General features: G+C 42.7%; 50 protein-coding genes and 1 tRNA gene. 26 read left to right on the forward strand and 25 right to left on the reverse strand.

The window, feature by feature from the left end:
- Positions 1–147 precede the first annotated feature (147 nt).
- Positions 148–579, reverse strand: coding sequence for an ACT domain-containing protein (locus QZY95_RS10125; protein WP_290923021.1), 432 nt, complete (start codon positions 577–579; stop codon positions 148–150).
- Positions 580–890: 311 nt separating this feature from the next.
- On the opposite strand from QZY95_RS10125, the gene QZY95_RS10130 reads away from it, so the two are divergent.
- Complete coding sequence (locus tag QZY95_RS10130; protein ID WP_290923201.1) at positions 891–1,937, forward strand: FAD-dependent oxidoreductase; 1,047 nt, start codon at positions 891–893, stop codon at positions 1,935–1,937.
- A 22-nt stretch (positions 1,938–1,959) separates the two neighbouring features.
- Entirely contained in the window at positions 1,960–2,463 is a 504-nt protein-coding gene (locus tag QZY95_RS10135; protein WP_290923023.1) for a 4Fe-4S dicluster domain-containing protein, read from the forward strand.
- A gap of 93 nt (positions 2,464–2,556) precedes the next feature.
- On the opposite strand, the gene bcp is transcribed toward QZY95_RS10135, so the two are convergent.
- Positions 2,557–3,030 carry a thioredoxin-dependent thiol peroxidase gene (gene bcp, locus QZY95_RS10140; protein WP_290923025.1) on the reverse strand — a complete coding sequence of 158 codons (474 nt, stop codon included), beginning with the start codon at positions 3,028–3,030 and terminating at the stop codon, positions 2,557–2,559.
- A gap of 167 nt (positions 3,031–3,197) precedes the next feature.
- On the opposite strand from bcp, the gene QZY95_RS10145 reads away from it, so the two are divergent.
- The gene (locus QZY95_RS10145; protein ID WP_290923027.1) at positions 3,198–4,457 is read left to right on the forward strand and encodes a histidine-type phosphatase; all 1,260 of its coding nucleotides are present in this window, start codon (positions 3,198–3,200) and stop codon (positions 4,455–4,457) included.
- A 194-nt stretch (positions 4,458–4,651) separates the two neighbouring features.
- On the opposite strand, the gene QZY95_RS10150 is transcribed toward QZY95_RS10145, so the two are convergent.
- Both QZY95_RS10150 and QZY95_RS10155 read right to left on the reverse strand, forming a co-directional pair.
- Entirely contained in the window at positions 4,652–5,968 is a 1,317-nt protein-coding gene (locus tag QZY95_RS10150) for a M23 family metallopeptidase (protein ID WP_290923029.1), read from the reverse strand.
- 311 nt (positions 5,969–6,279) lie between these two features.
- Entirely contained in the window at positions 6,280–6,705 is a 426-nt protein-coding gene (locus QZY95_RS10155) for a CBS domain-containing protein (RefSeq protein ID WP_290923032.1), read from the reverse strand.
- Positions 6,706–6,884: 179 nt separating this feature from the next.
- Between QZY95_RS10155 and QZY95_RS10160 the strand changes: the two genes are divergently transcribed.
- From QZY95_RS10160 to QZY95_RS10220, 13 genes are all read left to right on the forward strand, one after another.
- The gene (locus QZY95_RS10160; RefSeq protein WP_290923034.1) at positions 6,885–7,529 is read left to right on the forward strand and encodes a protein-L-isoaspartate(D-aspartate) O-methyltransferase; all 645 of its coding nucleotides are present in this window, start codon (positions 6,885–6,887) and stop codon (positions 7,527–7,529) included.
- A gap of 4 nt (positions 7,530–7,533) precedes the next feature.
- A complete protein-coding gene (locus QZY95_RS10165) occupies positions 7,534–8,118 on the forward strand; it encodes a VTT domain-containing protein (protein ID WP_290923036.1) in 585 nt (194 codons plus the stop codon).
- A 78-nt stretch (positions 8,119–8,196) separates the two neighbouring features.
- Positions 8,197–9,099 carry an Mrp/NBP35 family ATP-binding protein gene (locus QZY95_RS10170; RefSeq protein ID WP_290923038.1) on the forward strand — a complete coding sequence of 301 codons (903 nt, stop codon included), beginning with the start codon at positions 8,197–8,199 and terminating at the stop codon, positions 9,097–9,099.
- A 222-nt stretch (positions 9,100–9,321) separates the two neighbouring features.
- A complete protein-coding gene (gene pgsA / locus QZY95_RS10175) occupies positions 9,322–9,873 on the forward strand; it encodes a CDP-diacylglycerol--glycerol-3-phosphate 3-phosphatidyltransferase (RefSeq protein ID WP_290923040.1) in 552 nt (183 codons plus the stop codon).
- Positions 9,874–9,942: 69 nt separating this feature from the next.
- Complete coding sequence (locus QZY95_RS10180) at positions 9,943–10,215, forward strand: hypothetical protein (protein WP_290923042.1); 273 nt, start codon at positions 9,943–9,945, stop codon at positions 10,213–10,215.
- Positions 10,216–10,217: 2 nt separating this feature from the next.
- Complete coding sequence (locus QZY95_RS10185) at positions 10,218–10,529, forward strand: septum formation initiator family protein (RefSeq protein ID WP_365971214.1); 312 nt, start codon at positions 10,218–10,220, stop codon at positions 10,527–10,529.
- Positions 10,526–11,437 carry a hypothetical protein gene (locus QZY95_RS10190; RefSeq protein ID WP_290923044.1) on the forward strand — a complete coding sequence of 304 codons (912 nt, stop codon included), beginning with the start codon at positions 10,526–10,528 and terminating at the stop codon, positions 11,435–11,437. Before QZY95_RS10185 ends, QZY95_RS10190 begins: the two co-directional genes overlap by 4 nt.
- A 31-nt stretch (positions 11,438–11,468) precedes the next feature.
- Positions 11,469–12,245 carry a hypothetical protein gene (locus QZY95_RS10195; protein WP_290923047.1) on the forward strand — a complete coding sequence of 259 codons (777 nt, stop codon included), beginning with the start codon at positions 11,469–11,471 and terminating at the stop codon, positions 12,243–12,245.
- Between the two features lie 266 nt (positions 12,246–12,511).
- The gene (gene fbp / locus QZY95_RS10200) at positions 12,512–13,534 is read left to right on the forward strand and encodes a class 1 fructose-bisphosphatase (protein WP_290923049.1); all 1,023 of its coding nucleotides are present in this window, start codon (positions 12,512–12,514) and stop codon (positions 13,532–13,534) included.
- A 28-nt stretch (positions 13,535–13,562) separates the two neighbouring features.
- On the forward strand, positions 13,563–14,648 hold the full coding sequence (gene tsaD, locus QZY95_RS10205) for a tRNA (adenosine(37)-N6)-threonylcarbamoyltransferase complex transferase subunit TsaD (RefSeq protein WP_290923052.1): 1,086 nt from the start codon (positions 13,563–13,565) through the stop codon (positions 14,646–14,648).
- 164 nt (positions 14,649–14,812) lie between these two features.
- A complete protein-coding gene (trxA, locus tag QZY95_RS10210; RefSeq protein WP_020001787.1) occupies positions 14,813–15,136 on the forward strand; it encodes a thioredoxin in 324 nt (107 codons plus the stop codon).
- Positions 15,136–16,059 (forward strand): thioredoxin-disulfide reductase, encoded by a 924-nt coding sequence (gene trxB / locus QZY95_RS10215; protein WP_290923057.1) that lies wholly within the window; start codon positions 15,136–15,138, stop codon positions 16,057–16,059. The genes trxA and trxB overlap by 1 nt, the downstream gene beginning before the upstream one ends.
- Positions 16,052–16,783, forward strand: a complete 732-nt coding sequence (locus QZY95_RS10220; protein ID WP_290923060.1) for an outer membrane protein assembly factor BamD — start codon at positions 16,052–16,054, stop codon at positions 16,781–16,783. The genes trxB and QZY95_RS10220 overlap by 8 nt, the downstream gene beginning before the upstream one ends.
- 65 nt (positions 16,784–16,848) lie before the next feature.
- On the opposite strand, the gene QZY95_RS10225 is transcribed toward QZY95_RS10220, so the two are convergent.
- On the reverse strand, positions 16,849–17,541 hold the full coding sequence (locus QZY95_RS10225) for a Crp/Fnr family transcriptional regulator (RefSeq protein ID WP_290923062.1): 693 nt from the start codon (positions 17,539–17,541) through the stop codon (positions 16,849–16,851).
- A gap of 206 nt (positions 17,542–17,747) precedes the next feature.
- On the opposite strand from QZY95_RS10225, the gene QZY95_RS10230 reads away from it, so the two are divergent.
- Together QZY95_RS10230 and QZY95_RS10235 are read left to right on the forward strand one after the other, a co-directional pair.
- Positions 17,748–19,403 (forward strand): tetrathionate reductase family octaheme c-type cytochrome, encoded by a 1,656-nt coding sequence (locus QZY95_RS10230; RefSeq protein ID WP_290923065.1) that lies wholly within the window; start codon positions 17,748–17,750, stop codon positions 19,401–19,403.
- A 2-nt stretch (positions 19,404–19,405) separates the two neighbouring features.
- Positions 19,406–20,017, forward strand: a complete 612-nt coding sequence (locus QZY95_RS10235) for a cytochrome b/b6 domain-containing protein (protein ID WP_290923067.1) — start codon at positions 19,406–19,408, stop codon at positions 20,015–20,017.
- A gap of 101 nt (positions 20,018–20,118) precedes the next feature.
- Here the strand turns inward: QZY95_RS10235 and QZY95_RS10240 are convergent.
- The 10 genes from QZY95_RS10240 to QZY95_RS10285 all read right to left on the reverse strand — a co-directional run bounded on the left by QZY95_RS10240 (position 20,119) and on the right by QZY95_RS10285 (position 31,677).
- Positions 20,119–20,194: transfer RNA gene (locus QZY95_RS10240), tRNA-Gln, on the reverse strand.
- A 657-nt stretch (positions 20,195–20,851) separates the two neighbouring features.
- Positions 20,852–21,499, reverse strand: coding sequence for a S24 family peptidase (locus QZY95_RS10245; RefSeq protein WP_290923069.1), 648 nt, complete (start codon positions 21,497–21,499; stop codon positions 20,852–20,854).
- Positions 21,500–21,673: 174 nt separating this feature from the next.
- Positions 21,674–22,117, reverse strand: a complete 444-nt coding sequence (locus QZY95_RS10250; protein WP_290923070.1) for a hypothetical protein — start codon at positions 22,115–22,117, stop codon at positions 21,674–21,676.
- Positions 22,104–24,821: a DNA mismatch repair protein MutS gene (gene mutS, locus QZY95_RS10255; RefSeq protein WP_290923072.1), complete on the reverse strand. Its 2,718-nt coding sequence runs from the start codon at positions 24,819–24,821 to the stop codon at positions 22,104–22,106. The genes QZY95_RS10250 and mutS overlap by 14 nt, the downstream gene beginning before the upstream one ends.
- A 138-nt stretch (positions 24,822–24,959) precedes the next feature.
- On the reverse strand, positions 24,960–26,051 hold the full coding sequence (locus QZY95_RS10260) for a tetratricopeptide repeat protein (RefSeq protein WP_290923075.1): 1,092 nt from the start codon (positions 26,049–26,051) through the stop codon (positions 24,960–24,962).
- 29 nt (positions 26,052–26,080) lie between these two features.
- Entirely contained in the window at positions 26,081–26,455 is a 375-nt protein-coding gene (locus tag QZY95_RS10265) for a LapA family protein (RefSeq protein WP_290923077.1), read from the reverse strand.
- Positions 26,456–26,477: 22 nt separating this feature from the next.
- Complete coding sequence (locus QZY95_RS10270) at positions 26,478–26,963, reverse strand: HIT domain-containing protein (protein WP_290923079.1); 486 nt, start codon at positions 26,961–26,963, stop codon at positions 26,478–26,480.
- A 215-nt stretch (positions 26,964–27,178) separates the two neighbouring features.
- Complete coding sequence (locus QZY95_RS10275; RefSeq protein ID WP_290923081.1) at positions 27,179–29,851, reverse strand: CBS domain-containing protein; 2,673 nt, start codon at positions 29,849–29,851, stop codon at positions 27,179–27,181.
- A 2-nt stretch (positions 29,852–29,853) separates the two neighbouring features.
- Positions 29,854–30,771 (reverse strand): site-specific tyrosine recombinase XerD, encoded by a 918-nt coding sequence (gene xerD / locus QZY95_RS10280; protein WP_290923083.1) that lies wholly within the window; start codon positions 30,769–30,771, stop codon positions 29,854–29,856.
- Positions 30,772–30,789: 18 nt separating this feature from the next.
- Complete coding sequence (locus QZY95_RS10285; RefSeq protein WP_290923086.1) at positions 30,790–31,677, reverse strand: sulfite exporter TauE/SafE family protein; 888 nt, start codon at positions 31,675–31,677, stop codon at positions 30,790–30,792.
- Between the two features lie 259 nt (positions 31,678–31,936).
- Here QZY95_RS10285 and QZY95_RS10290 point away from each other — a divergent pair, with 259 nt between their 5' ends.
- The 4 genes from QZY95_RS10290 to QZY95_RS10305 all read left to right on the forward strand — a co-directional run bounded on the left by QZY95_RS10290 (position 31,937) and on the right by QZY95_RS10305 (position 35,686).
- On the forward strand, positions 31,937–33,493 hold the full coding sequence (locus tag QZY95_RS10290) for a methyl-accepting chemotaxis protein (RefSeq protein WP_290923088.1): 1,557 nt from the start codon (positions 31,937–31,939) through the stop codon (positions 33,491–33,493).
- A 220-nt stretch (positions 33,494–33,713) separates the two neighbouring features.
- Entirely contained in the window at positions 33,714–34,880 is a 1,167-nt protein-coding gene (locus QZY95_RS10295) for an LL-diaminopimelate aminotransferase (protein ID WP_290923090.1), read from the forward strand.
- Positions 34,881–34,888: 8 nt separating this feature from the next.
- Entirely contained in the window at positions 34,889–35,365 is a 477-nt protein-coding gene (gene folK / locus QZY95_RS10300) for a 2-amino-4-hydroxy-6-hydroxymethyldihydropteridine diphosphokinase (RefSeq protein WP_290923205.1), read from the forward strand.
- A gap of 21 nt (positions 35,366–35,386) precedes the next feature.
- The gene (locus QZY95_RS10305) at positions 35,387–35,686 is read left to right on the forward strand and encodes a transcriptional regulator (RefSeq protein ID WP_290923092.1); all 300 of its coding nucleotides are present in this window, start codon (positions 35,387–35,389) and stop codon (positions 35,684–35,686) included.
- A 737-nt stretch (positions 35,687–36,423) separates the two neighbouring features.
- Here the strand turns inward: QZY95_RS10305 and QZY95_RS10310 are convergent.
- Genes QZY95_RS10310 through QZY95_RS10320 form a run of 3 tightly spaced genes read right to left on the reverse strand, consistent with a single transcriptional unit; the run spans position 36,424 to position 39,770 of the window.
- Positions 36,424–37,362: a lysophospholipid acyltransferase family protein gene (locus QZY95_RS10310; RefSeq protein WP_290923094.1), complete on the reverse strand. Its 939-nt coding sequence runs from the start codon at positions 37,360–37,362 to the stop codon at positions 36,424–36,426.
- 9 nt (positions 37,363–37,371) lie between these two features.
- Complete coding sequence (locus QZY95_RS10315) at positions 37,372–38,004, reverse strand: lysophospholipid acyltransferase family protein (protein ID WP_290923096.1); 633 nt, start codon at positions 38,002–38,004, stop codon at positions 37,372–37,374.
- Positions 38,004–39,770: an ABC transporter transmembrane domain-containing protein gene (locus QZY95_RS10320; RefSeq protein WP_290923098.1), complete on the reverse strand. Its 1,767-nt coding sequence runs from the start codon at positions 39,768–39,770 to the stop codon at positions 38,004–38,006. Before QZY95_RS10320 ends, QZY95_RS10315 begins: the two co-directional genes overlap by 1 nt.
- Before the next feature lie 123 nt (positions 39,771–39,893).
- Between QZY95_RS10320 and yedF the strand changes: the two genes are divergently transcribed.
- Both yedF and QZY95_RS10330 read left to right on the forward strand, forming a co-directional pair.
- Positions 39,894–40,496: a sulfurtransferase-like selenium metabolism protein YedF gene (gene yedF / locus QZY95_RS10325; protein WP_290923100.1), complete on the forward strand. Its 603-nt coding sequence runs from the start codon at positions 39,894–39,896 to the stop codon at positions 40,494–40,496.
- A gap of 4 nt (positions 40,497–40,500) precedes the next feature.
- Positions 40,501–42,384 (forward strand): pseudouridine synthase, encoded by a 1,884-nt coding sequence (locus QZY95_RS10330; RefSeq protein WP_290923103.1) that lies wholly within the window; start codon positions 40,501–40,503, stop codon positions 42,382–42,384.
- 33 nt (positions 42,385–42,417) lie between these two features.
- Here the strand turns inward: QZY95_RS10330 and lolA are convergent, their stop codons facing one another.
- The 4 genes from lolA to QZY95_RS10350 all read right to left on the reverse strand — a co-directional run bounded on the left by lolA (position 42,418) and on the right by QZY95_RS10350 (position 46,705).
- Positions 42,418–43,050: an outer membrane lipoprotein chaperone LolA gene (lolA, locus tag QZY95_RS10335; protein WP_290923105.1), complete on the reverse strand. Its 633-nt coding sequence runs from the start codon at positions 43,048–43,050 to the stop codon at positions 42,418–42,420.
- A gap of 3 nt (positions 43,051–43,053) precedes the next feature.
- Entirely contained in the window at positions 43,054–45,417 is a 2,364-nt protein-coding gene (locus QZY95_RS10340; protein ID WP_290923107.1) for a DNA translocase FtsK, read from the reverse strand.
- Positions 45,418–45,642: 225 nt separating this feature from the next.
- Complete coding sequence (efp, locus tag QZY95_RS10345) at positions 45,643–46,206, reverse strand: elongation factor P (protein WP_290923109.1); 564 nt, start codon at positions 46,204–46,206, stop codon at positions 45,643–45,645.
- Between the two features lie 43 nt (positions 46,207–46,249).
- Entirely contained in the window at positions 46,250–46,705 is a 456-nt protein-coding gene (locus QZY95_RS10350) for a type II 3-dehydroquinate dehydratase (RefSeq protein ID WP_290923110.1), read from the reverse strand.
- 133 nt (positions 46,706–46,838) lie between these two features.
- Here QZY95_RS10350 and yihA point away from each other — a divergent pair, with 133 nt between their 5' ends.
- The gene (gene yihA / locus QZY95_RS10355; RefSeq protein ID WP_290923112.1) at positions 46,839–47,570 is read left to right on the forward strand and encodes a ribosome biogenesis GTP-binding protein YihA/YsxC; all 732 of its coding nucleotides are present in this window, start codon (positions 46,839–46,841) and stop codon (positions 47,568–47,570) included.
- A 431-nt stretch (positions 47,571–48,001) separates the two neighbouring features.
- On the opposite strand, the gene QZY95_RS10360 is transcribed toward yihA, so the two are convergent.
- The 3 genes from QZY95_RS10360 to QZY95_RS10370 all read right to left on the reverse strand — a co-directional run bounded on the left by QZY95_RS10360 (position 48,002) and on the right by QZY95_RS10370 (position 56,441).
- On the reverse strand, positions 48,002–51,577 hold the full coding sequence (locus QZY95_RS10360) for a PEP/pyruvate-binding domain-containing protein (RefSeq protein ID WP_290923113.1): 3,576 nt from the start codon (positions 51,575–51,577) through the stop codon (positions 48,002–48,004).
- 206 nt (positions 51,578–51,783) lie between these two features.
- Positions 51,784–55,488 (reverse strand): pyruvate carboxylase, encoded by a 3,705-nt coding sequence (locus QZY95_RS10365; RefSeq protein WP_290923114.1) that lies wholly within the window; start codon positions 55,486–55,488, stop codon positions 51,784–51,786.
- Between the two features lie 62 nt (positions 55,489–55,550).
- Positions 55,551–56,441: a biotin--[acetyl-CoA-carboxylase] ligase gene (locus tag QZY95_RS10370; RefSeq protein WP_290923115.1), complete on the reverse strand. Its 891-nt coding sequence runs from the start codon at positions 56,439–56,441 to the stop codon at positions 55,551–55,553.
- Between the two features lie 70 nt (positions 56,442–56,511).
- Here QZY95_RS10370 and QZY95_RS10375 point away from each other — a divergent pair, with 70 nt between their 5' ends.
- Entirely contained in the window at positions 56,512–57,624 is a 1,113-nt protein-coding gene (locus tag QZY95_RS10375) for an HD domain-containing protein (RefSeq protein WP_290923117.1), read from the forward strand.
- The last annotated feature ends 47 nt before the right edge of the window (positions 57,625–57,671 follow it).

A 57,671-nucleotide genomic window follows, 5' to 3' on the forward strand; every position in this document is an offset into this window, starting at 1 on the left:
TATAGCCTTATAGGTAGGGCAACAGTATACGGTGACAGCACATGTGGCCTTGTAATGTTATCAGATAATTTTTTACATACTGTGCTGTTGTTTTTACAGCCATTAAAAAAGAAAAAGCCGGTTAGTCCGGCTTTTTTGTTGGTAAATTTATTGAGCGTGTAGTTTTGTCCCCGGAATGATGGGGATATTGTTTTCTGATAGAATTTCTACAGCCTGATCTGTTTTATCAAAGCGGAAGATCAAGGTTGCGTTTGTGCTGCCCGGCATAACAAATGCGTACATATACTCAACGTTAATGCCATTATTACCGAGAGTGTCGAGGATATGGTTTAACCCACCCGGTTTGTCTTCTACTTCAACAGCTACAACATTTGTTTTTCCAACAGTAAAGCCTTTATCTTTAAGTACGGATTTTGCGTTTTCACTATTGTCTACGATAAGGCGCAAGATTCCAAAGTCTGTTGTGTCAGCTAGCGAGAGAGCTCGAATATTAATGCCATTCGTTGCAAGAGTGTTTGTAACTTCTGCAAGGCGACCGGCCTTGTTTTCCAGAAAAACGGAAATTTGTTCTACTTTCATGAGCAATGCCCCTTATGGTCTTCAGATACATAGAGATAGATTTTTATTTCTACCATTTGAAATTGCGACGGGCAATATTTAATACAACATTGTCAAAAATTGACATTGAAAATTTGTGATGTGCAGAATTCATCGATTTAAAAAAGTACGGATTGTGCCGATTTTCACACAATTTCATGCTTGCAAGCTGGTAGATGTGATGTATATTACAGATTCTGACAAATAGATTGATTATTCAATGAATAATCAATCAGAGAATATATACATTTAAGAAGGGGTGTGTGGTGTCGTTATCTGTACATTCTGGTGTAATGAATTTTGGTTTTTTACAGACCGACAGTGCACCTGCAATAGAAAGAAGTGTGGGAATTATTGGTGCTGGCCCATCAGGGTTGGCTGCAGCGGGGCTATTGGCAAGTCAGGGGTATGAGGTTCATGTTTACGATAAGCTTCCCAAGCCAGGGGGGCTTATGGTTTTCGGTATTCCAAGTCATCGAATTCCTGTGGACAGGATTAACAGAGGTGTTCGTGATCTGGAAAGACGCCTAGGTGTCACCTTCAGAACAAATACGAAAATATGCTGTAGTGCTCCAATGCATGAAGAAGAGGGCGATCATTTTGCGGCAGACATTCTGAGCTTGTCTGATTTAACTGATAACCATGATGCTGTCGTTGTCTGTTCTGGTTCATGGAAATCAAGAAGATTAACTATAGAGGGGAGCTCTCTGGACGGAGTGTATTCCAGCCTTCAATTCCTTTTTCCAATCCGTGCAATAAAATATGCTCACAGTAACGTTTCTATGCCGGATGTAAGTGGGAAAAAGGTTGTGGTTATTGGAGCTGGGCACTCTGCTGTTGATGTTGTTGATTCGGCTCGAACTCTTGGAGCTGAAAGTATCAGTCTGGTGTATCGAAGAACAGCTGCAGAGGCTCCTTGCGGTAAATTTGAAATAGATCGCATTCAGGAAATGGGTGTTTCATGGCTTGAGAAACGTTCTCCTGAAGTTATTCAGGGCGTTAACCGTGTAGAAAAGCTTATTGTCCGAAATTCTCTTACTGACGAGCTTGAAGAGATGGAGGCTGACGTCGTTGTTAGTGCCATTGGTGAAATTCCAACTCCACCTTTTCAAAAAGAACTTGGTTTAGAAAACGTGCGCAAAGGCGATGTCCGATGGCTTAATATGACCGCAATGGACAATGTTTTTGTAGCGGGAGACGTTCTGACCGGTCCGAGCAAAATTGGTAAAGCTGTATATAGTGGGTTAAGAGCAGTACGGTCATTAACTAATTGGCTGGATTTGAAAGCTCAGTCTCGTGAAAATGAATACAATTTTGAAGCGGATAAAATTTCGCGGTAGCAACAAGGAGTAAGTGACCAAAATGGAAGAACAGAAGACACTTTTTGTTGATTACTCTAAATGTATCGGGTGTGAGACCTGTGAGGCTGTTTGCCGATTTTTGTATGATACTCCGCGTATCGCAATGTCCCGTACTATCGATGGAGAAATTGTCCCTTTGTACTGTCAGCATTGTGAGAAGGCTGCGTGTCAAAAAGTTTGTAAACGCGGTGCAATTTCACGCGATGGAGACGGTGCAGTTTTACATAATGCTATGAAATGTCGTGGGTGTGAAACAAAAGACTGTTTGATTGCATGCCCTTACGCAGCGTTTTTTGCCACATGTAAAGGTGTAGCAGTTGCAAAGTGTGACTTATGTAAAAAACGTCGTGCTGAGGGAATGCAGCCTGCATGTGTAGAGATGTGTCCGTGTGATGCTATTAAGTACGTCGATCGTAACAGTGTTGAAAGGCTTAAGACCGAGGCTTCGGAAGAAGCTTTTAAGCGTGTAATGGCACACATCCGTCCTAAGAAATTTGTCGATTAGTTAGACGACAAGGCTAGTAGGGCGGTCTATTCTAAAAATAGAATGTTGTAAGACGGTGTGAAATGAAAAGGTGGAGCTTAGCTCCACCTTTTTTTATGCGTTATTACGTAAGTATTCCAGAATGGTTTCGGCATGCTCAGCAGTTTTAAATTTATTGAAAACCTGCTCGATGACGCCATCTTTCCCGACAAGAAAGCTTATGCGGTGTATTCCGTCATACGTTTTTCCCATAAATTTTTTTTCTCCCCAAACTCCAAATTTTTCAGCAATTTCGTGGTTTTCGTCAGAAAGAATTGAAAATGCTAAGAGTTGTTTTTGAGAAAATTTTTCTAATTTTTTGATGGGGTCGGGGCTTATCCCTAAAATAGCAATTCCCATAGAGTTGAAAGCGTCAAGGTTGTCACGCAACCCTACTGCTTGCTTTGTTCACCCCGGGGTAGATGCTTTAGGGTAGAAATAGACAAGAACTTTTTCTTTATTCTTGAAGTCCGCTAAACATACTTCTTCACCTGCTTGATCCATGAGGCAGAAGTCTGGAGCGATGTCGCCTTGCTGTAAAGGATTCATGGCAACTCCTTATCAAAAAGATACATGTTTCTGGATGGTTCACTATACTAATGTCTATAGCTTATTAATCCATCGCTGTGTGGTATTATGGAATACTAAGCTATTTGCTTTTATATTTGTAAAACTTGTTTGAGTAAATTTTCATTGAGTAAAAAACAGGTGTCAGCATGAGTGATTGGCAAGTGAAGAAAGTTGTAATTTTGATGCGTCATGGAGTTCGTGCCCCTAATCAAACTATGGAACAGCTCTCTGCATGGTCAAAAAGAACATGGCCTGTCTGGTCTGTTTCTCCAGGGAACTTAACCGAAAGAGGGCGGGAACTTTTGCTGACATTGTGGCGTAGGCTTGCTCAAGAAGAACCATACAGGAATATTCTTTTTGATGGAAAAGGGCGTGTAAAAGAAGACGATATCTATGTACATGCCGATGTTGACGAACGCACGCAGTCAAGTGCTGCTGCATTACTGGATGCGATTTCACCTCAAAAAAAACTTGGATATTACGTCTTAGAGGGGAAAGAAAGAGATCCACTATATCACCCCATTCAGGGAGATGTGTGTCATGCTTCCCGTGAAAAGGATGAGGCCGAAATTGTAGAGCTTGTTGAAACAACGTTTTCTGTTCTTGCCGAAAAATACTCCGAACAACTTTACTTTGTAAATAATTTGCTTGGACCAATACCCGACGACACTTGTAGAACATATGGTGTAGATTCTAGCTGCCAGTTACTAGATTTAACCCCACGGGTTAACTTCTCAAATAGTGGCAGAACCGTAAGTCTACGTGGCGCACTGGGAATCAAGGCGACACTTATTCAAAATTGGCTTCTGGAATATGCAGAATGGCCGGATAGACTTCCCGGATGGGGGCGGATTACCCCTGAAATTCTTTCAGGATTGCTGATTGCTCGTGCAGATATTTTTAACTGTATAAATCGGGAAAACAGATACGCACGAGATAGAGGGAGTGCCATTTTATTGGAAATGATGCAGGCTCTTATGGGTACGGGTGAAAGGGCAGGCAATTCAGCTAAATTCATTGTTTATGTTGGGCATGATACAAATATTGCACACATCAGTCAGACTCTAGGATTGAACTGGGATTTGAAAGGATTCGCCTTCAATGACATTCCTCCAGCTGGTTTGTTACAGTTTACATTATGGGAAAGAGCGTCAGGAGGGCAAAAAGTGACTGCTGATTTCATTTCCCAACCTATGTCCGTCCTCCGAAGCAGGGAGCCAGATCGCGTCAGCCCATACGTATCCATTATTCCTTTAGAGTTTTCTACAAATCAAAACGCTCAAAGAGCTTTCGCTGTTTCGTTGGAAACATTTGAGCGGAGCGTTTTGCAATGCATTAATTCGGAATGTCTTCCTGTTCGTGATGGAGCGAGAGCCTTGGTGAAGCGTACAAGCTTTACAAGTTAACATAATCACAATGCGCTTTTTTTGCCCTTTTTAATTAAGTTAGTAAAAAAAATAACGGAACGTTATTTCAATAAATGGAGCAACGTAAGAAATCGTACATCATAAAGGTGGGCGTACATCAGAGGCGAGTAGAGGTAACAAAAAAGCCCGTATGAAACTTCATACGGGCTTTTGCTATATTGGATAGAGTCGGTTTATTTAAAATTAAGTCTATCTGTAATGTTGTATTGGATCCAGCGAGGGTCAAACCACTCTACTGGTGTTACTGGAATGCCTGATACGATGACGCCAAAGTGCAGATGATCACCGCCGGACATGCCGGTGGAACCGGAAATGCCGATAACATCTCCTTGGTTAACGACAGAACCGACGGATGTACGTATTTCTGTCATATGTGCATACAACGTTTGTAAACCTAACCCATGATCTACAATCACAACATTTCCGTAAATACCGAGGTTACCCGTGTATACTACAGTGCCTTTATTCGCGGCTGGAATCGGCGATTGCTTACGGGACGCGAGATCAAGTCCTAAATGTGTTTGCTGGTCAATAACTTCGCCATTATACATGTAACTTCTTCGGTCTCCGAAGCCTGCTCGTGTAGCGGAGTTAGGGAAACGCAAAAACTTGCTTTTCCATAAGATTGACGAAGAGGTTTGACGTCCTATTTTGATAAGTGCAGCTCGGTTTTCTTTACGAATTTGCTTGTTTACAACAAGAAAACGTTCCAGATTTGTTTTTGCGTTAGGAGTGTCTTTTGCAAAAGCAGGCATCTTAGTGTTCAAAAAACGATCGCTTAGACGAATTTTGTCGTGCCTGAATTTGCGGGAAAGAGGGTTAATTGAAAAAGGCTGATTGTACACGTTGCCAGCAATATCCATTGCGTATGCAGTCGGGTTGTACTCTTTTTTATCTATGTCATGTGGGAAGGCAAACAAGCAAATGTAGGTCCCATCAGCTTGTTTGTAACCTGGGAAGAACAAGTCATTTACCTTGACGCCGGATGTATCTACAGGCTCGGATACTGTATAAGCAATTACGCCGGTCCCGCCTTGCCATATGTTTGGAGGCAGAGACTTAATAGCAATACTTGGTGGAGTATTGTCCATCCGCATGCTTATTACTTTCCGTGTAGTGTTTCCTTTTCCGAATGCGGCAAGGGATGTGTCAGTAGCAGTCACAATCATCTCAAACGCGCCATCGGATACGTCTGCGTTTGCAAGGGGAACATTCAGAGTGATAGACTTTTTACCTAACTCAAAATCTGTTGAGTATAATGGTATGGTTTTAGAGTTTTTACGAACTGCGATGGAAAGGTTTTTTAATTCTGAAGTAACATCATGCAACGATATAGTGACCGTGCTGTTTTTATTTACTCGAGCATTTTCTTTATCAACAGCAACAATCGGACCTTGCTGGTCTTTAAACAAAAGCCAGCCAGCAATTGCACCGCCGCAGATGAGAGATAAGAATACAATGAAGAAAAAGGTTTTTTTAAGGCTCGCCATGGGCAGTCCCTTGTACAACGTTAATGTGATGGAACGGGGTAATAATTAATATTACCTAGGACAGGAGTTTATATTGGTGCAGTTGCAGCTTTATAGGTAAAAAAGCGTGCGCCGACACGATGGTTATAGATAACCATAACCCAAAAAATCGATTATTTCATGATATTTGTGAATATGTCGGAGAATGCGGATTGATGATAGTTCCAGCATCCTGATAGAGCTATATGCACAGCAGCCGGACAGAGTCTACCTAGATACATGGAATCTAACAAGTCAAAGTATCAGCTGCTATGCATATTATAGTCTTGGCGTTACGTGTCTAAAGCATCCATTAGATCTATTGTAAGGCGTAAAAAGTCTGCCTCTGTAATAATTCCAACAAGAATGTCTTTTTCAACTACAGGTAGACAGCCATATTTATGGTTGAGTAGAAGTTCAGCAGCATCGCGAAGACTCGCTTGTGGAGCAACCGCGAATACATCGCTGCGCATTATTTCAGAGACTGGAATAGAGGCTTCTATTTCGTCTTGAACTTCTCGGTCTATGTCGGCAAGTTTTGAGAGTGTTGAAGAAAGAATGTCTCTATGGGTAATAATTCCCACAAAAATATTTCCATTTTCGACGACAGGAATATGCCTGATTCTCGCTAGCTCCATGAGAGATTTGGCAGCCATTAGTGAATCAGATTTTTTAAGTGTGAACAGATTCGTGGACATCAGGTCTTGTACATGCAGCATAATTGTCTCCATTGATTTCTAATTTACACAATGTTCATATGATGTTGCAGAGCTTCAAGTCGTTGTGACGGTTGACTTGTGTTAAAAAATCTGCTTCTCAATCCCGACAGGTATGATGTCCAGTGTAACGTTTGGCTGTTTTTCTGACTATGACTATTTCACGTTAAAGGAATGTTATTTTGCCGTATGATTTGAAGCGTAACAGAGAAAGAATGGTTCGCGAACAACTTGAAAAGCGACATATCTCTGATCCGAAGGTGCTCCAGGCGATGCGAACTGTTCCACGGCATAAATTTGTGCAGGATGCAATGCGGCTGAGCGCTTACGAAGATAATGCGCTACCAATCGGATATGGGCAGACAATATCTCAGCCGTATATTGTTGGACGGATGTCAGAAGCTCTTGAGGCAGAATCTCAAATGAGTGTGCTTGAAATTGGTACTGGTTCCGGCTATCAAGCAGCAGTACTCGAGGTTATGGGGCTTACGGTTTATTCCGTAGAAAGAATTCCTGAGTTGCATTACGCTGCGACACGCCTTTTTGCTGAACTCGGTTATACCTCTGCACAATTTAAACTTGATGACGGTACACTGGGCTGGCCAGAACATGCTCCATTTGATCGAATTTTAGTGACTGCTGGTGGCCCTGAAATACCAAAGCCTCTTGTTGACCAATTAGCTGATCCCGGTGTCCTGGTTTTGCCTGTTGGGCGAGCAAAACGTACTCAACAACTCGTGCGAATACGAAAAAATAACGGTGACATCACACTGGAAAAGCTGGGCAGCGTTGCTTTTGTTGATCTGGTAGGTGCACACGGATGGTAACTTAATGAAGTTTATGTCACGGATGATGGACTGGGTTTCCCGATCTGCCCGTTCTACAAAGGCTAAATGGATTCTCGCTGTTATAGCATTTACTGAATCGATAATCGTTCCGCTTCCGCCTGATTTATTACTTATCCCAATGGCATTGACCAATCGGCAGAAGGCCTTTCATTTTGCAGCCATTTGTAGCGTTGCATCGGTTTTCGGTGGTGCAATTGGTTATTATATTGGATATAATTTTATGGACTATTTAGGGATGCCTATTGTTCGTTTTTACAATTTGTCCACTGAATATATTGCAATTAAAGATTGGTACGACACGTATAACGCTTGGGCTGTGGCCGTAGCAGGCTTAACAACTATTCCATATAAACTGTGTACGTTGTCGGCGGGTGCATTTAAAGTCAATTTCGGTATTTTTATTATCGCTTCCGTTCTTAGCCGCAGTCTGCGTTTCTTTGCGATCGCTGGAATTATCTACGTTTTTGGCGAACGAGCACGTTATTTTTTAGAGAAACGTTTTGATTTGGTTCTGATTGTGGCTCTTATTCTCGGAATTGCCGGTTTTGTTGCATTGAAATTTCTCTAATGGCTAATTTGTCTACATAGTTACTTGACTGTGTGGATAAACTGCTTATGTAGCCATTAAATATAAGGAGTTGCAAACATGTCTTCTTGCAGCGGTTGCTCCTCTTCCAAGGAAATTACTCCTGGGAAAGAGATTAAAGCGAGCCCAAAAAAGAATATTCAGGATGAGATGATTAACTGTACGCTGGATAAGATCCGCCACAAGTTATTCATTATGAGCGGTAAAGGTGGCGTGGGCAAAAGCTCTGTTACCGTAAATACTGCAGCAGCACTTGCTGCTAAAGGGTTTAAAGTAGGAATTTTGGATGTTGATATCCATGGTCCAAGTATTCCTGGCTTGCTTGGCGTTAAAGATTCAGGCCTTGAAGCTGATAGAGGCGGGTTGCTTAACCCTGCGCAGGTGAATGAGAATTTGTATGTCGTTTCTATGGATTCTTTGCTGAAAGATAAGGATACTGCAGTGCTTTGGCGTGGTCCAAAGAAAACAGCTGCTATCAGGCAGTTTGTATCTGACGTGAATTGGGGAGAATTAGATTTTCTGTTAATCGATTCCCCTCCGGGCACAGGTGATGAACATATGACTGTTCTGAAAACAATTCCTGATGCTACATCTGTCGTTGTGACTACTCCGCAGGAGGTTTCTCTTGCTGATGTGCGTAAGGCTGTTAACTTCCTTCAGTATGCCAAAGCAAATGTTCTTGGTGTTGTTGAAAATATGAGTGGCCTTGCTTGTCCTCATTGTGGTGAAGAGATCGAGCTGTTTAAAAAAGGCGGCGGTAAAAAGCTTGCTGAAAAATACGGTCTTGAATTCCTTGGTGGAATTCCGCTCGATCCTGCAACCGTAGTGGCTGCAGACAGAGGTGTGCCTGTTGTCATGCTCGATGAGAATACCGCTGCCAAAAGTGGTTTCCTTAATCTTGCCGATAATATTGTGAAAGCATTGGACTGTAGTCTTGAATCTGTTTCTTCAGATCATTCCTAGGTTTTACTGTAAAGAATCCGATGCAGGGTGATCCTTGCAAGGTATTTGAAAAACCATGACGGGTTGCGTCATGGTTTTTTTATATAAAATTAAAAAAAATACTTTAAATAACCTTAGATCATATCAATATATTATAATTTGGTGTCCTAGCAGTCTTTGCACCTCGTATGAACTGTGGTACACAGCGTTATCTTGAATAAACCAGCTAGAGGTAGAGCACACATGTTTAATTTGGCGAACAAGATTACCATGTTCAGAGTATTGTTGGTTCCATTTGTTGTTGTACTATTGTACTTCCCGAATAAGACCACATGCTTACTTGCATTTTTTCTTTTTTCACTTGCGTCTTTTTCAGATCTGGTTGACGGCTTTATTGCCCGTCGCGAAGGCATGGTGACAAGTTTTGGCAAATTTCTTGACCCGCTTGCAGACAAGCTTTTGATCTGTTCCGTACTTATTATGCTTGTGGAATTAGGTTGGGCTCCAGCCTGGGTTGTGATTACGATTATTTGCCGAGAGCTTATCGTAACCGGTTTGCGTGCTATGGCAGCAGATGAAGGGATTGTTATTGCAGCTGATAAATATGGGAAGATGAAAACTGTTTTACAAATGCTTGCACTTTCCCCAATGATTATCCATTATCCACTGTTTGGGTATGATGTTGCCATTATTGGTGAAATACTTCTTTACATTGCGTTGATCCTAACTGTATTTTCTGGCGGCAATTATCTGTTCGGTTTTTACAAAAACTGGTTAACACAGGATGAGCAATAACTAAATTTTTGCTGAGGCATACGAAAGAAGGTACTTTCCCCTTTTATGTTAGACTCGCAAGGAAAATACATGAAAGAACTTGAAGAATTGAAAAGTAGGTTGCGAAATTGCCTGCATACAATTCTAGAGCTGGAACCTGATCTTGATGACATTGAATTGAGTCACGATTTGCGTGATGAATTCGGAATGTTGAAGATGCTGATTGAGCGAATCAATGAGATGGAACTGGTTGAAGATGATGTTGCGCGTATTGAAACAGCAACAGCTAACTTCTTGGAAGAGCTACAACTCCCTATTTCACATGTAAAGGTTACTGCTGAAAAGCGTCGTTTTTTACAATAACTATGTTAGTAAAAAAAATTTTGCTGGCTTTCTCGATTTTGCTTAATCTGACGCTTGTTGCTTATTTGTTAATGAGTGATAATGGCCTGAGTAACTATCAGACCCTTAAAGCTGACACGTATACATTTACTCAACAGCAGGATATGCTTGATGAAAAGGCATACCAGCTGAGTCATGAAATACGACTTTTGCAAAATGATTCAGAATATGTGGAAAAAATTATAAGGGCCCGTCTAGGGTTTGTTAAGAGCTGTGAAATATTATATATATTTCCCGATAGTAAAATAAAGATTCCTGCTGGAGTACATGAATGATTCAAGCAAAGATCAAGTGGTACAAGGAAGTTCTGGAACTCGATCCTGGTTCTAAAGTATTCTTTCCGCTTGCGCGCCTTCTAGTAAAAGAGAAGGATCTTATTGAAGCTGTTTCTGTCCTTAAAGCGGGACTAGAGAGGCATCCTGAGCATTTTGAAGCTCGTTTGCTTTTATTGAACTGCCTTGAACGGGTAGAGGATTTCGATCAGATAAATACAGAATTAGGTGCCCTTGGAGAGATCCTCAAACGGTATCCTAAGTTTTGGAAGATTTGGGCCGGATTGCTTTCCGCTGAGCCGGGGTCGCAGGATGCTGCTTTAGCTATGACTTTTCTTGCTGCTGCATTTGAAGAGACTCCAATTACTTGGCGTGATGTAATTGATAGAGGATTACAGGCATGCTTAGAAGAGAATGCTGAGAATATTCTTCTCCCGCCACCAGACCTCACACGGCAGACTGCTCCTGCTTTTGAGCCTATTCAATCCAATGAAGCCGTATCGTTGGAGCATGAGGTTGCAGAAACGTGTGTGCCGTTAACTTCACCTAACGATGTTTCACAACTGAAAAGTTTAGCAGAATTAGAGGGTGAAATTCCGCTTATACGCAAGCAAGATGCCGTATTTAATGGCATGATGGAAGGGGGGGAGTCCATTTCAGAGCGTACATTGTCCATGGCGCAAATCCTTGCTGACCAAGGTGATCTGAAAGGTGCTCTCGAGATCTGTGACGAACTCACAGAACAAGTAACAAGCAGGGAAGAGCTTGAGAATATTACTGAGCTTCGAACAGCGATTCTGGCAGACAGAAACAATTCTGTGCCGGAAAAAGTAGAAACGGTCACGAGTAAGGACAGAATAGTTCATACTCTTGAAGCGTTAGCTGAACGTTTAGAAGCCAGAGCTTCGTAAGCCTTTCCATTTATAGTTTCAGGAGATTGCATTGCATTATTCATTGAGATGTGGTGTTGCTTTATGCGCGCTTATAGTCTTATTAACTGGTTGTAAACAGAGCGTTAATAATACATGGCGCGAAACAAAAGGGTACTACAACACATATTTGAATACCCCTGCTAAACTTGAATTTGCTGAAGTTGATGCCGATACAGCAGAAGAAAAGCTTGCTGTGATGTATACCCCGATTGGGGAAGAGTTAGAGAAATTTATTCGTGTAATTGATGCAAAAGACGTTTTTCCTGATCTAAAGTGGGTAGAGGCGACCATGGAACGTTTCCCATGGCTGTCTGGAGTTGCTGTGGTCAATCTTGAGGGGAAAGTGCTTATGCAGCGTCCAGCTGTGAGCATGAAACCTTTGAATTTTGCCCCGCTTCTTGATGAAAATAAAGACTTTGGATTCCGAAAATTACGTGGCTATGTTGACGAGACGCCTCTTGGTAATGAAGCATATGTTGCTATGCCGTTTTTTGCAGATAATGAAATGAAAGGGCTTGTTGTAGCTCACTTCGATGCAAGAAGTTTAGTTGAACTCTCTCCGCATTCAGAAGAGCTGATTGTACTTACTGGAAAACACGTGCTTTGGAGTGGAAAGTATCAATTTGAAAATACACCGTTTGCTCAAATTGATTGGAAGCAAATGCTTGGGAATGAAAGCTATGGTGTGTTTAATGAAAGTGGTCAATCATTCACATGGCTTGTAAAATACGTTGGGGAGATCCCAATTGTATTTGGTACAGCAGCAGGGGAAGAGTCTGCAAGCTAGTCTGCATCATTATTGATGATAGTGAACAAACTGTTTGACTCTATAAAGTATTGTGCATAGAGCAAGCTTTCATCCTGCATAATAAAATTAAAGGGTACCTGTGTAGTTAAAGAACACAGGTACCCGTTTTGTGTCAGGAGATTACTAGCTAAACAACTTCGTGCTTGTTACGGGTCGTATTATATTTTTCGGGTAATTGACAAATCCCAGTTCCATTGTAGTATGAGTGAATTAATTTTTATTCATAGATAGTTAGGAGTAATTCCATGCGCCAGGTAACCGTTACTGAACATCTCTTATTGCATCAAACAAAGACTCCTGATGCTTCCGGTAAGTTTACTGCACTTTTTTATGATTTAATTTTGGCTGCGAAAACCATTTCTAAGACAATGAACAAAGCTGGTTTGCTCGATATTTTGGGGGCAACTGGTGAAATTAATGTTCAAGGTGAACAAGTTCAGAAGTTAGATGCGTACGCCAACCGTGTGCTTATTCACCGTATGGAGCGAACTGGTGTTCTTTGTGCTATAGCCTCCGAAGAAAATGCAGATTTTATCCGTATTCCAGAGCAGTTTAAAAAGGGTGAATATATCCTCATCTTTGACCCGCTCGATGGTTCATCTAATGTCGATGTTAACGTTAACGTTGGAACTATTTTTTCTATCCTGAGAAGAAAATCTCCTTCGAATAATGATGTAACATTATGTGATGTTTTGCAGAGTGGTGTCGAGCAAGTTGCTGCTGGCTATTTCCTTTATGGCCCATCGACAATGCTTGTGTATTCTACTGGTGATGGCGTGCATGGATTTACCCTTGATCCAAGCGTCGGGGAGTTTTTATTGTCGCATCCTGACCTACGTATTCCTGAGCAAGGTAAAGTTTACTCTGTAAATGAAGGCTACTATAAGTACTGGGATGATGCGACCCGTGAAGCTATTGAGTACTTTAAGGGTGAGAATAACCCATTAGGCAAGCCTTACTCCGCTCGTTATATCGGGTCACTGGTAGCAGATTTTCACAGGGGGCTTTTGAACGGCGGTATCTATATGTACCCTGCGGATTATCGCAATCCAGGTAAACCTAAGGGCAAGCTTCGTTATTTATGTGAAGCCTCTCCTTTGGCGTACCTTGCGGAACAGGCTGGTGGTGCTGCAACAGATGGTATAACTCGAATTTTAGAATTACAGCCTGAAGAACTTCATGAAAGAGTTCCGTTATTTATTGGTTCTAAGCATGATGTTGAAGCAGTTACTGATATTTACAAAAAGAGCCGTAAGGCATCTAAATAGTAGTGGTTATTAGGCCACGGATATATGTATGCTTACGTTAGGTATTGAATCTTCATGCGATGAGACCGCATTTGCACTTGTTCATGATGGAAAACTTGTAGATAGTGTCATTTCTACTCAGATAGATATTCATGCTCTTTTTGGCGGTGTTGTTCCGGAAATTGCTTCCCGTGAACACTATCGTCTGATCGGGCATCTGTATGACTCTTTGTTAGAGAAAACAGGAATTAATTTTGAGCAGATAGATAATGTCGCTGTTTCCCGTGGTCCCGGCTTGTTAGGGAGTCTTTTAGTTGGTGTCGGATTTGCGAAAGGCCTTGTTGCCGGAACAGATAAAAAGCTCATTGGTGTGAATCATCTTCATGCACACCTATTAGCTGCTGGCTTGGAACAAGATATTCAATTCCCTGCACTTGGTTTGCTGGTTTCCGGTGGGCATACACAGATTTTCTTAATTAACTCCGCTGATGATTTTGTGGAGCTTGGTAAAACGTTGGATGACGCTGCGGGTGAGGCCTTTGATAAGGTCGCTAAAATGTTGAATATGCCATATCCAGGCGGTAAATATATTGACCAGCTTGGCAAATTGGCAACTCCAGATAAGAAGCGTTTTACACGGCCATACCTTGACAATACAAATCTAAACTTTAGTTTCAGTGGGTTGAAGACGGCTTTAAGCTTGTACATTGATGCTCATTCCCATTTAAAATTACCTAGTCTTAATGATGTTGATGACCTTTTTAATGGGAAAAGGGATGTTGCAGAGCTTGCAGAGTTATGTGCCTCTTTTAATTTTACTGTTGCTGACACGTTGCGAGTGAAAATGCAGCGTGCCATTGATCAACGTAAGGAGCAGGGCGGTTCCGTTAACAGTATAATTGTTGCTGGCGGTGTTGCTGCGAACAGTGTAATTCGTAACACTATGTTAGACTTGGCTGCTAAGAATAGTATTGGATTAACACTGCCTTCATTTAGTCTGTGTACAGACAATGCTTCTATGGTTGCTTATATGGGTGAACAATTAATACTTAAGGGCTATTCACATGGTTTGGATTTAGATGCCATTCCGCGTGGTAGAAAGATTCCGCAGGACTATCTGCGTAGTTTGTGTTAAAAATTAAAGGGTGAGCCGGAAAACTCTGCTCACGCTTGACACTGTCTAATAGGCTTACTATTTGTAGTTTTCAGCAAATATAACCTCCTGTAGATATTTGCTGAGTTCTGAACGTAATGGTCACATGACCAAGTTTTTAATGTTTAGTAAAAAAGGAGCGAACAATGGCTGCTCAAGTAACAGATAGCAATTTTGAAGCTGAAATTCTCGAATCTAAAATCCCTGCGTTGGTGGATTTTTGGGCTCCTTGGTGTGGCCCATGCCGTGCAATGGGACCTGTAATCGACGAGCTTGCTGCTGAGTATGAAGGCCAGGTTCGTATCGTAAAAATGAATGTTGATGAAAACCCAGGTACTCCGAGCAAGTACGGTATCCGTGCTATTCCTACCATTATCCTTTTTAAAGATGGTGAAGTGCTTGAGCAGGTTACTGGCGCAGTTTCTAAAAGCAGCATTCAGGATATGATTACCAAGAAGGCTCTTGGCTAATGAAAAAGTACGATTGCTTTGTAATCGGGGGCGGTCCGGCTGGAATGACGGCCGCCCTTTATCTTCTTAGGTCGGGGGTGACAGTGGCGATGGCTGAAAAGCTGACGCCTGGCGGACAAGTTCTGCAGACCGAGGAAGTAGAGAACTACCCGGGCTTTCCAAAAGGGGTTAAAGGGTACGAACTCGCGGATGTTTTTGCAGAGCATCTCGAGGGGTACGAACTGGATCGTTATAGTGAGCCAGTTACCTCTCTTCAACATGCGCATGGTGCGAATAAACTTAAAGTGGGTGATCAAGAGATTATTGCCCGTTCTGTCATTATTTGTACTGGCGCTCGTTACAAAAAGCTTGGTCTCCCTAATGAAGAGTTTTTGACAGGCAAAGGCGTATCTTATTGCGCTTTGTGTGACGGTAACTTTTTTAGAAATCAAACAGTCGCTGTAGTTGGTGGTGGTAATTCTGCTTTAGAAGAGTCCCTCTATCTGGCGAAGTTGGTAAAAAAACTGTATCTCATCCATCGTCGGGAAGGCTTTCGTGCTGCAAAGTACTATCAAGATAAGATCAAAGCCTCTCCAATTATTGAAGTTGTAAAAAACACCATTGTCAAAGAGTTGCATGGTGAGAACGGCTTGACCGGGGTACTCGTTAAGAACTTGAAAACTGAAGAAGAGCAAGTGCTGCCAGTAGATGGCCTGTTTGTTTTTGTTGGTTATGAGCCAAACAAGGAGCTGTTGCCTGACGGCTTGCAGACCGACGAAACAGGTTTCATTTTAACAGATATTGAAATGCGTACAAACCTTCCGGGAATCTTTGCTTCCGGTGATTGTAGGGCAAAGCAATGTCGTCAGGTTACTACTGCGGTTGGTGATGGTGCAACTGCAGCAAACTCTGCCTTCCTTTACTTGGAACAACTCAATGCGTAGAACGCTGCTTCGCTTTTTAGCTATTCTCCCTCTGTTAAGTGTTTTATCTGGTTGCGGTATCATTGACTATTTTTACCTGCCGCCCCCTGAGGATACAGCTCAGGAAATTTTTGAAGCTGGTAACGATGCTATGCGTGACAAAAACTACGCGCAGGCAAAAGAGTACTTTAATACTCTTAAAGACAAATATCCGTTCAGTCCGTATGCAATTGAGTCTGAACTTTCCTTGGCTGATGCGTACTTCCTCGATGGTGACTATTTGTTAGCCGTTGATTCATACAAGGAATTTGAGTCGTTACATCCACGTCACAAGGCAATTCCATATGTATTGTTCCAAATTGGTAATGCAAACTTGGAAAGCTTTGTTTCAATTGACCGCCCTCAGGATAACGTTGCTGAAGGGTATGAATATTTGACCCGCCTAAAGGAATCTTATCCTGGAAGCGAGTATGCAGAAAAAGCCACAGAGTTAATGCAACGTGCTCGCAAGCTTATGGCTGCTCATGAAGTCTATGTTGCAGACTTCTACTGGAGACGCGAGAGCTATGGTTCTGCTTATGAGCGTTACAAATATGTGATGCAGAATTTTAAAGACGTTCCAGATTATCAGGAGTACGTTAAAGAGCGTGCTCGACTTTCCTACCTTAAAAAGACTGAGCAAGAAGCGGAAATTCTTCGCGAACAGGATCAAGGATCATGGAAAGATTATTTTGACTGGTTGTAATATACTTATTCAACTGAATTAAAAAAAGCCTGTGTAACTATCGTTACACAGGCTTTTTTTGTGCGTTATGAGGAAAGTCCTAGCTCAGCACATTGTTCCAAGAGGCTTCTGTCAAGGATGTGAACATGGCGTCCGTCAGTAGATATTATGCCTTGTTCATTCATTCGTTTTAGTGTTCTTGAAAGTGCTTCTGGGGTTGCCCCTATGACCTTTGCGAGTTCTTTGTGGGACATTGGTAGGTAAATGGTAGATTGATCGGAAGATATAGTTTGTGGATCGAGCTTTGCTATAAATGTTGCTATACGCTGAGGGACTTCTTGAAGGGAGAGTGTGCCCGCCAATTCCATTGCATCTCGTAGGCGTTCAGAGACCTTTTGAAGCATAGAGAAAAGAAAAGCGGTGTCTTTATCAGCCGCTGCAAAAAAGCTTTGTTTTGAAATTGAAACAACACGGCAAGGAGTTAAAGCTGCAGCTGTGACAGGAAAAGGTTTTTTCCTGAATGTAGAGCACAGGCAAAATGGCTCCCCGTCAGTCAGAACAAAAAGTGTTTGCTCTTTTCCTTCTGGCGAACTTTTGTACAATTTGGCAGTTCCATTTAGCAGGATATATAATCCAGAAGGAGATTCGCCTTCTCCAATAATGATCTCTTTGGCTTTGTAGGTCATTTCAACAGCGCCGTTTAAAAGGATGGGAAAGATCGTTGTAGGAACATCAGCAAAAAGTGGGAGTTCCTGAAAAGCTTGCTCTAATGTTTTCATTTTATGCCCTGTTGATATATGTCAATGCGCAATAATATCTTTTGGTTAATACCATTGGTATGTTCTAGAGGTATTTCTACAAGTTACGCGATGGTAGCTAAAAAGCCCCGTTAGCTCAATCCCTTTTGAAAACGGGCTGGTTTAGTATTGTTTTTAATACTATCGCAAAAAATCCGCTTTTTTTAGAGCAAGAACGGAGGTTAGTTATGCTGACTAGGTTAAACACGAGCCTTTCGCGATTTGTCCTAGTGTTGGCAGCGTGTGTCGCAGTAAGTTTTTTGGAAGTTTCATTAGCTATTGCAAATCAATTAACCTTTGAGCCTGAAAAGACATATGGGGCCGAACAGGCTCGTAAGGTGTCACGTCCTACAACACGCTGGGTGACTACTGATCACAGTCGTCATCCTGTTTTACAGCAAGAGTTTTCATCACCTGAAGAGGTTACTAGGGCATGTTTGACCTGCCATAATGAAGCATCGAATCAAATTCATCAAACAATCCATTGGACGTGGATTGATCCAGCTGACAGTGAACGTCTAATGGGGAAGAATGGCTTAACGTTGAATAATTTTTGTATTTCAATTCATTCCAATGAGCCGCGATGTACTTCTTGCCATGCGGGGTACGGCTGGAAAGATGGCCAGTTTGATTTCAATAAAGAAGAAGCAGTGGATTGTCTTATTTGTCACGATACAACCGGCACGTATGAGAAATTTCCAACAAAAGCCGGTTATCCCGTAGAAGCTCCTACTAAGTTTGGGAAAAAAACGTTTCAACCTCCGAACTATACAGTAATCGCTGCATCTGTTGGTCGGCCTACACGTGCCAACTGTGGTGCCTGTCACTTTTATGGGGGAGGGGGCGATGGCGTTAAGCATGGAGATTTGGATTCTTCATTGTATAATCCAAGCCGGCAACTTGACGTTCATATGAATTCAGAAGGGGCTAATTTTACTTGTCAGCGCTGTCATTCTACAGATGCTCATTTTATTTCAGGAAGGACTTACAAGCAGCCAGCCTTTACCGATCGTAGAAGTCTCATTGAGGACGATTTGGTAAAACGAATTTCTTGTGAATCATGCCATACGGCAACTCCACATGCTGTTGGACACAAAGCAAACGATCATACGGATAAAGTGGCCTGTCAAAGCTGTCATATTCCAGCTTTTGCAAGGGTAAAACCTACTAAAATGTACTGGGATTGGTCTACAGCAGGTAAAATGAAGGATGGTAAACCATACAAGGTTAAAGGTGCATTTGGAAAAGCTTCGTATATGACGAAGAAAGGTCACTTTGTGTGGGAGAAAAATGTTCAGCCTGAATACTTCTGGTACAACGGAAAAATGGATTATCTTTTGGTAACGGATAAAATTGATCCAACAAAGGTTGTAAAGGTTAATTTTGTTGAAGGTGATAAGGATGATCCAGATTCTCGAATTACTCCGTTCAAAGTGCATAGAGGAAAACAGCCGTATGATTCAGTGAACATGACCATGGCTATTCCTCATCTTTTTGGCAAAGACTCTTCTGCATTTTGGAAGGGCTTTGACTGGAATGCCTCACTGACAGCAGGAATGGCTGCGGCTGATGTTCCGTATAGCGGTGAGTATGGCTTTGTTGAAACAGAGTATCATTACCCCATTACGCACATGGTTGCTCCTAAGGAAAAGACACTGTCATGCAATGCTTGTCACGTAAAAGATGGGCGGCTGGCAACTTTGTCGGGGTTCTACATGCCGGGTCGTGATGGGAGTCGGACTGTGGATATTCTTGGGTGGGTTGCAGTCCTAGCTGCATTGATCGGTGTTATTGTTCACGGTGTGATGCGTGTAATCAGTAAGTCAAAGAGTGAACAGGAGTAATTATGTCTTCCAGAAAGTTATATCTCTACACTCGTTTTGAAAGGTTTTGGCATTGGGCGCAAGCCTTGTTGATCATTATCTTACTAGTTACTGGCTTTGAGGTTCACGGTACTTTTCGACTTTTAGGATTCGGTGTGGCCGTATCAATACATAATTTTTGTGCATGGACATGGTTAGTTCTGTATGCGTTCATTGTTTTTTGGATGCTCACAACCGGAGAGTGGCGGCACTATGTTCCGACATTTGTAAAAATGTTTGAGGTGCTTCAGTACTATATTTCAGGAATCTTTAAAGGAGAACCACACCCCGTACCCAAATCAGAACGCATAAAACATAATCCGCTTCAACGGATTACCTATTTGGGAATTGTGTCTGTTTTAGTGCCTTTTCAAATTGTCACTGGTTTCTTGTACTATTTGTATAATGATTGGCCTGTGTTTGGGTGGGAGCTGAGTCTTTCTGTGGTGGCAATCTTACATACAGTCGGAGCGTTTGCCATGTTGGTGTTTTTTGTAATCCATGTGTACATGACAACGACTGGGCACCATCCTTTCTCACATATTAAAGCAATGTTTACTGGCTATGAGGAATTGGATGAGGACAACGTTGCTTGATAGGAAATAGGTAAGGAGTGATTTTTCCTAAAAAATAAACAAAAAAGCCGCTGAAGATTTCAGCGGCTTTTTTGTCTTGAATGATCAAGAAAATTGTTGTTTGGCTGGGACGGCAGGACTCGAACCCGCGGATGTCGGGACCAAAACCCGATGCCTTACCAACTTGGCTACGTCCCAGCAGCAGCAACAAGAGCGTGTATAGTGGGGAGTGCTCTTCTCGTCAAGCAGAAAATATATTTTTTTTATATTTATTGCACGTTAGATTACCTTTTTACGCTCAAGAGAAAGAAGTAAAGACTGTTTGAGCTTTTAACTTCTTGAAAATACTTTGTTTTTATATGAGGTGTGAAGTAGGGGCTACACAGAACTCAACTTTTATTTTTTTATTTAAATTTCAAAGCATTTCGAGTCTCTGCTCATAATATTATCGTAACGCATCAATGTGGAGTGGTCTATGACAATGAGGGCAAACAATGTATGGGCAATGTTTGGTTGTATCTAATAAAGTGTATGTCCAGTTTCCTGAGTGCTTCACATAATCAACTAACAGGGCAAAACCACAACTGCAGAATCTTTTTTGCATAATTACCTCGTTGTTTATAAAAGTTAACAGGTGGTGGCTAATAAAAGCCAGTGAACTGGCTTAAAGGGGGGTAACATGCCTGTATAGCGAGCGTGCTGGAAAAGCATACGTTGTAGAGGCGCTTTTTTTGCGTGGTAGCACTGTTACTAATTCCTACGGTTGATGGTGTTCATAGGAATAATTTGTACACCATACAGGCATGTTACTGTCTAAACAAAATATATCTAAGTGTCATTAATCGGTCATGGCTACTAATAGTCGCGTGCTGACCAGACAATTTTTCCAATCATTCGGAAAGAGAGAAGTTCATCTCCTTGAATGGTGATTGGTGAATAACTTGGGTTATCACTAAGTAAAGTTATTTTTCCATGTTCCGCCGCAACTCTTTTTACCATGATAGAATCTTCAATTCCGACGGCATAAATACAATTTGAACGTAATGTTGTTTGAGATTGGTCAACCAACACGGTGTCACCTTGCAAAATGAAAGGCTCCATGCTGTCACCAATAACATCCATAAGAACCATGGTTGAAGGAGTGCCTTTTTGTGCTAGCCAAGATTCTTTGAAAACATGTTCTTCTATTGGAGTGGCTTCAACTTCATATGAGCCATCACCAGCACATAATCTAGCAAAAACCTTCGGTACAAAAAATGTGTCAGAATTGTTTTCAGCGTTGTTGACCGGAGCCTGTGGTTCGCCCTTTCCAAATTCAAGCCAATCGGCTGACAGTTTGAAAGAGCGGGATAATGCAAGAACCCATTTTTGAGGAATAGAATTTCTGCGTTTAGCCTGAGTGATAGCGGAACGGTTGACTCCTAGCGCTTTTGCAAGGTCGTGTTGCGAAGCAATAGGAGTGTTTTCTTTTACCCGCGTGAAAAATGTGTTGAAATCTATCATAAGTTACTCATAGGTTCTGGGCATAGTTAGAGCACCATTTGATGCGTGTTGATATATATAAACATAGCGAAAACTTTTTTCAATCATAAAAAGTACAACGTATAAAAATGACAAAAAGCCTCCTCACAATTGTGAGAAGGCTTTTTGTTTCAATTGAGGCAATCAGCTGATTGACTACGGCATCTGGACAAAGATTTCTCCACTGCTGGAGTCAGGCATGCCGAAGTATCTGCTTTTTGCAGTAACTTTAAGACGATACAGAGTGGATATCTGGGTAGGGCAGATTACAGTATTAAATACACCACCGCTGCTGATCAGTCCAAGTTCATTAGGTGTGAAGGTAAATTCTTCATCGCTCTGGAAAGGACAGCCTGGACAATCTGCTTGATCACCTGCTTTCTGAATCTCAATCAAGAGTTCATCAACGTTTCGAACATTACCGGATATTTTCCCAGATACATTAATACAAGGGCTTTTTACCGAGGTTTTGATGTCTTCAAGTTCAAAAAGATCGGCTGAGCTTGCTGGTGTTGGATCGCTTTTAAATCCACAGCCTGCTGCGGTGAGTAAAAGGATACAGCCTGCCATCAGGCATACAAGGCGTTTAGTTGGCGTCATTTTGTTCTCCCCACAAGAGCTTCCACTCTGTAAGTTGTTTTAATGCATCCATAGGAGTCATGTTGTTAGTATCTAAATCTTTCAATGCAGTTACAAGAGGATGATCTATCGGTTCCGTGTTCGCAGGTGGAGTTTTGGCCGTCTTACTTTTTACAGGTGTTTCCGGCATACCGGGAAGCAGGCCTGCCATAGTGGCGGCAACTTTGACCTGATTTGAATTTTGTGAATTACTTTCGAGAGATGCGAGAACTTCTTTTGCTCTTTTTACAACATTAGCAGGTACTCCTGCAAGGTTCGCAACTTCAATGCCGTAACTTCTATCAGAAGGTCCCGGAACCAATCTTCTGAGGAAAACGATTTCGCCTCCCCATTCTTTAATGGCAATGTTCATATTGTGAACACCGGCGATTTTTCCTTCGAGTGCGGTGAGTTCATGGTAGTGGGTTGCGAATAGAGTCCGAATTCCTTCAGACTTTCTACAAAGTTCTTCAACTACAGCCCAAGCAAGTGATAAGCCGTCAAAGGTTGAAGTGCCACGTCCAATCTCATCGAGAATAATGAGGCTGCGCTTAGTCGCTTGTCGTAAAATACGAGCAGTTTCCATCATTTCTACCATAAACGTGGACTGCCCTTGTGCAAGGTTGTCTGAAGCGCCCACTCGAGAGAAGATTCTATCAGCTATTCCAATACTTGCTTCTCGTGCAGGGACAAAAGACCCCATTTGAGCCAAAATGCAGATAATTGCCATTTGGCGCAATACGGTAGATTTACCTGCCATGTTTGGACCGGTTATGAGTAGAAGTTTACGCTTGTTGTCGACACGCAAGTCGTTTGGGATGAAGTTCGAACTTCCTTGAACAGCTTCGACTACTGGATGGCGACCGTCCTTAATAGAAATATCTGTTTCATTATGTAAAGACGGTTTTGTCCAGTTCCACTTCCGTGCTGCTTCGGCAAGGCTTTGCCAATAATCAAGTCCGGCCAGAACATCAGCCATAAAAAGTAGACGTGAACGAGCATCGGCAATGGTTTCGCGCATTTTTTGGAATAACTTATACTCAAGGCTTTTTCGTTTATCCGTAGCTGCAAGGAGTTTTTCTTCCAGCTCTTTTAGCTTAGGTGTTGAGTACCTTTCGGAGTTCGCGAGTGTTTGCCTGCGTACAAAATATTCTGGGACATCTGCAACTGAGCCTTTGGGGACATCAAAAAAGTAGCCGAAGACTCGGTTGTACTTCAGTTTCATTTTTTGAATGCCTGTCGCACTTTGTTCTTCCTGAAGGAGTTCTTCCAGTTTGGATTCACCGTGTTCACTTAACTCAATGAGTTCGTTCAGATCTTCATGGAACCCGTGTTTAAATAGCCCACCTTCTGTAATAAGGTGCGGTGGGTTATCCACAAACGCTTTTTCAAGTAGTTCATGATAATCTGATAGGTTGTCCCAGTGTTTGAGCAATTTGGTAAGCCAAGGAGGAAGCGTAAGTTGTTGCTCGTCATCCATAGTAGAGTATTGCTCGGATGCACCCGGAACAGTTTCAAGAATTTTACGAACGGTCGGAAGCGTGCTGATACTTTGACGTAAAGCGACAAAATCTTTTGGTGCTGCTCGGTTAAGTTGTATGCGTGTGCTGAGTCGTTCTAAATCGTACACAAGGTCGAGGGCAGAGCGGATATCTTTGCGCAATGCATCGTGCGTAAAGAAGTACTCAACTGCATCTTGTGTTTCTATGATTGGAGTTGTGTCTCTCCAAGGATGACGCATTCGTTCAGCAAGGAGGCGTCCCCCCATAGGAGTGAGAGTGTGATCCAAGACTTGCCAAAGTGTTCCAAGACCTTTTCTTCCATCAAGGGTTTTAAATAACTCGAGATTCTTTTCAGTAATGTCATCAAGTATCAGATGTTTTGAAAGGTTCAGCGGTTTAAATCTGGAGAGATGGGTTAGTTCACTTTTTTGTGTCAATTTCAGGTAGGTAAGGAGGGCTCCACACGAACGAACCAGCTCATTACTTTTTTCAAGACCCAGTGCTCCAAGTTCGACGATGTTTTGTGATTCTAAAATTTTTTCTGTGCTGCGTTTCAGATCAAAAAAAGCTTTAGCTGGCTTTTTAAGAATAATAGTATTTGTCAACGCAAATGAAGGAGGTGGAGTTAAATCTTCAGGGATAATCAGTTCCCTAGGACTCATTTTTTGTGCCCATTGCCAGAGGTCCGGCTGTTTTTTCAACTGCATTCCAGACCAGTCGCCAGTAGAGTAGTCAACCCAGGCAAGTCCACCGCTGTTTGTTTTAGAGTCCCAGCAAAGTGCGCCTAAAAAGTTGTGCCCTTTAGCAACTAAGTTGACATCTTCAACAACAGTACCAGGAGTTAAAATTCGTTTAACTTCACGTTTAACAAGCCCTTTTGCCTCACGTGGATCTTCGACTTGTTCGCAGATAGCGACATTGTGTCCTTTTGCGAGAAGCTTAGGCAAGTACGTTTCCACTGCGTGGTAAGGGACACCGCACATTGGGATTCTAAACTCAGAGTTTGAGCTGCTTCTGCTTGTAAGCGTAATCTGAAGGTCGCGAGCTGCAACTTCAGCGTCTTCAAAGAATAGTTCGTAAAAATCTCCCATGCGGTAAAAGAGGAGACAATGTGGATACTGGTCCTTGATTTGAAGGTACTGCTCCATCATGGGAGTCAGTTTAGTAGGGCGATTTGCAGTCATTATAATAATCGGATGTCAAAATGTTTGCGTTGCAGCATGGGAGCCATGCCAGCGTGTTCCCTGTATATATAGGTGAAAAATGGCGTTGCCCAGAGACAACGCCATTTTCTGAAACAAAGTATGGTTAAGCGTTTAAAATTAATCCTGAAGATGGATTCTAAACGCCGCTGTATGCCAGTTTCTACACTTAGGACAGCTGTAAAAAGTTTCGAGTCGCCTGATGCCACAATGGCTGCATACAAAACGTTTTACATTGCCAATTTGATTTACAAAGAAACTGAGTTGATTTTTAAAAACCGGTGAAAGCGGTTGTTCATTCATGGCAAGGCCTAATAACTCCATACGGGCAGCCCAAAAGTTTGGGTTTAGCACCATGGTTTTAGCAAGCCATGCATTGGCCTCTTCAATGTTTCCATCATAAATGTGAAAACGTGCGCAGTAGTACTGGACAATGATATCCGGTTCCTGCGTGTCGAGAACTTCAACAACAATTTTACAAAGGTTGGTTGCAAAGTCATCTCCGCAAGTGTCTGCGTACGTATCGAGAGACGTATAAATGTGTTCGAGCATTAAAAAGCGCATGCTTGGTGTAATATTAGCCAGACCGTCTTTTAGAATGGAATGGCATTTGCGAACTTCGCACTTCTGTGCAGCGAGTGTGAATTTCGCAATCCAAGCTTCAACAGAGCCTTTGTAAATACGCAAAGCTTTATTGAACGATTTTTTAGCTTCGCTTTCATTACCAAGAGACAGAAGGTCTTCACCGTGGAGTACCATATAGTGGGATTGCCCTATACGGTGTCCTAACTTTCCATATAGTCTGGAAGCATCGAGGAAGTTTCCGACTTCAGCATAAAGTACAGCCAGTGATTGAAGGATTTCTTCAGTATCACCCGCGAGCTTTTGTGCACGCTCAAAAGATTGAAGTGCTCTGTCCATGAAACCACCGCGTCGGTAGTCATGCCCAAGTTCAAGAAAAGCTCGAACTCTAAACTCTTCGTCAAGGCCGGGGCGAGCAATCAAATTGTTTCGCAGTTGAACTGCGCGTTCAATATCACCTTGAGCGCGATAGAGGTTTCCGAGAGCAATATAGATCTCGACAGCGTCAGGATCGTTGCGAACCGCTCGGGACAGTTCTGCAATAGTTTCCTTGGTATCGCGTTCGCCGTGGGGTGTTTCAAGCGTTGCAGGAACAGTTTTCTTTTTACCAGGAATCAATCGACTCAGCATGGACATTGGCTGCCCTCCGTAAGTTGCGCTTACGCCTCAGTGTCTTTTTCTGGAGTACCTTCAGATTCAGGCTCAATCTCAGGCAGATTTGCTTTTTCATCAAGAGGGTTAGTACGAAGAGCGTTTACTTCTTTTTCAAGTTTTTTAATCTGCTTGCGTGCTTTTCGGATAGCAGAACCGAGGCGTACGCGTTCGAGCAGGAAGAAGAAAGTAACTGCAAAGGCGCCAAAAACAAAAGCACCAAGAATGAGAAAGTAAATTGGAAGTGGAATAGTTTCCCAAGATTGGTAGAGCAGGTCAACTTTCAGAGTAATAGCCTGAGAAAGTTCAGCTGTGTTCTGCTGGAAGAAAACCATACAGAGGAAAAATACCACAACAAGCAAAAGCACCTTAATAAAACGCATAGACAACTCCTTATTACACGCCCTACGGCAGGTCATCAAATTTTGGTTTCAGTTTAGCATAGGTACTCTGAAGATGCTCAGAGATAAGCCGTACATCGGCACATGTTGCCATAAAGGAAGAGTCGCCTTCCCATCGTGGAACAATGTGGTAGTGAAGATGCTCTCGGATGCCGGCACCAGCGGAAGTACCAAGGTTGAGACCGATGTTGACCCCAGAAGGGTTAAATGTTTCTCGAATAATAGTGGTGGATACTTGTAACAAATCCATTAACTCATGCGTCACATCAGCAGCAAGTTTGGTTATACAATCCGTATGCTTATACGGCATAACCATGATGTGCCCAGTGTTGTATGGATATTTATTCATGATGATGAAGTTTTTTTTGCCTCGATATAAAATCAGGCGTTCTTCATCTTCGTCAGTATGGTCAGGAATGCAAAATACGCATGTATCAGGTTTGGGGCCTAGAATGTAGTCAATGCGCCACGGCGCCCACATATGTTGCATGATAAGTCCTAATGTCTTTCTGAATGAGTCGGGGAAAATTGTTCGGTTTTTATGAATCGTGGTGAGTCATCGCATATGCCGTACAATCCTATCATTATTATCCCTTGCCGATTTACACGGGAAGCGCCGGAAGAGCAAGATTAAGGTTGCAAAAAAGAGGTTGCCGATTCTCGTATTCATCACGCAGCATCATAGTTTTTCTGGGTAACTGTCTATTATTGCCTAGCTTTTAGCATGCGGTAGGCAAAGTCAAGTTGTTCCTGTCTTGTCTTTACTCTTTCATCGAGCTTCGCAAACAGCGTTTTTCGCAACACTTCTCCGAAGACCGGACCTGGGGTAAAACCAAGGAGCTGCAGGTCTGACCCTGTTATGTCGAGTGTAGTGTTTCGTAAGTAGGCAAGGAAATGAGAAATATGTTTTTTTACCATTTCCGACTTTGTTCGAGCCATAATGTAGAGCACTCCCTCAAGTGGAATTGGTGCAAGTGTTTTATATAACTCGCTATATGCTCCTTCAGGAATTCTGCTGACGTGGTTAGTTACGGAGTTAACAGTTTCGCGCAGTTCCATAAAGTCAGCATGCTGTTTGGGTGCTAAGTTTAGTCGCTCCAAAACTTCTTCGACAACGTCAGCCTTAGAGGCGGAGGTTAGCCCAAGGAGGTATATAATCCAAGGGGCCGGTGAAGGCTCTGTATACAGCATGCGATACCATTCTACGACTTTTTCAATCTCTTTAAGGACAATGTTTTTATTAGGAGCAAGCTTTAGTGCTGGATGTATGGCTTCTAATACTGAAAAGTCCTGCATTCTGACGAGAGACTGGTAGGGGCTGACCTCGTTAAATATCGATTGTAGTTCGTGGAAAATTCGAGAGCCGCTTAATTTAGTAATTAACTTAAGTTGTAGCGCATTTTTTATAAGTTTTGTTGTTTGAGGCCCAATAGCAAATTCAAATCGTGTTTCAAATCTGATTGCACGTAAGATTCGGGTAGGATCTTCAACAAAACTTAGAGAATGTAACACACGGATTAATTTGTCACGAATGTCTTTCTGAGCTCCGAAGAAATCGATTAATTTACCGAACTTATCGTGGCTGAGTTGAATAGCTAAAGCGTTTATTGTGAAATCTCTGCGATATAAGTCCATTTTTATTGAAGATAGTTCAACAGTAGGAAGGGACGCCGGCTGTTCGTAATATTCAAGACGTGCTGTCGCTACATCAAGACGTTCTTCTTCTCCTGCAGCATTCGTATATATAATGATAGCAGTTTTAAATTTTGTATGCTGCCTGACTCGTCCACCAAGTCGGTGAGCGAATTTTTTAGCAAAGGCTATGCCGTCTCCCTCTACAACCAAATCTAAATCAAGATTTTTTCTTCCTAAAAGTAAGTCACGGACAAAGCCACCCACGACATAAACTGCAACGTTAAGACGGTTACCAAGTTCACCCGCCATGGTAAGTAATTCAAAGTGATGTTCTGGTAATCGCTCTTTTAGCAGATGGAGTACATTTCGCTCTTTGGTTTTGTCAGCAAATAACTTGTCTGGGACGCGTGAAGGCTCTTCTACAAGGGTATTGATCAAGTCAGTTCGGGTGATAACACCCATCAGTCTTGTATCAATAACTACAGGGACAAGGCGCTGCCGCTTGCCAACAATAATTTCCATAACAGGGTATAGGTCATCATCAGGTTTTACGGTTTGGAATTTTCTGTTCATATACGTGCTGGCTGGCGCGCTGCCTAACCCGTGAGAACAGGCTCTAACTGCTGTCTGATATTCAAGATATCCTGTAACGATCGGATTGGCAGTGCTTTCAAGAAGCGGAATCGCTTTTAACCCATAGCGATTCATGATTGATTCCGCCTTGCACATAGGTACTGTTTCGTATTCAAAAATTGCCGGAGCCGTCATATGCTCGCGAACGGTTTTTTCATGATGTATTGACGAATACAGCAGACCAAAAAGCTCATCCTTTACTTCAGATAATGGTTTGCTTTTTACAGAAGCAGAGGCTGCAAAGTTATGACCGCCGCCTCCCAGAGATTGGCAAATTTGTCCTACATTAACTGAGTGGATTTTACTTCTTGCTACAACTTGGACTCTGTCACTCATGCGGCATATGGCAAACAGTACTTTTATTTCCTGCATATCAATCATTTTATGAGCAAGCAGGGCAAAGTCACGGACATAATGCGGCACAGATGTTTCTGCAATAACAACAGGAATGCCGTTGATATCATGGGTTGTTGCAGATTCTAACAGACTGTTAAGAATGGAAACTTGTTCAACCGTTAGTTCTCTCGTGGTTAGCTCGGAGATGGTATTAATATCCATCCCTTTTATTTTAAGCCAGCCGGCAGCTGCGAAGTCGTGTTCAGTTGTAGAGTTGAAAGAGAAAGAGCCCGTGTCTTCATAAATACCAAGGCCAAGCATTGTGGCTTCTTCTGGAGTTACGGTCAGCCCTTTTTCTTTAATTAAGAGAGTGATTATTGACGTAGCAGAGCCCCAAGGCTTTACAACAGATAAAGCAGCCGGAAGATCATCGTCGGAATCCGGATGATGATCGTAAAGGTGTATTTCGATATCAGGGTTCTCAAGTGCTGGGGCTACATGAGTAATGCGTCCGCGTTGTCGGGTGTCAACGATCACTAATGTTTTGACAGTGGTGAAATCAATTTCTTTTGCATCTTTAAAGTTAAATAGGTAGGTCGCGCTTTCAATAAAAAAGTTTCGTAAGTTTGCTTCCTGAGAACCAGGAAACACCAACACTGCGTTGTCATAAAGTTTACTGGCAGCAACAATAGCAGCAAGGCAGTCGAAATCGGCATTAGCATGACCAGTGATAAGAACTGGAGCGGGGATGAGAGCTTTTGGGTTGGAACTCACGGTTACATCCTTGAACGCGGGTGAAATTGCTTGTGAATTTGTCTTAGCCTGTCTGCCTGTACATGGGTGTATATCTCGGTTGCAGAAATATCGGTATGTCCAAGAAGAAGTTGTACTGTCCTTAGATCAGCTCCGCCATCTAGCAAATGTGTAGCAAAAGAATGTCTGAATGTGTGCGGTGAAACACTTTTATGCACCTCAGCTTTAAGGACATATCGTTGGACAAGTTTCCAGATAGCTTGTCGTGTTAGTCCTTTCCCGGAGCGATTTAAAAATACGAAGTCTTCAATAGGAGCAAAGTGCGGACGCCAGTCTCTCATATAAAGTTGTAAAACCTGCATGGCTGCATTGTGCATTGGGACAATGCGATCCTTAGAGCCTTTACCATGAACTCGTAAAAGGCCGCTTTGAAGATCGAGATCTACCGGCTTTAATGTTACGCATTCTGTAACGCGTAATCCGGATGCATAAAGCAATTCAAGAATCGCACGATCACGAAATCCTAGTTTTTTCTTCATATCAGGTTGTTCAAGTATTGCTTGAACTTCTTCTACAGATAATACGTCTGGGAGTGTTTTAGGTAGCTTAGGATTTTCTAAGTATTGAACAGGATTAGCATTTAAGTAGCTTTCATCAAAACAATATCTGAAAAACCCTCTAAGCGCCGACAGATGTCGAGCGAGACTTCTACTGTTTAGACCTCCTCGGCGTAGATGCATAATGTAGAGGAAGATCGACTGATCGGTAACATCTTCGATGTTGTAGTTCTTATCTTCCAGAAAGAGCAGGAAACTGCGTAAGTCAGTTTCATATGAGGTTAACGTATTTTCTGAAAGACCTCGAGTCACAAGAAGGAATTGTAGGTAGCTGTCAACAAATGGGTGACTGACAGGTGTTGGTTCGTGTGGAGTTGTGCTCATGATAACGTTTGCCTGCTGTTAAAGAAAGTATTCGAGGATATATTTACCTGCTGTGAACAGAATGAAAAATGTCAGGATTAGTTTTAGCGTGTTTGCTGGAACAAATTTTTGGCATAGAGCCCCAAGGTACATTCCAGCAATACCGCCAAGGCCGAATAATATGCCTAAAAGGTAGTCCGGCGCAATTACTTGTGCAGGGTAAATGTATGCCAAGATCTGATATATGCCGACACCGGCAATAGAGGTGACGAATGTTCCCATAAGGCATGCGCCGGCAACTGTATAAATTGGTAAACCAAAAAATGTAATAAAAAATGGGGCAATGATGGCGCCCCCGCCAATTCCGTATATTCCTCCGATGATACCGACCAGTAGGGTTAGGGCGAAAATACCGATTGTCGGAGCAGAATAGGTATCTCCTTGAAACGAATAGGATATTCGTTTGAAAGAAAATTCTATAGTTTTGGTGTGCCCTAGCTTTTGAATTTTTATAGGCTCTGATTCAGAAGATCTGAAGTGGACTGATCGGAACAAGCGATACCCGATGTAAAGAAGTACGCTGCCAACGAAAAGCTTGAATTCAGCAGCATCCGGAAGAAATTTTATACGGATAATAGCGCCGATGACAACGCCCGGAAGTGTGCCGGCTATGACGGCCCAAGTTAATGGCCAAACCATTCTTCCTTCACGCATATAGCGAAAAACGCCGCTGGGAATGGCAACTATGTTAAAGAGTTGGTTTGTCGCACTGACTGAGGGAGTTGTGTATCCGAGGACAGACATTTGGAAAGGAAGAAGCAGAAAGGCACCTGAAAGCCCGCTCATTGAAGCAAAGAAAGACAGAATAAATGAGATTGCAGGCGGGATTAGTGGATGAACTTCGATGCCGGCAACAGGGAATAGCATGGGCTCTCCATTGTAAGTGTCAAAAGGGGATAACTTTTGGCAAGGTTAGTAAAGAATTTCCATTATTCTCCGATAAGAGCGCAATATGCAGCCCGCGATAGCGTCGCTCCTGCATGGGGTTGAGGTTTCCATGTTGACATATAACGCGTGGTTTTTGTGTTTTCTAATCTAGCGATGGCACTAAGGAGTCTTAGTCTGCCGTGCATTTGTTGCACTACAGAATAGCCTTCGCTTTGTTTTTTAGTAAGGAAGAAATTGTATGTGGAATTCAAAAAAGATTCAATATCTTGCAATGGGTGGACTTTTTATCCAAGCAGTAGCCGGCATTGCCGTGTGCAGCATCAGTAGTTTAAGTCAATCATATTGGCTGGTTTCAATCTTGTTGACTGCTGTTGTCTTTTTAGCTTTGTACACCGCAGCCTCCTACGTTGAAGCGGATGCCCGTAAGCTTGAGAAATACATTGCTGAAATTTTGAATGATAATTTTGATGCATCTCCTCCTTTGCTGAATTCAGAAAGTACAACATCAACGTTGGTAAAAAAACTGATTGAAGAGCTTAAGCATGAGAAAGGTGTTTTGTTAGGAGTCATAAAAGGTCTTCCTGTTCCGTATCTTTTCGTAGATACAGATGAAAGAGCACTTTTTACGAATCAGGAATGTTTGGACATGCTTGAAATTGATGGGGCTCCTGAGTCCCAGATTGGAAACACTCTTGGTGAGATATTTTATAACGATTCGACTCGTGAAACGGCTGTCGGTCAATCAATAAAAAACGGAAAAGTATTTAAAAACCTTGAAGTAACAATCAATGGTCATAAAGGCGGGCAGTGTCATGTGCTTGCCAATGTTTATCCTTTATATAATCTCGATGGCGGCTGTGTTGGTGGGTTGTGTTTATATTTGGATATGACAAAGTTGAAGCAACATGAAGAAGAACTTGTTGCGCAGCACGGACTCATTGCGGCATCAGCAGAGAAAGTTTCTGTGATTACTGAGCGGTTATCTGCATCGTGTGCTGAAATTTCTTCACAGGTAGACGAGTCATTAAAGCTTTCAGTTACTCAGCAAAATGGAACAACAGATGTTGCAGCTGCAATGGAGCAGATGAATACTTCAGTTGTGGATGTTGCTCGAAGTGCTAATGACGCATCTGATCTCGCAGAGTCAACTCGATCAAGCGCAACAAAGGGCGTGGAAGTTGTTCAGCAAGCTCGAAGTGTTATTACAAAAGTTCATGAACATGCAACTGAATTGAAAAGCGATATGCATGAGCTTGGCGGACATGCGGAATCTATTGGTGATATTATCAGTGTTATTAATGATATTGCGGATCAAACGAACTTATTGGCTTTGAACGCAGCGATTGAAGCAGCTCGAGCTGGTGAAGCGGGAAGGGGCTTTGCAGTTGTTGCAGATGAAGTGCGTAAGCTAGCAGAAAAAACTATGCAGGCTACTACGGAAGTTGGTAGCGCGGTTGACGCAATTCAAGTTAGTGCAGAAAAATCCATTGTCTCTACGGACTCAGTATCAGACGCGATTGATGAAAACACACGACTATCAGCTGATTCTGCTGAAGTTTTAGATACGATTGTTAGCATGGCTAACGCAACTGCTGATCGGGTTCGTGAAATTGCTGCAGCAGCAGGGGAGCAATCAGCCGCAAGTGATCAGATATCTGCTGCCGCAACACACATCAATGAATTGGCAAACGATAATACAACAGCAATGAATGAGTCTTCCCTTGCTGTTAGCGAAGTTGCCCGTCTTGCTTCTGAGCTTGCAGTTTTGGTCGCCGAGCTGCGTGATATTAAATAATTTTAGGAAACTGTCCTTGAGAAAAAAGAAAAGGTGCTTGGTAAATCAAAGCTTCAGAGAATTCTTACATACTGGTTTGTTGACCGATAATCATTCTCAAGGTATACACACAAACAGTGTAAAAACTTTTTTATACGACTAAGTAAGGAACAGAGCTTATGGCAGAGCTCTTTTTTCCCGACCGGTAACGGGATATATACCCTAAGGAGAATGCAAAGCTATGGCAGAGTTCAAGCTTGCTGACCGTTTGGCCGCAGTGCCACCGTATCTGTTTGCACAGATCGATAAAGTTAAGGCTGAAGTAGCCGCTCGTGGTGTTGATATTATTAGTCTCGGAATTGGCGATCCGGATACACCAACACCTCAATTTGTTATTGATACCATGCGCTCTGCGCTGGATGATGCGGTAAATCACCAGTATCCTTCATATGTTGGCATGAAAGAGTACCGTACTGCAGTTTCTGACTGGTACAAAACTCGTTTTGATGTTGACCTTGATCCTGATAATGAAGTGGTAAGCCTTATTGGCTCAAAAGAAGGTATTGCACATTTCCCGCTTGCTTTCGTGAACCCGGGCGACCTCGTTCTTGTATGTACTCCGAACTACCCAGTTTATGGTATTGCAACTGAGTTTGCCGGTGGGCAGGTTCAGTATGTTCCGCTTCTGGAAGATAATTCCTTCCTTCCGGATCTTGATGCAATTGATGAAGCTACATGGGAAAAAGCTAAAGCAATTTTCATTAACTACCCGAACAACCCGACTGCAGCGACAGCAGATGAAGCGTTCTATAGAAAGTTGATTGATCTTGCGAAAGCTTACAATGTAATTATTGTTGCAGATGCTGCATACACTGAGATTTACTACGATGATGCCAAAAAGCCTCTTTCCATTCTTGAAGTTGAAGGTGGTAAAGACGTAGCGATTGAGTTTAACTCACTATCCAAGCCTTACAACATGACCGGTTGGCGTGTAGGTATGGCTTGCGGTAACGAGCAGCTTGTTCGCGGTCTTGGTAAAATTAAAGAGAACGTAGACTCTGGTATTTTCCAGGCTGTCCAGCTTGCTGGTATCACAGCGTTGCGTGAGGGCGAGCCGTTTGTTGCAGGTCTTCGCGATATGTACAAAGGACGTCGTGATATTGTTGTTAATGCTCTTCATAAAGCAGGCATTAAGTGCAACATTCCAGATGCAACATTCTATGTTTGGTCTCATGTACCAGACGGTTACACCTCCTCTGAGTTTGTAACAAAAGTTCTGGAAGAAACAGGCGTAGTTCTTACTCCTGGTAACGGCTTTGGTGCACCTGGTGAAGGGTACTTCCGTATCTCTCTTACAGTAAATGATGAGCGTCTCGAGGAGGCGGTATCTCGTATTCAGAAACTGTAGTTGCATTTATTTGCCTTGGCTCGAACATGGGCGATACAGATGCGAATTTGACCGCAGCCATTAATGAGATAGATTCTCTTGATGGGGTGTCTGTTCAGAACAGTTCTCCAATTTTTCGAACAGAGCCACAGGACAAGAAGGATCAATCATGGTTTGCAAATCAGGTTGTCTCTGTTACATGTTCAGAAAGTGTAACTGCGCATGACCTACTGAACAACCTTCTACAGATTGAAAACACGTTGGGAAGGGTGCGTGAAGAGCGCTACGGCCCTCGGGTGATTGATCTGGATGTATTGTTGTTCGGTAATGACGTTATTGAATCGGAAGACCTTATTGTACCGCATCCGCGTATGACGGAAAGGGCTTTTGTGCTTGTTCCGTTACTTGAGATTGCACCGCAGTTGCAGCTTCCAGATGGCAGGGGGCTTTCAGAAGTTCTCAGCACTCTGGAGTTCAAGGTAGAAGCTGATCAGATCTGGCAATAATTTATCGCAGGGAGAGCTCGCGTGATTAAATGGGTTGTTCTTTTAGTTTGTGGCTGGCTGCTTTTTAAACTTGTTACAAATGATAACAAGAAAAAAACAGAGAAAAAGCAAAAAGATATGGAAAAGAAAGTTGCTACTGGAGATATGGTAAAAGATCCAGTCTGTGGAGCTTTTGTTTCTCTTGATCAGAATATTCGCATTCGTGATGGAGAAACCGTTCATCGTTTTTGCAGCTATGAATGTAGAGACAAGTTTTTAGCACGCCTTGAGGAATCAGGTCGAGCAATCACCAAAGAAGATAAAGAAGAGTCAGCTGAGTAGTTAGCTATGAAAAATTGAACCGGAAGTCCACATGGACTTCCGGTTTTTGTTTTGTCTATTTTTTGAGTGTGTGAGGCCAGTTTGTAAGTTTTTTGTGCTGGACAGCTTAAGGTTATATCTTATCCGACAAGTCTGAAAGAAAGCCCAAGGATTGATATTGAGTCGTAACTTTATTTGACTGAATCAAGTTTGAGATTTGAAAAAAGCTCTCGCAATGGATGGGACATTTTTAGAAGTGGTTGTTTGAGGTTTGGTTGGGGAAAAACAAACGAGTAAAATGGTGCATTCTGAAATGAAGAGCTTTGAGTTGATGTCAGCTGAATTTTAGACAGGGTATTGAAACGGAAAAATAGAAGCTTAGAGAGCAACAAATAAGTTCTGAAAAAAAGAGAAAGACCGAAAACGTATGCAGAGCAGAAGGTGTAGTTTTACACCTCTTTTTTATGTCTCATAATGTATATTATGTTAACTTTTATAAAAATAAGTTCTTTTATTACAGGATCTTGCTCTTTTGTGGATAATTGTGAAACAATCGATAAATGTCTGTATATTTAATTGTTCCATATTCTCTTTCTAAGGCGTTTTTTATGAAAAATAAGGCTGGGCTATGGATAAGAAAAAAAGATGTGTCTGAGGGGTTCTCTGTACTGTCTTATGAATAGAAAAAAGGAAATCCTTAAAACTTACTTTTAAGGATTTCCTTTTTGTGGTTGATCGTATTTTTTCTAAGTTTACTGCTACAATTGCGACTTAGGAGTGATCTTTTCATAGAGGTCTCTTGGAAGTACTTCATCATTGGCTCTTGGTTGAGTTTTCCAACGATTGTGCATCCAGAACCACTGATCAGGGTACTGCTTAACGACTCGTTCAACGGCATCAGTGTAGAAACGGGTTATCTGCTGGATGTTTTCTTCACGTGTTCCTTTAAGAGTTGTTGTATCCAGCGGCGGCTCAATAATAAACTTGTAGCCCCCCTTCTCGTCTCTGACTAAAAAAGTCGGCAATACAAGAGCTTTTCCTCTGAGAGCCAAAAAAGCTGGCCCTGAATTCACTGCAGCCGTTTCACCTAAGAAGTCTGTGAATATTGCTTCTTTACGTTTCGTATTATGGTCAACCAGGAATGCTGCAATTCCATTCTTTTTTAAGGAGCGCAAAACGCTGAACACCGCGTTTCTATGGGAAAGTACTTTAGCTCCCCTTCCTTCTCGAAGGCGAAAAATCAACTCATTAATGTCTTCATTTTTGTTGGTTCGAACCACAACCAGAGGCTGTGCTCTGTGGGATGCCGATCCAATTTCTCCTAAAAGACCTGCAAGAACTTCCCATGCACCCATATGGGCTGTAGTTGCAACAATAGGCCTATTGTTGGCAACAATGCGTGAAAAAGCATCTTCAGGATACTGGATTACCAGTTCATTAATGAATTTTTCGTTGATTTTGGGTACTAGAAATATTTCTAAAAAGGAGCGGCAATTGTGCATGAAGCTTTTTTTCGCAATGACAGTCGCTTCTTCATGATTTACGTTAAGATGCTGTTGGACAGCGTTGACCGCAAGCTTGCGTCGTTTAGGAAGGCTATTCCACATGACAGTGCCTAATGCGCTTCCTAATACCTTTGAACTGTGCACAGTCATTTTCGTGCCCAGTGTGTAAATGGCTGAATATAATAACTTCACGTCTATCCCTTAAAGTAGTTCTTTAAGTTTGTTTTCAAGTCTAAGGCGTTCTTTTTCCAGATAAACATCATCAAGATCCCCCTCTTCCAACGAGTAAGGTTCACCGAAAATAATTTTTACTTTGGAGAAGGGTAAAGGAATTTGAAATTTATCCCACGCTTTTTGGAATGAGTATGATTTGGACATTCCAATGCGAATTGGAACCAGTTTTGCTTTACTTCTGTGAGCAAGGAACACTGCGCCCTCTTTTGCTTGATGTCTTGGGCCGCGAGGACCGTCAACAGTAATACATCCGAGATAGTGAGAGTTTTTCATTGTTCTTGCTACTCTCAAAAGTGCTTTTACACCTCCTCGGGAGCTGGAACCGCGGCTAGTAAGCAATCCAAGTTTTTCTAATACTTGTGCCAATAATTCACCATCGCTACTTTGGCTGACTACTGCGATAATTTGCAGTTGGCGACGCACATGCATAAGTGGAAATAGCTCATCATGCCATAGACATGTGACCATCGGTGTTCCATTATCCCACTGTTCGTCAAGCTTTTCTCGCCCTACTTCTTCGAAACGTAATGTTTTGCACCATACTTTGTAGACATAGTAAATAGCTGAAGAAATTAAGGGAATGGGTAATGGGATCTTCACTAAGCAAGCTCCTCGTGACTTTCAAACTGTAAGGTGTAAAGTCTTTGATATAGCGGGCTGTTTGCCAGCAGGGATTCGTGTGTTCCTTCATCAACGACTTCACCGTTTTTCATAACAAGAATTCTATCAGCCGAGATAATAGTTGAAAGACGGTGAGCAATAACAAGGCTTGTTCGATCTTTCATGAGGTTTTCAAGGGCCTTTTGAACAACTTTTTCTGATTCAGAATCAAGCGCACTGGTTGCTTCATCAAGAATCAATAGTGGAGCGTCTTTTAACAGTGCACGGGCAATTGTCAGGCGTTGTTTTTGACCTCCGGAAAGGCGAACGCCTCGTTCTCCAACAATTGTGTCATACCCGTTAGGGAATTCTGTAATGAAGTCATGAGCATAGGCAGCTTTTGCTGCTCTTTCAACTGCTTCTTTAGAGCTGTCTTCTGAAGAGTATGCGATGTTGTCGGCGATTGAAGTATCGAACAGGAAGGCATCCTGTGAAACGATAGCAACATTTTTGCGTAAGGATTTTAAAGTAAGACTTCGTGAGTCTATTCCGTTGATAAGAATTTGGCCTTCTTGTTGTTCGTAGAAACGAGGTACAAGGTTTACAAAGGTAGTTTTTCCTGCGCCACTTGGCCCAACAATAGCCACCTTTTCGCCTTCTTTAATTGTAATATTAATATCTTTTAAAGCTGGCTGGCTTGTAGAGTCGTATCCGAAAGTAACATCTTTGAAGGAAACTTCATGTATCCCTTCAAGTTGTTGAGAGCCATCAAGTTCAACGTTGATATCTGGTGAATCTAAAATTTCAAAGACACGCTCTGCCCCTGCAAGTGCTTTTTGTAGGGAGTTGTTAGCTGAAGTAAGTTCTTTTACTGGGTCATAAAGCATTACCAGTGCAGCAACAAAGGAGAAGAATGTGCCTGCAGTTTGCTGGCCTGCGATAACTTGTGAACCGCCGTACCAGATAACGAGGCCGATACCCAATGCGCCAATGAGCTCCATAATAGGTGAAGACATTTGGCCGACGATTGTTTGTTTAAGAGCTAATTTGGCAATTCGGCTGTTTTCGACACGGAATCCGGCTTTTTCACCTTCTTCGTTTGCGAAGGCTTTAACTACTCTGATTCCACTGAATTTTTCTTGCAGGAAAGTAGTCATGGCAGAGATAAGAACCTGATTCTTTTTACCAAGCTTGCGAAGTCTCCGTCCGAAATGGATAAAAGGGAAAAGTGCGAGAGGTAAAACCAGTACTGCCCATGTCGCTAAGTATGAATCTTGGTAGAATACTACAAAAAGTAAGCCAATCATCGTTAATAATTGCCGTACCCCTTTAATTACAGAAGGAAGGCTGCCTCGGATTTCAGCAACATCGTTAACAACGCGAGACATAAGCATGCCTACCTGCTGCTCTTCGTAGAATTTCAACGGTAGACAGATAATTTTGTCAAAAAGTTCGTTGCGTAACCGTTCAAGTACTTTCAAGCCACAGTAGGTCATGAAGTAGTTTTGAGCATAACGCCCTGCTCCTTTGGCCAATACTAAAATAAAGTAGGCAAAAGGAATAAGCATCAGGTATTCACTGTTTTTATTAATGAAGATGTCATCTAGCGCAGGTTTAATCAGGTATGCCGAGGCGCCTGTCGTGGCTGCAACTACTGCCATTGCGATTATAGAAACCACAATAGATGCTTTGTAGGGAAGAAAGTATTTAAGAGTTCGTTTTAAGAGTTTACCGCTGTTTTTAGGCAGTTTCTTTAGTTTTGCCATGAGTTAGTTGTCTCCACAGATGACTTTGTATTTAGATATTCAATAGTTTTTGCAAAACTATATTGCTTTTTTCGATTTGACGACTTGCGGGTCTGCGTATCTATTAGTAAGAGGAGGCTCGCAATGAGTAATACTGAATTAAATTGTCTTTCCCTGTCCTGTCCTCAGCCTGTTATCCAGTGCAAAAAATTAATCGAACAAGAAGCTCCGTCAGCCTTTACAGTATTAGTAGATAATGATGCAGCAAAAGATAATGTTGTACGGTTCCTTGCATCCAAAGGTTATTCTGCAAAATCAGACCGAATTGAAGGTGGTTGGAGCATTTTAGCCACTGCATCCAATGCAGATGCATGCGAGGTTCTTACTGACGACGAGTTGGAATCAGTAGACAGTAGTATATGCGTTTTTATCTCTTCTGCCACTATTGGCATTGGTGACGATGAACTTGGTGCTAAGTTGATGAAGAACTTCTTAGCTACGTTGCCAGAACTTGGCAAGTCTTTGTGGCGTATTGTAATGGTTAATGGTGCCGTTACTCTCGCAACAGAAGATAGTCATGTTTTGGAAGAATTAAAAGCCCTTGAAGCAACTGGAATTGATATTTTGGTTTGTGGAACATGTTTGGACCACTTCTCCATGCTGGAAAAAAAGGCTGTGGGCGAAACTACAAATATGCTGGATATCGTAACCAGTATGCAGGTAGCTGCAAAAATAATACGACCATAAATATATGTCAGAACAAAATAAAAAGTTTTCTCAAGACCGACGCGGACGTCGGACTGGCTTTGATGATCGTGATGAACGGTCTCAATCAGGTAAAGATTCTGCTCATCGTGATGGTGAGCGTAGCGCAAAGCGTAATGATCGTTCTTATTTCGACAGTAATGGGAAATATAAGGGACGTCCAATTGCTGAAGGTGAAGGACGACGCAATACATATAATGATTTGCCGGAACGACGTTCCGGTCGCCGTAATGATCGCCCTAACACTGATCGCCCTTCCAGTGGTGGATATAAAGGGCGGCCTGTAGAAGGTAGAGAAGACCGCCGTGATGGTTTTGATCGCTCTGATTCTCGTCAGACTGATCGAGAATTTCGTCGTGATGACCGTCCACGTGGCGGGCGTAGTGAATCTTCTCGTGATCGCCATGATTCTAGAGGACGTGATGAAAGCCGCTCCCGTAATTCTTCATGGAGCCGGAGTGAACGTTCTGACTCAGAACGTCGTTCCTCCCGAGGTGGATATCAGGGGCGCCCTGTAGAGCGGAAAGAAAAAAGCCGTGGTGATTTTGATCGTGGCGATTCTCGCCGTCGTTCAGCGCAGGAATTTCGTAATGATGATCGTCCACGTAACAGTCGTAACGAATTTTCTCGTGATCGCCATGATTCTAGAGGACGCGATGAAAGTCGTTCCCGTAATGCTTCTTGGAATCGGAGTGAACGTTCTGACTCAGAACGTCGTCCATCCCGAGGTGGATATCAGGGACGTCCTGTAGAACGAAAAGAAAAAAGCCATGGTGATTTTGATCGTGGCGATTCTCGCCGTCGTTCAACTCAGGGAAGTCGCAGCGACGATCGATCATACAATAACCGTAACGATTCTTCTCGTGGTCGTTCCGATTCTAGAGGGCGTGATGAAAATCGTTCTCGTAATTCTTCATGGAATCGGAGTGAGCGTTCTGACTCAGGACGTTCGCAGCACAGTAGACGTGATGGTAATGAAGCTTTTTGCAAACGCCCAGAGCGCGGTAAGAGTGATGCTTCCCGTAATGATTCAAATTACCGAAATCCTAAAAAGGATACTCGCCCTCCTCGTCCAGAAAAAAAACCGTTTGTTCCGGCTAAGCCTAGTGTGCCAAACCTGAACGAGCCATTACGAATCAACAAAGCGCTCGCTTTTGCAGGTATCTGTTCTCGTCGCGCAGCTGATGACTTGATCGCTCAAGGTGTTGTTTTTGTTAATGGTGAAAAGGTTGCAGAACCGGGAGTAAAAATTATTCCAACCTCAGATACGTTGGAAGTAAATGGCGAGCGTGTAGTTTTTGATACTGAAAAAGTTGAACCACTGTACGTATTGCTACATAAACCTGTTCAAACGGTTTGTACTGCAAATGATCCTGAAGGACGTCCAACAGTATTGGATATTCTTCCTGAGCAGTTTAAGGGTAAAAGGATTTTTCCTGTAGGTCGACTCGACTTCTTCTCTACCGGATTATTACTACTGACCAACGATGGGGATTTGACGTATCGTTTGACTCATCCTAAATGGCACCAGAATAAAGTGTACCGAGTTCGTGTCAGAGGCGATGTTTCTGAACAGATTCTTGATAAATTCCGTAAGGGAATGACACTTGAAGAAGGTGATAAGTTAGCTCCGGTTGAATGTAAAATTATTGCTACGGATGAAGGTAATACTCGAGTTGAAATGGTATTAACTCAGGGGATTAACCGTCAGATCCGTCGTATGTTCCGAGATGTCGGGCTGACGATTCTTAATTTACACCGTATTAAAATTGGCCCAATTCAACTTGGCGAATTAGATAAAGGTGAAAGTCGAGAGCTGACGCAAGAAGAACTTGCTGAGCTTTATGAAGCAACCGGCTTATCGAAGTAAAATAAAAAAGCGAGTGGGATTCCACTCGCTTTTTTATTTTTTAGTATTGTCTTCGATGTCTACACCTTCGGGAGGTGTAAAGTTGAAGATGAGGTTACTAACAGACTTATTAAACAGTACATTGTTAAAACGTATGTCGTTTATGTTGCCATAAAAGTCAGTTATCTTGAGACGAGAGATGATACCACTTGATTCATCTACCCAAATTTCAGCTTCGGTCAGGTTTGCTGTGGGTTCTTTAGGAAATAAAAGGTAGTTTCCTTTTTCTTTTCCGTCTTCAATGTAGAAATCGTTATCAACATTGGCATCTCCAAGCAGGAATCTCAAAGCATTCTGACTTTCGTTTGCAAGATCTCGTGGGTATTTATATACGACTTCTTCATCTTCAAGGTAGTTCCAAACAGCATCTTTATTTACGATAAGCAACTCGTTGAACGGCTTATTCGTAACCCATCGAACAAGTTCAGGACGTTTGATAACAAAATTTCCTGTGCGTACTTCTTTGCTTCCACTATCTTTATGAATGAGAGTTTGAGAAAAATCTGCAGTTATTGTCTCAGCTTTTCCGTATGATTGCGTGAGGACTTCGAGCCCTGCATTCGCAATTCCTGAAAAAAATAAGAAAAGTGTACAAGTCAGAATAGCTACAGTTTTACTATTTTTCATATATTATCCTGTTGGTTGTTCTTTTTTGGCAAGTACAGTACGTGGCTTGCTTCCATCAGCTGGCCCAACAATTCCATCCTGCTCCATTTGTTCAACAAAGCGTGCTGCTTTATTGAATCCGATTCTGAATCGACGTTGAATAAGTGAGATAGATGCTTTTCCATTTTCGATAACAAAAGCGACGCACTCTGCATAAAGAGGGTCGTCAGCTGTTCCGCTGTTGCCTCCACCGTTCATAGAGCCAGAAACATTGCCGGTTCCTTCTGTTGCCCATTCCACAAAATCAACTTTGTAGGATGGCGGAAGTTGTTTTTTCCAGTGGGATACCACAGAAATTACATCTTCATCACTAACGAAGGCACCATGCATACGCGTTAAGCGACCACCACCCGGTTTGAAAAGCATATCACCTTTACCGAGTAAGTGCTCTGCCCCGACTGTGTCAAGAATTGTACGTGAATCGTGTTTGCCAGTAACTTGAAATGATATACGGCATGGGAAGTTCGCTTTAATTAAGCCGGTTACAACATCAACACTCGGACGTTGAGTCGCAAGAATCAAATGGATACCTGCAGCTCGAGCAAGCTGTGCGAGACGCACAATGCTAGTTTCGACTTCTTTTGCAGCTGTCAACATAAGATCAGCAAGTTCATCAATGATGATGACCATGTACGGAATCGGTTGTAAATCTACAAGATTTTCAGGTTTGTCATCACCCATTTGCTTTAATTTAGCATTGTAACTTAGTACGTTACGTACACCCATGCGGGACATTGCTTCATACCGCTTGTCCATTTCATGCACAGCCCAGTCTAGCGCATTTTTAGCTTGGGACATATCTGTAACAACAGGATGTACCAAGTGAGGAAGGTCTGCATATACAGCAAGTTCAATACGTTTTGGGTCGATTAGCAGTAGTTGTAAAGAGTCTGGAGTTGTTTTGAACAGTAAACTCATAAGCACTGAGTTAATAAATACACTCTTGCCCTGTCCTGTTGCGCCAGCAACAAGAAGGTGTGGCATTTTTGCCAGATCAGAAGTGAACGGAATACCCGAAATATCTTTGCCGATAGCAAGGGTAAGTGGGTCTTTAGATGCAGTAAAAGTTTCGGAGGCAAATAATTCTCTCAATGATACTAGTTCTCTAATTTCATTAGGAATCTCAATGCCAACAGTATCTTTTCCTGGTATAGGCGCCTGAATGCGGACAGAAACGGCACTTAATGCCATTGCTATATCGTTTGATAAGTTTGCTATTTTACTTACTTTAACGCCTGGGGCTGGTTTTACCTCAAACATTGTGACAACTGGTCCAGGGGTGATACGCTGCAGCTCGCCGTGAACATTGAAATCTTCAAGGCATTCCATTACCAAACGCCCTTTTGTTTCCAATACTTCGCGCGGAGTTGATTCAACTTCATCGTCACTACTAGAGAATAAATCCAAAACTGGTAATGAGATTTTTTTACTTTTTTTAGCCGCAGTACGTTTAACTTCTGGGAAATCCAGTTCGGCTTCGAAAGGATTGCCTTCACCGATGAGTGATGCTTCTTCACCAGTTGCTTTAATAGGATCGTCAATAATTACTGAACTGAATTCAGCAGTTGGCACCTCTTCTGGAGAAGCTATCTCATCCCATATCTCAGGTTCAGCATCAGGTAAATCAAGTGATGAAGGTTCACTTGAAAGGTCTTCAGCTTTTTTACTAAATAGAGAACGTCTTGCTTTTTTTTCTTTGCTAACTTCTTTTGATTTCTTCGCCTTTGGCTTCTTCTTTGTAGTAATAGGCTTTTTAAGGAGTGGCTTTTTAACTTCACCAATATATTTTTTTAGCCATGTGAATAGCCCTGCCCATGTGCCGCCCATAATAAGTTGAATTGAGCAGATAGTGACAAAGGTCCAAAGAAGTGTACTACCTATAGGTCGTAAATAGTACCAGTTGACAGAAAAGAGCACGTCTCCAAGTAGTCCACCACCTTGGATTTCTCCAACGGTCAGTGGCACTGCAGAACTGAGCGAGCAGATACTGATGCCGAAGAGAACAATTCCGGTCCATCGCCACCATTCAATACAAATTTTCGAAAAAAAGCAGCGAACACCGGATGCAAGAAATCCAAGAGCAAGAAGGTACGAAGACAGGCCAAACAAGTCTACAAGAAGACCTGAAAGGTAGGCTCCAAATAATCCAGCAGCATTATGAATAGATTTAGGCGAACTTACGATATGGTTGAGGCTTGGATCGGCCTGACTAAAAGTAGCAAGGCTGATAGTAAGCAAGATGCCCCAGAACGTGATGAATAAAGAAAAAAGTTCGCGAGTTATACGTTGCGTATTCGTAATACCATCCTCCAGTAGGAGTATTTCCAATTTTATGACAGAATATAATATTATATCAGAGTCCAGAGAGACAGGCTAACCACTTAGTTTGTCAGGAATCTGATAACCTCGGTTTACTGTAGTCATAATATGGGCTGCAATCAACAGCAGATTTTTCAATGTGTTGAAATGAACAACTTTTTTCACTTGTAAAATAGCATAAAAAAAACGCGCTTAAAATAAAGCGCGTTTTTTTATACAGTTGGGAGCGAAGCCTTAAGAGTTTTCGCGACCAAGGTACTCACGGGTGCGAGTATCAATTTTGATTTTGTCACCGATATTGATGAATAATGGTACGTTCACTTCAAGGCCAGTTTCAATTGTAGCTGGCTTCGTAACGTTAGATACGGTGTCGCCTTTTGCACCCGGCTCTGTGTGGGTAACTTCAAATACAAGAGCTGCTGGTAATTCAAGAGAAAGTGGATCACCATTGTAGAGCATTACTTTTACTTCCTGACCATCTTTAAGGAAGTTTTCAGCGCCACCGGATTTTTCGGTGCTCATGTAATGCTGCTCGTAAGAGCCAAGGTCCATTAATACAAGGTTGTCGCCTTCCATGTAGAGGTACTGCATTGCAGAATGTTCGATATCTGGACGACCAACTTTTTCACCGGAACGGAAGGTGTTGTCAACAACGCGACCAGTAAGCAGGTTGCGAAGTTTTGTGCGGATCATAGCGCCGCCCTTACCCGGTTTGAAATGCTGAAATTCTACGATTTCGTATGGTGTGCCGTCCAAAAGGATTTTAAGACCACGTTTGAAATCAGTGGTTGAGAACATGTATTCCTCCAAGTCGTTCCGATTGGTATCGGAAAATTAAATTCTAATCTTCAAGGTGCTGAAATAATGCTTGCACGGCTAGTGCGTAACTCATCATGCCGAAACCAGCAATAACACCGATGACATGTCGACCAATAAAACTTTTTTGTCGCAGTGGTTCGGAGCGGGCAAGTACATTACTCAAATGCACCTCGACCACTGGAAGCTCAATCCAAGCAAGACAATCTGCTAAGGCAAGGCTTGTGTGAGTATATGCGCCGGCATTTAAAACAATGCCATCAACACCCTCTTCTCTAGCCTGCTCAATACGATCAATCAGTTTGCCTTCTGAATTATTTTGATAAAATTCAAGAGAAACGCGTTGAGTATTTTCACCCAGAACTTTTTCGAGAAGCTCGGGTACGATATCCATAGTACTATTGCCATAGATTTCCGGCTGACGTTTTCCTAATGCTCCAAGATTAGGACCATTAAGAATCAATATATTGTAACCGGCCATGCGTACTCCCTTTGTCTTTACACATTGCTTTTATACCATTAGGAATGGTGGAAACAAACGGGTAATATTTTCCGAAGCGCTGCTTGTTGTCAAGCTCGGCGTTGCCTTTACTAACTATTACCAAAGGCCTCTCATGCAACCAAATCTTATTTTAGAAGACACTATATATACTCTCGAACAACTTCAAGAAGTTGACGTGCCTCAAATTGCACTTGCCGGTCGTTCAAACGTTGGCAAGTCCTCGCTTATTAATGCATTAGCTGGACGCAAAAATCTGGCTCGAATCAGCTCCACTCCTGGTAAAACTCAGTCTATCAACTTTTATAGAGTTGATCCTTGGAAATATTACCTTGTTGATCTTCCAGGCTATGGGTATGCAAAAGTGTCCAAAGCTGATCGTCAAAAGTGGGCAGAGTTGATTAACCAGTACCTTATTTCAACTCCCGGCTTGAAAGCACTTGCCGTGTTAATAGACAGCCGCGTGCCACCACAACAGATAGATATTGAGCTGACAAGCTATGCCCGCCAAATTGATCTGCCTCTTATACCAATTCTTACAAAAGGTGATAAGTGCAAACAACGAGAGCGAGACGCTAAACAAAGTGAGTGGGCAAAACTCCTTGGTGGAATTAAGCCTATTATTTCATCTGCATCGTCAGGGCTTGGTCTTGACAGAATCTGGCATGCCTTTGCTGAACATGCCATGGATCCAGAAGAGTTTGCCCGTATTGATGAAGAGGTGAAAAAAGCAAAAGCTGAGAAAAAAGCACTTCGAGCTGCCCGTGCAGAAAAACGAGCAACTGAAAAACCAAAAACTAAATCTAAAAAAGCTACTCCTTCTAAAAAGAAAAAGAAGAAAAAGTAGCATTGGATAAGGCGTTGCACAAAAAGGTGCTACGTTGCTTTTTTGCTGAATGCAAGAATTAATCAGGTGAGTTCACATGTGATGAGCTCACCTTTTTTTATTTGAAGTTTCTTCTTATGAAGAAGGAAAAACGACAGAAAAAAAGTTTTGAATAACTGAAAAATAAAGAGCTAAAAAAAATAATTAGTATAAAACATCGTGAAGGATGTGTGTTCGCTTATAATGAATATTTGTGCGAAATAAGCTTTATCAAGTCTTTTTTTTGCTTTTTTCAGTAAAATTATGGTGTAAATTGCAAATAAAATGATTTTATTGTGATGCAAATAAGGATTTTTATAGCAAAAATCTGGAAAATTACCCTTAATTATAAAAAAAGGGACACACTTTGAGTGCGTCCCTTTTGTCGTCCTAGTAAGCAATACTTTTACATACTACCACTTTTTCTTACGCTGAGCTTCGAGAGCAACAGCTTGCTCTTCAAAGTTTGCGAAACCAGCCTGATGGAGAGCATCAAGAACGGTTTCTTTCCAATCCCAACCTGCATAGATTACAGGTTTATGGAATTTTGCTCGGAACTGTTCAAGTTCCTGACGGTAGAACTTCTCTTTTGGAGTTTCAATTGACTCACGAAGCTGTTCATGAAGACGAGCGATTTCACCTTCGTACCAGTCAAGAATGTCCTGAGCATTTTTGTATTTTTTGAGAATATGTCCGTATCCATTTTCATTTAAAAGAACACGAATTTTCTCAAGGTATTTATCACCAAGCCACTGGCCGAGCTGCTCAGTTTTAATGTTCTCCTGTTCTACTTCAGCCATATCGTTTTTGGTCTGGAAGTAAGTGTCAGGTACTACTGATGCAGAAACAATACCGGCAATTGCAACAAGGCCACGAAGGATGGTGCTGTTAGAAACACCCTGTCCGCAAAAGCCGACTTTTTTACCGTATTTTTGACCGGTAAAGATAGTGCAAAGAATTGCCCAAATTACTGCAGGGTCTTCTTCATCGTAGATATGAGAAAGACTTGCATTGTCTCGGTCAGTAGCAAGAACCATCTGAGTCATGTCGTTGGAACCAATGGAGAATCCATCAAATTCCTGAATGAACTGCTTGGCAAGAATTGCGTTACTTGGGATTTCAGACATGAGGATGATTTTCAAACCATCTTCACCACGCTTAAGTTTGTGAACCTGTTCGAGGTAGCGGCGCATTGCTCTACCCTCTTCAAGAGTACGAACAAACGGAAGCATGATCTGAAGGTTAGTACCACCGTATACACCACGAGCAAGTTTGAATGCTTCGATTTCCCAGTCATGAAGGTTACGGGATACGCCGCGGTAACCGAGCATTGGGTTATCTTCGAAGTGTTCGAACAAAGAGCCGCCAAGAAGGTTGCGGTACTCGTTGGATTTAAAGTCGGTGGTTCTGTAGATGATGTCTTTTCCGTAAAAAGCCATGGCAAACAGAGCAAGACCCTGAGCCAAAGTTTGTACGTAGTGCTCTTTACCGGAACGGTATCCGCGGGACTTAATGATGGTGCGGATTTTTTCTGGAATTCCACGCATGTCACGGATTTCTTTCTCAAGACCGGAGGTCAGAGCAACTTCAACACGAACCTGTTTAACTTTATGGATTACATCCATTACTACAGGGTCATTTGCAGCTTTTGCTGTGAGTGCTTTTACAGAAGCATCAATTTCAGCCTTGCGTCGGGTGCTTTCAGGATCAGTGCCGGAGAGTTTGAGCAATTCATCAGAGAAGCCCATAACAGCGGAAACATGATCTTCAAGATTTTCAGAAGTTTTGAGTACATCGAATCTGCGGGTAGCAGTTTCCATGTACGCGTCGAGTTTGTGATCAAGCTCGCGCATACGTCGATGAACAGCAAGTACTTCATCAGTACCGCGAGGCTGTTCATTTTCAGTCAGTTTCTCAATTTCTTCAGAAAGACCTGTGAGGTGCCCTACGTACTCACGGAGGTTAAAGTCAACACCAACGATACCAAGAGCAAGCTGCTCACGAAGTACTTTGGTGAGCTTGCTTTCCAACTCATGAACTTTACCAGCTACTACACGGTCAAGTTCACCGGAATCGTAAGCTTCAAGAGCTTTTGGATGGATGGAAATGTTACCAAGCATAAATTCTGCACGGAGCAGACCAACTTCGAAATCGGTTACATTTCTGAGTCTGGAAAGGAAGAGTGACTGGCCAACGTCTGCGAGAATGAGGCCGACTTTGGTTTTGGTTTCTGGAAGTTTTGCAAGATTCATTTCGCCGCCAACTTCTTTGAGAGGAAGAAGACCGCGGTAAACCTTGCCACGAGTACCGTCAACAGTGATTTCTTCACCGTCAAGGTTTCGGAGAACTTCAAGACGCTGAATACCGATGATTGCTGGAATACCAAGTTCGCGGGAGGTAATAGCTGCGTGACTTGTGTCACCGCCAACGTCTGCGAGAATGGATGAAGCAATACGCATGCCCGGTACCATGTCAGGGTCGGTACGTTCAGCAGCGAGGATGTCGCCTTTGTTAATTTTGTTCAACTCAAGAGCTGATCGGAGATATTTTACACGTCCCTGACCTGCGCCACGGGATGCACCGTTACCTTCGAGGATAACTTCTGCATTAGCAGCAGCTTTTTCATCCACCTCAAGACGGCGCATGAAAATAGTATCAGGATGAAGTTCAAACTCTTCATTCCAACGGGTTTCAGGACGAGCCTGCACAAACCAAAGGCGATCTGCATCATCAATACAGAATTCTGTATCCATGATCATTCCGCCGTAAGCTTTGGAAATACCACGCACGCCACGTGCAACTTCTTCAGCCTGTGCAAGAGAAAGTGACCAGCGGAAAGCTTCGAGGTCAGGTACGTCCACCATTTTGGTGCCGCCCTTTTCTTCGTAGACAATTTTTTTGTCTTTGCAGCCCATCTGACGAATAACAACTTCCTGCATATCGTCACGCTGGAACACATAGAATTTATCAGGGGTAACCATGCCGCCTACTACTGCCTCACCGAGACCATAGCTAGCATCAATGGAAACTAAGTCTTTTCTGTCTGTACCACGACAACCTGTAGCAGTATCTGCGGAGAATGCAGTACCGGAAATTACAGGGTTAATCATACGCATGATGCAAACAGAAAGAGAGGTGTTTTCAATGGCCCATTCTTCTTTTGCTTTAATAGCAATAGTTTCGTCACCGGTTGCTTCTGCACGAGCCATAGCGTCCAGAATAGCTTCACGACGGTAGGTCATTGAGCGAAGGTTGTATGCAGATGCGCAGTCCCAATGGTATGCTTCAACACATCTGTTTTCACCAACGATGTTCAGGTAAGTATCCTGAAGTCCAGCGAATGCTTTTTTACGGGAATCTTCACCGGCTGCGGATGAGCGAACCGCTACTGGAACGTCTTCAAGACCTGCTTCTTTGCAAATTGCGTTGTACGCGTCGCGTACGCAACCGGTTACACTCTCAGGCAGCTCGACAGAAAGAATGCCTGCTTGAACCAGTACTGAACGCTTACGGAGTTGGTCAATGCCTTCTGGAGAAGTTGCAAAACCTTCAACAACGTTGTTTACAAATGTTCTTGTCTTAAGAGTAGTCTGAGCACCCTCAGCTTCAGCTTCAGCACGAATTTCTTTAGCAATATTACGTACGAATTTCTGAAGGAATTCAGGGTCCTTGTTGATCTCTGGGTCATTCCAGTCAATTCGGTTGTACTCTTTGTCAACCATGGAGCGAACAAGTGAGGCGTTCACTTTCGTTTCATCCATGAGCTGGTGGAAGGCTATGGAAGAGATTGCACGAAATTGCGGAGCCCGAATACCGTCAACCTGACTAATAATAGCGGTGTTGTAGTTTTTACCACCGACAAGAAGCTCTGCCTCTTCACCAATGGCTACAATGTCTGCGCCTGTAAGAACCATTTTTTTCTGAAGTTCTTTGATCTTAGTCGCTTGTGCTTTAACACTCTTGGAATCGTCAGCCTTTTTCTTGGCCATCAGTCTTTCCTCCTGGAAGGACTTATCACTTTAAAAAACCGGAAACTATAACTTATAGAGTAAAACTCTACGCCCATCGTTAGAATTAGAATTTAGTAAACAACTTTTTTTATAGGCAATACCTACACGGTGGTTATTTAATGGAGAGTCCTGTCAGGGACTCTCCATACTCTCTAATCCTTACTCATGCACTGCATGAGACCCATCTACGCTTCCAGTTTTTCACCACAGAAGGGGCAGAATGCCATGCCTTCCATGGAGAGAGGCTTCTGGCAAGCCTCATTGCTGCAGCGGCGAGGAATTGGACCAAGCTCAATAAGCAGGTCGCCTTCTTTTACCGGAACCATCACTTTGGTTTCTTTGTAGTCAGCAGTTTTCAGTACGCGTTTAACCATAGCGTCAACTGGACTGATAACAGCTTTTTCCTGTTTCATGATCGAAACGTTGAAGAGTTCTTCACCCTTTTTAACTACATCACCCGGGTTAACATACATAACCCAAAGGTCACCGTTAGATGGTGCTGCTATATGAAGTGGATTGTTTGGATCCGCTTTTTCGGTTCCAGAATTATCCTCTTCCTGTGGTGTTTCCACCTGAACATCATAACTCATTATATCAGAGTCGAGAACATAACGCACAACACATTTGCCATTTTTTGCAGGTTCTGAAACGTGCAAAATAGTCATGGAGTGTGGTTTTGCATTATCATCTACAAAGTGTAGTTCTCTACCTGTCTCAAGACCTTCAAACCAGACATCTAATGGAATATTGTTCGGGTTACCAAAGTCACGTCTGAAGCGAACAGTCTTAAGTGCGTCTGCCGGATGGTTGAGGAACATTACAAATTCCTCATCTGTCGGCTTGCGGCGTACCTGATTAATGAAATCAACTTCTTCTGCCGCAAGGTTGGCATCTTCCAATGTAACCAGTGGAGATACTTCGGTGCGGCTTTCAATGGCGTGTTTCCATTCAGTACCGAATGCGCTCTGGTATACCCAATCCGCAGGGAAGCCAAGCGGAAGTTTACCAAATTTGCCAAGAAGTAGGTCACGGAAAGCATCGTTGCTATCTTGATAGATAGCAAGGCGTGCTTCTTTCATTTCTTCGCTCAGCTCATGTTCTGAGAATTTGGTAACGTATTCGAGCACTTCCAACAAGTAGCGAACTTCTTCTTTGCCGCCACGTTTGTAAGCATTTGTTACCGCAAGAAACGCAGTATTCCAAGTGATCTGAGAGCCAGGTGTTACGTCGTGGTAACGAACAACTTTCCGGGTTCCAGCAAGGAATTTGAGCATGTATGGAAGAAGGTGAATGTACCCTTGCTTCAGTGCGCCTTCCTGAGAAGAAGAAGTTGCTCCGCCAGGCATTGCGTGATGTACAACATCGTGATCAATTCCCTGGAAGAACGGTGCAGTATATTTATCGTAGTAAGGCATGATTTGCTTAAGTGCAAAGTTGCATTCGCGAATCATATCCTTATTGAGGTTAGTTTTTAAACCAAGCTCATCTTCCATATAGGCCGCAGTAGAAAGAACTTCACCCTGCCCGTACCAGCGAACAGCAGAACCGAGTCCGGTGTCAACAATGTGTGCACCAGCTTTTGCAGCAGCACCAACTGTCGGTACAAAAAGACCGTCTGTGTAGTGTCTATGGTAGTGGGTAACAAGTGAAGGCCACTGTTTACGGATTGCGGTGATCAGTTCTGTCATAAAGCGTGGAGGGCAAACGCCAGCCATGTCTTTAAGGCCGAGAATGATCATTTCAGAAGCTTGACGAGTACTTACGCCAGCCACATCAGCAACCATTGAAAGGATCGCTTCTGTTACCTGTAAGTAGTGTTTAACATCAAAGCCTTTTGCCCATGAAAGAGAGATTGCCGGCTCAAAAACAACTTCTTTACGGTTAAGAGCTACTTCAGCAAACGGACGCATGTTCTCGACATGGTTCAAGAAGTCGAAGCATCTGATAACATCGTAATGGTCACAGATCATTTCACCTGTTGCTCTCATTAAGTTCTGCGGCTGCGGTTTGTAGCCAAGAACGTTTGTTGAGCGGATGAGGATCTGTTTAAGTGTTTTTGGAGCGAATTGATTCCACTCTTTTGCTTCGGAGAACGGGTATGTCATGTTCGCAAGCATAGCTACATGGAAATGTGCCCCGCCGCCATTTTCAATAGAGAAGAATCCGCAGTTATCAAGGTACGGACCGATAATTTTGTCTTCAGCAAGACGGAATCGGTTGCCACTGTTAGATTGTGTAAGGTCACGCGGTGTTGTGTCACAGAAATGTACGTAGTCTGTGTCGCGTACAAAGTCTAACAGAGCCTTGCGGTCTCCTTGCGGATATGCAGGCGCAGCCTTTAATACTGGCAGATCGATAGAAGGTAATACCGGTTTGAACTCACCGATGCGTGGAGTATCTTTTGAACGGTACTCACCGAGTTGAACATGAGGGTTAAAGCCCTTTGCAGAAACTTCTGCAATCAACTTGGAAAGGCGTTCCGCTTCAGGAGCAAGATCTGTGTAGCACAGCAGTTCAGGGGTATTGCCAATAAAGTTAGTAGTAAAGTCGCCCTGTCTGAATTTAGGGTGACGGATAACCTGTTTGAAGAACGGAATCGTGGTTTTTACGCCGCCAATGGAATATTCGTTAAGAGCACGTTCCATTGTTCCCAGAACTTTTTTCCAACCACGACCATATGAGATGAGCAGCGCACCAGCAGAGTCGTAGTTTGAAGGGAAGTCATATCCTGCAGACAGGTTGGAGTCGATACGGATACCAGGACCACCAGGAGAGATGTATCGAGATACTACACCGCAGTTTGGTGCAAAATCATCCTGAGGGTCTTCACAGTTGATGCGCAGCTGCATAGCCATTTGTGATGGTGGAAACTCTTCCTCTTTGAGGCGAAGCTCTGCACCAAAGGCAACAGCAATTTGTTCTTCAACAAGATCAATACCGTAACGAACTTCAGTAATACCGTGTTCAACCTGTAACCTAGTGTTAACCTCAATAAGGTAAGGTTCCCCATCAGGTGTTACAAGGAATTCAACAGTAGCAAGTGAATCGTATCCTACAGCCTTAACAAGGCTACGTGAGTATCCTTTAAGGCGTTCGCGCAGTTCAGGCGTAATGAGTTCAGAAGGTGATGGAGTGATTTCCACGAGCTTCTGGTGGTTACGCTGGATACTGCAATCACGCTCGTCAAATGCGAATACGTTCCCGTGTTTGTCGCTGATTACCTGAATTTCGATGTGGCGTGCGGATGCAAGGAATTTCTCAATGTAGAGTCTAGGGTTACCGAAAGAAGCCTGCGCCATAGTGGACGCTTTGATAAAGGCGCTTTCAAGCTCTTCCTGATTCTGGATTAAGAAAATACCGCGACCACCACCACCGCCTTCTGCTTTGAGCATAATCGGGAAGCCGATTTCATCGCAGAATTTGCGTGCGGTAGGAATATCTACAGAGCCCTCGGAGCCTGGTACAACAGGGACGTTAAGTTTTTGTGCAAGAGCACGAACTTGAACCTTGTTACCAAGTAAGTTCATTGATTCTGCTGTAGAACCAATGAAGATGATACCTTCTTCGGCACATCGTGTAGGGAATCTGTGATCTTCTGAGGCAAAGCCCCAACCCGGGTGAATAGCAACTACGCCGCGTTTTTTTGCCAGACTAATAATTCTGTCAATATCAAGGTACGCTCGAGGGTCAGAACCAAGTAAAAGAAGTTCTTGAGCGGCTGATGCGGCAGGAGACGTTTTATCGATATCTGTAGCCGTCATTACAGCTACAGCATCAAAACGCTCGCGAATTGAGCGACAAATACGACGGGCAGGAATGCCCCTGTTGGCAACCAAAATTGGTTTGCCTTTCACTTCTTCCATAATTTCTTTAAACGTCTTAATCGCCATTCAATCCTCGTTATGCAGCGTCGGTGACATTTTGCAAATAAATAACCCATCGGGTGAAATAATCACGGGTGGAGGGAAATACTACCGTTATGAATAATCTTCTCTTCGTCTTTTTGTCGAAGCTTAAGACCACCATCTTCAGAAATACCCATTATCCTGCCCGACCGATTGATTAGATCACTTCCGTGGATCCATACTTCTCGCCCCAGCCAAGCAAGTTGTTTTTCAACACTCGAAATTAATTTCGCGGTAGTATACTGAACAACCTGTGCGTTGTAGCAAAAATGCATGTAGTCTACAAGTGTCTGCCACACCTGTAATATCGGCAGTGTTTGTTCTTTTTTGCACAAACACCCGGCAGGAACTGCCCATTCATTGCGTAACTGCTCTGCTGGCGGGTGAGAATGCACATTTATTCCAATACCTGCCATTAATTTTCCGGCTCGTTCTTCAAGTAATATTCCGCCAACTTTTCTATCGTCTACTAAAATATCGTTCGGCCATTTTATTCGAGCATTATAGCCGAGCTCTTGAAGTGCCTTTGCTAGTAAGAAGCCAATTACTAGTGAGCCGAGTTCGTTAGCAAAGAATCCGGTGGATGGTAGTCGCAACGCTGCATAAATATTTCCTTCTGGAGAATCCCATCCCCTTCGTAACTGCCCTCTTCCACTTTGCTGACGTGTTCCTAAAATTGAATCCCATTCATCTAATAGTTCTTGTTCATTGAAAATGCGGGCTACATCCAATGTGGAACTACATACTCCACTGATGAAAATATTTGCCGGAAAATGTGGCAAATCGTCTGCTAAAAAAGAAAATTTGTGTTGTTGCGTTGGTAACCATCTTCGGTCGAGTAAGGAGTTCCAACCAGTATGCGAGTTGGCAATTTTTGCAGGTGTTGTGTCAGAGCAGATCTCTGGTATTGCTTGATTGATAATAAAACAAGTAGACATAAATGCTGTCCATGAGCGTATCTATGAGGTTTTTCTTGGAAACTATCTTTGCATGCAGTATGACTAAGAGATGAAATTTTATTTAGTCGGCGGCGCAGTACGCGATATGTTACTTGGTATTTCTCCAAAAGAATACGATTTCGTATTTGATGGAACAGTTGATGAATTTATAAGCCGCAATCCTAGAGCACGCAAGGCTGGAAATGATTTCAATATTTGTATTCTTAACGGTATAGAATATGCTCCGATAAGAGGGACTTCTATACAGCAAGATTTACAATTTAGGGATGTTACAATTAATGCTCTTGCCCTTGATGAATGTGGACAACTTTATTCTTTGCCTCGTACATTAAGCGATTTAGAAAGAAAAATTTTACGACCCGCTTCGGATACAGCTTTTATAAAAGATCCACTACGCGTTTTTAGGGTTGCACGTTTTGCTGCGGAGTATTCAGATTTTACAGTACACCCTGATGCCATTCGTCAAATGCGGATAGTTTCTGAGAGTGGATTACTGCAGTCGTTAACTGCAGAGCGAGTTGCACTTGAACTAATGAAAGCTTTGCACGCGGCACAGCCTGGACGTTTTTTAGAGGTCTTGAATGATGCTGATTGCTTGGAGCCATGGTTTTTAGAGTTGAGTAGGATGTCTACAATTCCTGCCGGTCCCGTAGAGTATCATTTATCTGATTGCCTTGCACACACTGTAAACGCTGTTAATAAGTGTGTCCCAGATAGCGTTGCCTGCTATATGGCTCTTTGTCATGATCTTGGAAAGCAAGAGACACCAGAAGGCTTGCTTCCTCGCCATATTGGGCATGAAAAACGTGGTGAAGCGCTTGCACGGCAGCTAGGCGAAAGATTAAAGCTTCCAAAGCGATTAATTAAGGCTGGCGCACTAGCGGCTCGCCAGCATATGAAAGGGGGTGACTACCCTTCCCTGCGAGCTGGGACAAAAGTTGATCTATTATTGTCCCTTCATAAATTGGAGTTGATGGAACCTTTTTTTGAAATGGTTAAAGCTGATTCAGGGAAAGATCATTTTTTGAGCGCAAAGCAGGATTTGGACGTTGTTCTCTCGGTTTCTTTGCCTTTAGAAAAGCAAAACCTGGGAGAGGAGTCTGGTATTTTTTTGCGCCAGCTCCGATGCATGAAATTAGCGTCTTCTTTTTCCAGAGAATAAAAAAGCCCCGAAGAAAAAATCTTCGGGGCTTAATTTTAGAGAGAGTT

The organism is Halodesulfovibrio sp. (assembly GCF_015482765.1).
In the GTDB taxonomy this organism is placed as follows: Bacteria; Desulfobacterota; Desulfovibrionia; order Desulfovibrionales; family Desulfovibrionaceae; genus Halodesulfovibrio.

Bases quoted from the DNA above. Each gene is read 5' to 3' on its own strand.
- QZY95_RS10125 (WP_290923021.1), bottom strand. From the start codon at position 579: ATGAAAGTAGAACAAATTTCCGTTTTTCTGGAAAACAAGGCCGGTCGC.
- QZY95_RS10130 (WP_290923201.1), top strand. From the start codon at position 891: ATGAATTTTGGTTTTTTACAGACCGACAGTGCACCTGCAATAGAAAGA.
- QZY95_RS10135 (WP_290923023.1), top strand. From the start codon at position 1,960: ATGGAAGAACAGAAGACACTTTTTGTTGATTACTCTAAATGTATCGGG.
- QZY95_RS10145 (WP_290923027.1), top strand. From the start codon at position 3,198: ATGAGTGATTGGCAAGTGAAGAAAGTTGTAATTTTGATGCGTCATGGA.
- QZY95_RS10150 (WP_290923029.1), bottom strand. From the start codon at position 5,968: ATGGCGAGCCTTAAAAAAACCTTTTTCTTCATTGTATTCTTATCTCTC.
- QZY95_RS10155 (WP_290923032.1), bottom strand. From the start codon at position 6,705: ATGCTGCATGTACAAGACCTGATGTCCACGAATCTGTTCACACTTAAA.
- QZY95_RS10165 (WP_290923036.1), top strand. From the start codon at position 7,534: ATGAAGTTTATGTCACGGATGATGGACTGGGTTTCCCGATCTGCCCGT.
- QZY95_RS10170 (WP_290923038.1), top strand. From the start codon at position 8,197: ATGTCTTCTTGCAGCGGTTGCTCCTCTTCCAAGGAAATTACTCCTGGG.
- pgsA (WP_290923040.1), top strand. From the start codon at position 9,322: ATGTTTAATTTGGCGAACAAGATTACCATGTTCAGAGTATTGTTGGTT.
- QZY95_RS10180 (WP_290923042.1), top strand. From the start codon at position 9,943: ATGAAAGAACTTGAAGAATTGAAAAGTAGGTTGCGAAATTGCCTGCAT.
- QZY95_RS10185 (WP_365971214.1), top strand. From the start codon at position 10,218: ATGTTAGTAAAAAAAATTTTGCTGGCTTTCTCGATTTTGCTTAATCTG.
- QZY95_RS10190 (WP_290923044.1), top strand. From the start codon at position 10,526: ATGATTCAAGCAAAGATCAAGTGGTACAAGGAAGTTCTGGAACTCGAT.
- fbp (WP_290923049.1), top strand. From the start codon at position 12,512: ATGCGCCAGGTAACCGTTACTGAACATCTCTTATTGCATCAAACAAAG.
- tsaD (WP_290923052.1), top strand. From the start codon at position 13,563: ATGCTTACGTTAGGTATTGAATCTTCATGCGATGAGACCGCATTTGCA.
- trxA (WP_020001787.1), top strand. From the start codon at position 14,813: ATGGCTGCTCAAGTAACAGATAGCAATTTTGAAGCTGAAATTCTCGAA.
- trxB (WP_290923057.1), top strand. From the start codon at position 15,136: ATGAAAAAGTACGATTGCTTTGTAATCGGGGGCGGTCCGGCTGGAATG.
- QZY95_RS10220 (WP_290923060.1), top strand. From the start codon at position 16,052: ATGCGTAGAACGCTGCTTCGCTTTTTAGCTATTCTCCCTCTGTTAAGT.
- QZY95_RS10225 (WP_290923062.1), bottom strand. From the start codon at position 17,541: ATGAAAACATTAGAGCAAGCTTTTCAGGAACTCCCACTTTTTGCTGAT.
- QZY95_RS10230 (WP_290923065.1), top strand. From the start codon at position 17,748: ATGCTGACTAGGTTAAACACGAGCCTTTCGCGATTTGTCCTAGTGTTG.
- QZY95_RS10235 (WP_290923067.1), top strand. From the start codon at position 19,406: ATGTCTTCCAGAAAGTTATATCTCTACACTCGTTTTGAAAGGTTTTGG.
- QZY95_RS10245 (WP_290923069.1), bottom strand. From the start codon at position 21,499: ATGATAGATTTCAACACATTTTTCACGCGGGTAAAAGAAAACACTCCT.
- QZY95_RS10250 (WP_290923070.1), bottom strand. From the start codon at position 22,117: ATGACGCCAACTAAACGCCTTGTATGCCTGATGGCAGGCTGTATCCTT.
- mutS (WP_290923072.1), bottom strand. From the start codon at position 24,821: ATGACTGCAAATCGCCCTACTAAACTGACTCCCATGATGGAGCAGTAC.
- QZY95_RS10260 (WP_290923075.1), bottom strand. From the start codon at position 26,051: ATGCTGAGTCGATTGATTCCTGGTAAAAAGAAAACTGTTCCTGCAACG.
- QZY95_RS10265 (WP_290923077.1), bottom strand. From the start codon at position 26,455: ATGCGTTTTATTAAGGTGCTTTTGCTTGTTGTGGTATTTTTCCTCTGT.
- QZY95_RS10270 (WP_290923079.1), bottom strand. From the start codon at position 26,963: ATGCAACATATGTGGGCGCCGTGGCGCATTGACTACATTCTAGGCCCC.
- xerD (WP_290923083.1), bottom strand. From the start codon at position 30,771: ATGAGCACAACTCCACACGAACCAACACCTGTCAGTCACCCATTTGTT.
- QZY95_RS10285 (WP_290923086.1), bottom strand. From the start codon at position 31,677: ATGCTATTCCCTGTTGCCGGCATCGAAGTTCATCCACTAATCCCGCCT.
- QZY95_RS10290 (WP_290923088.1), top strand. From the start codon at position 31,937: ATGTGGAATTCAAAAAAGATTCAATATCTTGCAATGGGTGGACTTTTT.
- QZY95_RS10295 (WP_290923090.1), top strand. From the start codon at position 33,714: ATGGCAGAGTTCAAGCTTGCTGACCGTTTGGCCGCAGTGCCACCGTAT.
- QZY95_RS10320 (WP_290923098.1), bottom strand. From the start codon at position 39,770: ATGGCAAAACTAAAGAAACTGCCTAAAAACAGCGGTAAACTCTTAAAA.
- yedF (WP_290923100.1), top strand. From the start codon at position 39,894: ATGAGTAATACTGAATTAAATTGTCTTTCCCTGTCCTGTCCTCAGCCT.
- QZY95_RS10330 (WP_290923103.1), top strand. From the start codon at position 40,501: ATGTCAGAACAAAATAAAAAGTTTTCTCAAGACCGACGCGGACGTCGG.
- lolA (WP_290923105.1), bottom strand. From the start codon at position 43,050: ATGAAAAATAGTAAAACTGTAGCTATTCTGACTTGTACACTTTTCTTA.
- efp (WP_290923109.1), bottom strand. From the start codon at position 46,206: ATGTTCTCAACCACTGATTTCAAACGTGGTCTTAAAATCCTTTTGGAC.
- QZY95_RS10350 (WP_290923110.1), bottom strand. From the start codon at position 46,705: ATGGCCGGTTACAATATATTGATTCTTAATGGTCCTAATCTTGGAGCA.
- yihA (WP_290923112.1), top strand. From the start codon at position 46,839: ATGCAACCAAATCTTATTTTAGAAGACACTATATATACTCTCGAACAA.
- QZY95_RS10360 (WP_290923113.1), bottom strand. From the start codon at position 51,577: ATGGCCAAGAAAAAGGCTGACGATTCCAAGAGTGTTAAAGCACAAGCG.
- QZY95_RS10365 (WP_290923114.1), bottom strand. From the start codon at position 55,488: ATGGCGATTAAGACGTTTAAAGAAATTATGGAAGAAGTGAAAGGCAAA.
- QZY95_RS10370 (WP_290923115.1), bottom strand. From the start codon at position 56,441: ATGTCTACTTGTTTTATTATCAATCAAGCAATACCAGAGATCTGCTCT.
- QZY95_RS10375 (WP_290923117.1), top strand. From the start codon at position 56,512: ATGAAATTTTATTTAGTCGGCGGCGCAGTACGCGATATGTTACTTGGT.